49 protein-coding genes and 3 tRNA genes (2 of these 52 running past the window's edge) are annotated in these 56,907 nt (G+C 70.9%); 27 read left to right on the top strand and 25 right to left on the bottom strand.

The features are described from left to right. Together ACIOEW_RS02725 and ACIOEW_RS02720 are read left to right on the top strand one after the other, a co-directional pair. A protein-coding gene (locus tag ACIOEW_RS02725; protein ID WP_401960696.1) for a helix-turn-helix domain-containing protein crosses the window boundary here: on the top strand, positions 1–239 show its end. 682 nt of this gene lie to the left of the window's left edge; the window shows 239 of its 921 coding nt (coding positions 683–921); its start codon lies off the left edge, out of view; the stop codon is at positions 237–239. Continuing rightward, the gene (locus ACIOEW_RS02720; RefSeq protein WP_401960693.1) at positions 127–390 is read left to right on the top strand and encodes a DUF397 domain-containing protein; all 264 of its coding nucleotides are present in this window, start codon (positions 127–129) and stop codon (positions 388–390) included. The genes ACIOEW_RS02725 and ACIOEW_RS02720 overlap by 113 nt, the downstream gene beginning before the upstream one ends. Positions 391–471: 81 nt before the next feature. On the opposite strand, the gene ACIOEW_RS02715 is transcribed toward ACIOEW_RS02720, so the two are convergent. The 3 genes from ACIOEW_RS02715 to ACIOEW_RS02705 all read right to left on the bottom strand — a co-directional run bounded on the left by ACIOEW_RS02715 (position 472) and on the right by ACIOEW_RS02705 (position 4,567). Beyond that, complete coding sequence (locus ACIOEW_RS02715) at positions 472–1,149, bottom strand: C39 family peptidase (protein ID WP_401960692.1); 678 nt, start codon at positions 1,147–1,149, stop codon at positions 472–474. A gap of 163 nt (positions 1,150–1,312) precedes the next feature. Continuing rightward, on the bottom strand, positions 1,313–2,317 hold the full coding sequence (locus tag ACIOEW_RS02710; RefSeq protein WP_401960690.1) for a winged helix-turn-helix domain-containing protein: 1,005 nt from the start codon (positions 2,315–2,317) through the stop codon (positions 1,313–1,315). Between the two features lie 180 nt (positions 2,318–2,497). After that, entirely contained in the window at positions 2,498–4,567 is a 2,070-nt protein-coding gene (locus tag ACIOEW_RS02705; protein ID WP_401960687.1) for an alkaline phosphatase family protein, read from the bottom strand. A gap of 250 nt (positions 4,568–4,817) precedes the next feature. Here ACIOEW_RS02705 and ACIOEW_RS02700 point away from each other — a divergent pair, with 250 nt between their 5' ends. Continuing rightward, the gene (locus tag ACIOEW_RS02700) at positions 4,818–5,408 is read left to right on the top strand and encodes a GNAT family N-acetyltransferase (protein WP_401960685.1); all 591 of its coding nucleotides are present in this window, start codon (positions 4,818–4,820) and stop codon (positions 5,406–5,408) included. Between the two features lie 4 nt (positions 5,409–5,412). Here the strand turns inward: ACIOEW_RS02700 and ACIOEW_RS02695 are convergent, their stop codons facing one another. Next, positions 5,413–6,069, bottom strand: a complete 657-nt coding sequence (locus tag ACIOEW_RS02695; RefSeq protein ID WP_401960682.1) for a pirin family protein — start codon at positions 6,067–6,069, stop codon at positions 5,413–5,415. A 120-nt stretch (positions 6,070–6,189) separates the two neighbouring features. Here ACIOEW_RS02695 and ACIOEW_RS02690 point away from each other — a divergent pair, with 120 nt between their 5' ends. The 5 genes from ACIOEW_RS02690 to fabF all read left to right on the top strand — a co-directional run bounded on the left by ACIOEW_RS02690 (position 6,190) and on the right by fabF (position 11,060). Then, a complete protein-coding gene (locus tag ACIOEW_RS02690; RefSeq protein ID WP_350998946.1) occupies positions 6,190–7,389 on the top strand; it encodes a helix-turn-helix domain-containing protein in 1,200 nt (399 codons plus the stop codon). An 89-nt stretch (positions 7,390–7,478) separates the two neighbouring features. Next, positions 7,479–8,393 carry an ACP S-malonyltransferase gene (locus ACIOEW_RS02685; RefSeq protein WP_401961516.1) on the top strand — a complete coding sequence of 305 codons (915 nt, stop codon included), beginning with the start codon at positions 7,479–7,481 and terminating at the stop codon, positions 8,391–8,393. Positions 8,394–8,406: 13 nt separating this feature from the next. Continuing rightward, positions 8,407–9,408 (top strand): ketoacyl-ACP synthase III, encoded by a 1,002-nt coding sequence (locus ACIOEW_RS02680; protein WP_401960678.1) that lies wholly within the window; start codon positions 8,407–8,409, stop codon positions 9,406–9,408. A 63-nt stretch (positions 9,409–9,471) separates the two neighbouring features. Then, positions 9,472–9,720, top strand: coding sequence for an acyl carrier protein (locus tag ACIOEW_RS02675; protein ID WP_024490626.1), 249 nt, complete (start codon positions 9,472–9,474; stop codon positions 9,718–9,720). 77 nt (positions 9,721–9,797) lie between these two features. Continuing rightward, a complete protein-coding gene (gene fabF / locus ACIOEW_RS02670; RefSeq protein ID WP_362541055.1) occupies positions 9,798–11,060 on the top strand; it encodes a beta-ketoacyl-ACP synthase II in 1,263 nt (420 codons plus the stop codon). A 261-nt stretch (positions 11,061–11,321) separates the two neighbouring features. Here fabF and ACIOEW_RS02665 read toward each other — a convergent pair whose 3' ends face one another. Beyond that, positions 11,322–11,816: a DUF3145 domain-containing protein gene (locus tag ACIOEW_RS02665; protein WP_362541052.1), complete on the bottom strand. Its 495-nt coding sequence runs from the start codon at positions 11,814–11,816 to the stop codon at positions 11,322–11,324. Positions 11,817–12,168: 352 nt separating this feature from the next. Here ACIOEW_RS02665 and ACIOEW_RS02660 point away from each other — a divergent pair, with 352 nt between their 5' ends. The 3 genes from ACIOEW_RS02660 to ACIOEW_RS02650 all read left to right on the top strand — a co-directional run bounded on the left by ACIOEW_RS02660 (position 12,169) and on the right by ACIOEW_RS02650 (position 16,271). Next, positions 12,169–13,083: an SGNH/GDSL hydrolase family protein gene (locus tag ACIOEW_RS02660; protein ID WP_401960675.1), complete on the top strand. Its 915-nt coding sequence runs from the start codon at positions 12,169–12,171 to the stop codon at positions 13,081–13,083. A gap of 45 nt (positions 13,084–13,128) precedes the next feature. Further along, positions 13,129–14,127 (top strand): aldose epimerase family protein, encoded by a 999-nt coding sequence (locus ACIOEW_RS02655; RefSeq protein WP_401960673.1) that lies wholly within the window; start codon positions 13,129–13,131, stop codon positions 14,125–14,127. A gap of 161 nt (positions 14,128–14,288) precedes the next feature. Next, entirely contained in the window at positions 14,289–16,271 is a 1,983-nt protein-coding gene (locus tag ACIOEW_RS02650; RefSeq protein WP_401960670.1) for a flavin monoamine oxidase family protein, read from the top strand. 24 nt (positions 16,272–16,295) lie between these two features. On the opposite strand, the gene ACIOEW_RS02645 is transcribed toward ACIOEW_RS02650, so the two are convergent. The 7 genes from ACIOEW_RS02645 to ACIOEW_RS02615 form a co-directional block, all read right to left on the bottom strand. Then, the gene (locus ACIOEW_RS02645) at positions 16,296–17,120 is read right to left on the bottom strand and encodes an EI24 domain-containing protein (protein WP_401960668.1); all 825 of its coding nucleotides are present in this window, start codon (positions 17,118–17,120) and stop codon (positions 16,296–16,298) included. 149 nt (positions 17,121–17,269) lie between these two features. Next, a complete protein-coding gene (locus ACIOEW_RS02640) occupies positions 17,270–18,787 on the bottom strand; it encodes an alpha-N-arabinofuranosidase (protein WP_401960665.1) in 1,518 nt (505 codons plus the stop codon). 38 nt (positions 18,788–18,825) lie between these two features. Then, positions 18,826–19,695, bottom strand: coding sequence for a carbohydrate ABC transporter permease (locus ACIOEW_RS02635; RefSeq protein WP_401960664.1), 870 nt, complete (start codon positions 19,693–19,695; stop codon positions 18,826–18,828). Next, positions 19,692–20,633 (bottom strand): carbohydrate ABC transporter permease, encoded by a 942-nt coding sequence (locus ACIOEW_RS02630; RefSeq protein ID WP_401960661.1) that lies wholly within the window; start codon positions 20,631–20,633, stop codon positions 19,692–19,694. Before ACIOEW_RS02630 ends, ACIOEW_RS02635 begins: the two co-directional genes overlap by 4 nt. Further along, complete coding sequence (locus ACIOEW_RS02625; protein ID WP_401960658.1) at positions 20,630–21,988, bottom strand: extracellular solute-binding protein; 1,359 nt, start codon at positions 21,986–21,988, stop codon at positions 20,630–20,632. The genes ACIOEW_RS02630 and ACIOEW_RS02625 overlap by 4 nt, the downstream gene beginning before the upstream one ends. A gap of 211 nt (positions 21,989–22,199) precedes the next feature. Further along, positions 22,200–22,628: an organic hydroperoxide resistance protein gene (locus tag ACIOEW_RS02620; protein WP_362541025.1), complete on the bottom strand. Its 429-nt coding sequence runs from the start codon at positions 22,626–22,628 to the stop codon at positions 22,200–22,202. A gap of 90 nt (positions 22,629–22,718) precedes the next feature. Beyond that, positions 22,719–23,738 carry an NADP-dependent oxidoreductase gene (locus ACIOEW_RS02615; RefSeq protein WP_362541022.1) on the bottom strand — a complete coding sequence of 340 codons (1,020 nt, stop codon included), beginning with the start codon at positions 23,736–23,738 and terminating at the stop codon, positions 22,719–22,721. A gap of 143 nt (positions 23,739–23,881) precedes the next feature. Here ACIOEW_RS02615 and ACIOEW_RS02610 point away from each other — a divergent pair, with 143 nt between their 5' ends. Beyond that, complete coding sequence (locus ACIOEW_RS02610) at positions 23,882–24,328, top strand: MarR family transcriptional regulator (RefSeq protein WP_362541019.1); 447 nt, start codon at positions 23,882–23,884, stop codon at positions 24,326–24,328. Between the two features lie 38 nt (positions 24,329–24,366). On the opposite strand, the gene ACIOEW_RS02605 is transcribed toward ACIOEW_RS02610, so the two are convergent. Beyond that, the gene (locus tag ACIOEW_RS02605) at positions 24,367–25,155 is read right to left on the bottom strand and encodes a hypothetical protein (protein ID WP_362541016.1); all 789 of its coding nucleotides are present in this window, start codon (positions 25,153–25,155) and stop codon (positions 24,367–24,369) included. Positions 25,156–25,233: 78 nt separating this feature from the next. Here ACIOEW_RS02605 and ACIOEW_RS02600 point away from each other — a divergent pair, with 78 nt between their 5' ends. From ACIOEW_RS02600 to ACIOEW_RS02590, 3 genes are all read left to right on the top strand, one after another. Next, positions 25,234–25,812: a hypothetical protein gene (locus tag ACIOEW_RS02600; protein ID WP_401960653.1), complete on the top strand. Its 579-nt coding sequence runs from the start codon at positions 25,234–25,236 to the stop codon at positions 25,810–25,812. Between the two features lie 136 nt (positions 25,813–25,948). Continuing rightward, positions 25,949–26,986: a rod shape-determining protein gene (locus tag ACIOEW_RS02595; RefSeq protein WP_401960650.1), complete on the top strand. Its 1,038-nt coding sequence runs from the start codon at positions 25,949–25,951 to the stop codon at positions 26,984–26,986. Positions 26,987–27,006: 20 nt separating this feature from the next. After that, positions 27,007–28,590, top strand: coding sequence for a GAF domain-containing protein (locus ACIOEW_RS02590; protein WP_401960647.1), 1,584 nt, complete (start codon positions 27,007–27,009; stop codon positions 28,588–28,590). Here ACIOEW_RS02590 and ACIOEW_RS02585 read toward each other — a convergent pair. Further along, entirely contained in the window at positions 28,568–28,999 is a 432-nt protein-coding gene (locus ACIOEW_RS02585; protein WP_362541005.1) for an Lrp/AsnC family transcriptional regulator, read from the bottom strand. The two genes, ACIOEW_RS02590 and ACIOEW_RS02585, sit on opposite strands and share 23 nt — an antisense overlap. Positions 29,000–29,132: 133 nt before the next feature. Here ACIOEW_RS02585 and ACIOEW_RS02580 point away from each other — a divergent pair, with 133 nt between their 5' ends. The 4 genes from ACIOEW_RS02580 to ACIOEW_RS02565 all read left to right on the top strand — a co-directional run bounded on the left by ACIOEW_RS02580 (position 29,133) and on the right by ACIOEW_RS02565 (position 34,278). Next, complete coding sequence (locus ACIOEW_RS02580) at positions 29,133–30,347, top strand: MFS transporter (protein ID WP_401960644.1); 1,215 nt, start codon at positions 29,133–29,135, stop codon at positions 30,345–30,347. A gap of 42 nt (positions 30,348–30,389) precedes the next feature. Further along, entirely contained in the window at positions 30,390–31,853 is a 1,464-nt protein-coding gene (locus ACIOEW_RS02575) for an acyl-CoA synthetase (RefSeq protein ID WP_401960642.1), read from the top strand. After that, complete coding sequence (locus tag ACIOEW_RS02570) at positions 31,846–33,300, top strand: carboxyl transferase domain-containing protein (protein ID WP_401960639.1); 1,455 nt, start codon at positions 31,846–31,848, stop codon at positions 33,298–33,300. The genes ACIOEW_RS02575 and ACIOEW_RS02570 overlap by 8 nt, the downstream gene beginning before the upstream one ends. A 180-nt stretch (positions 33,301–33,480) precedes the next feature. Then, on the top strand, positions 33,481–34,278 hold the full coding sequence (locus tag ACIOEW_RS02565; RefSeq protein WP_362540993.1) for a VOC family protein: 798 nt from the start codon (positions 33,481–33,483) through the stop codon (positions 34,276–34,278). A 22-nt stretch (positions 34,279–34,300) separates the two neighbouring features. On the opposite strand, the gene ACIOEW_RS02560 is transcribed toward ACIOEW_RS02565, so the two are convergent. Further along, entirely contained in the window at positions 34,301–35,593 is a 1,293-nt protein-coding gene (locus tag ACIOEW_RS02560; RefSeq protein ID WP_362540990.1) for an MFS transporter, read from the bottom strand. A 361-nt stretch (positions 35,594–35,954) separates the two neighbouring features. On the opposite strand from ACIOEW_RS02560, the gene ACIOEW_RS02555 reads away from it, so the two are divergent. After that, positions 35,955–38,183 (top strand): peptidoglycan recognition protein, encoded by a 2,229-nt coding sequence (locus ACIOEW_RS02555; RefSeq protein WP_401961514.1) that lies wholly within the window; start codon positions 35,955–35,957, stop codon positions 38,181–38,183. Positions 38,184–38,270: 87 nt separating this feature from the next. On the opposite strand, the gene ACIOEW_RS02550 is transcribed toward ACIOEW_RS02555, so the two are convergent. Beyond that, positions 38,271–39,098 (bottom strand): glycoside hydrolase domain-containing protein, encoded by an 828-nt coding sequence (locus ACIOEW_RS02550; protein ID WP_401960636.1) that lies wholly within the window; start codon positions 39,096–39,098, stop codon positions 38,271–38,273. 528 nt (positions 39,099–39,626) lie between these two features. Between ACIOEW_RS02550 and ACIOEW_RS02545 the strand changes: the two genes are divergently transcribed. Beyond that, complete coding sequence (locus ACIOEW_RS02545; RefSeq protein ID WP_401960633.1) at positions 39,627–40,283, top strand: GNAT family N-acetyltransferase; 657 nt, start codon at positions 39,627–39,629, stop codon at positions 40,281–40,283. A gap of 74 nt (positions 40,284–40,357) precedes the next feature. Here the strand turns inward: ACIOEW_RS02545 and ACIOEW_RS02540 are convergent. The 3 genes from ACIOEW_RS02540 to ACIOEW_RS02530 form a co-directional block, all read right to left on the bottom strand. Then, positions 40,358–40,431: transfer RNA gene (locus ACIOEW_RS02540), tRNA-Ile, on the bottom strand. 245 nt (positions 40,432–40,676) lie between these two features. Beyond that, positions 40,677–40,749, bottom strand: a tRNA-Asn gene (locus ACIOEW_RS02535). A gap of 5 nt (positions 40,750–40,754) precedes the next feature. Then, positions 40,755–40,827, bottom strand: a tRNA-Asn gene (locus ACIOEW_RS02530). Positions 40,828–41,020: 193 nt separating this feature from the next. Here ACIOEW_RS02530 and ACIOEW_RS02525 point away from each other — a divergent pair. The 4 genes from ACIOEW_RS02525 to ACIOEW_RS02510 all read left to right on the top strand — a co-directional run bounded on the left by ACIOEW_RS02525 (position 41,021) and on the right by ACIOEW_RS02510 (position 46,663). Then, positions 41,021–41,320: a YtxH domain-containing protein gene (locus ACIOEW_RS02525; RefSeq protein WP_362541409.1), complete on the top strand. Its 300-nt coding sequence runs from the start codon at positions 41,021–41,023 to the stop codon at positions 41,318–41,320. Between the two features lie 67 nt (positions 41,321–41,387). Then, positions 41,388–42,833: an FGGY family carbohydrate kinase gene (locus ACIOEW_RS02520; protein ID WP_401960630.1), complete on the top strand. Its 1,446-nt coding sequence runs from the start codon at positions 41,388–41,390 to the stop codon at positions 42,831–42,833. Positions 42,834–42,998: 165 nt separating this feature from the next. Next, on the top strand, positions 42,999–44,732 hold the full coding sequence (locus ACIOEW_RS02515; RefSeq protein WP_401960628.1) for an ABC transporter ATP-binding protein: 1,734 nt from the start codon (positions 42,999–43,001) through the stop codon (positions 44,730–44,732). After that, positions 44,732–46,663: an ABC transporter ATP-binding protein gene (locus ACIOEW_RS02510; protein WP_362540976.1), complete on the top strand. Its 1,932-nt coding sequence runs from the start codon at positions 44,732–44,734 to the stop codon at positions 46,661–46,663. The genes ACIOEW_RS02515 and ACIOEW_RS02510 overlap by 1 nt, the downstream gene beginning before the upstream one ends. Positions 46,664–46,713: 50 nt before the next feature. On the opposite strand, the gene ACIOEW_RS02505 is transcribed toward ACIOEW_RS02510, so the two are convergent. From ACIOEW_RS02505 to ACIOEW_RS02480, 6 genes are all read right to left on the bottom strand, one after another. Next, positions 46,714–47,862 (bottom strand): RNA polymerase sigma factor, encoded by a 1,149-nt coding sequence (locus tag ACIOEW_RS02505; protein WP_362541407.1) that lies wholly within the window; start codon positions 47,860–47,862, stop codon positions 46,714–46,716. Positions 47,863–48,110: 248 nt separating this feature from the next. Then, positions 48,111–50,015 carry a DNA primase gene (dnaG, locus tag ACIOEW_RS02500; RefSeq protein WP_362540973.1) on the bottom strand — a complete coding sequence of 635 codons (1,905 nt, stop codon included), beginning with the start codon at positions 50,013–50,015 and terminating at the stop codon, positions 48,111–48,113. A 525-nt stretch (positions 50,016–50,540) separates the two neighbouring features. Next, positions 50,541–51,800 carry an NAD(P)/FAD-dependent oxidoreductase gene (locus ACIOEW_RS02495; RefSeq protein ID WP_401960625.1) on the bottom strand — a complete coding sequence of 420 codons (1,260 nt, stop codon included), beginning with the start codon at positions 51,798–51,800 and terminating at the stop codon, positions 50,541–50,543. 256 nt (positions 51,801–52,056) lie between these two features. Next, entirely contained in the window at positions 52,057–53,385 is a 1,329-nt protein-coding gene (locus tag ACIOEW_RS02490; RefSeq protein ID WP_401960623.1) for a deoxyguanosinetriphosphate triphosphohydrolase, read from the bottom strand. Between the two features lie 36 nt (positions 53,386–53,421). Next, the gene (locus ACIOEW_RS02485; RefSeq protein ID WP_401960622.1) at positions 53,422–54,363 is read right to left on the bottom strand and encodes a sirohydrochlorin chelatase; all 942 of its coding nucleotides are present in this window, start codon (positions 54,361–54,363) and stop codon (positions 53,422–53,424) included. Positions 54,364–54,498: 135 nt separating this feature from the next. Then, entirely contained in the window at positions 54,499–55,314 is an 816-nt protein-coding gene (locus tag ACIOEW_RS02480; RefSeq protein WP_401961513.1) for a Cof-type HAD-IIB family hydrolase, read from the bottom strand. A 119-nt stretch (positions 55,315–55,433) separates the two neighbouring features. Here ACIOEW_RS02480 and ACIOEW_RS02475 point away from each other — a divergent pair, with 119 nt between their 5' ends. Beyond that, complete coding sequence (locus ACIOEW_RS02475; protein WP_401960620.1) at positions 55,434–56,201, top strand: vancomycin high temperature exclusion protein; 768 nt, start codon at positions 55,434–55,436, stop codon at positions 56,199–56,201. A gap of 107 nt (positions 56,202–56,308) precedes the next feature. Further along, a protein-coding gene (locus ACIOEW_RS02470) for a molybdopterin oxidoreductase family protein (RefSeq protein ID WP_362540961.1) crosses the window boundary here: on the top strand, positions 56,309–56,907 show its start. It continues 1,552 nt past the right edge of the window; only the first 599 of its 2,151 coding nucleotides appear in the window; its start codon is at positions 56,309–56,311; the stop codon falls past the right edge of the window.

Here is a 56,907-nt window from a genome sequence, read left to right as displayed (position 1 = left end):
AGGGCCATATGACCGCCAACCCGTCCGTGATCAAAGAGCGTTCGGTCGGCTACGCTCGGCTTCAAGCCACAGCCCTCTCCCCCGAGGACTCGGCGATGCTGATCGCTCATGTGATGGAGGAACGCTATGGGGACCGGTCATGGGCTGGCAGAAGTGCGCTGGCGCAAGTCGTCGTACAGCGGAACGAACGGCGGCGAGTGCGTCGAGTGCACCGTGACCGGCGGCGCCGCATGGCGTAAGTCGACGTACAGCGGAAACACCGGCGGCGAGTGCGTCGAGGTGGCCGACGGCTGCGCCGCCTCCGTCCCCGTCCGCGACAGCAAGAACCCCTCCGGGCCCGTCGTCGTCATCGGGGCCGACGCCTGGCAGGACTTCGTGGCCGGGCTCTGAGACCCCGTACGCCGAAGGGGCTCGGGACGACCTGTGGCCGCCCCGAGCCCCGCCCGTTTCCCCCGTTGACCGGCTGCGCCCCTACGCGGAGTAGCCCCGCGACGCGATCCACGTGGCCAGCCTCTTCGTGGTCATCGAGTAGCGGTGACGGCTGGAGGACTTCATCGCGATGTCCTCAATGACGGCGCGGTCGCCCTTCTTGGAGTGGCCGACCACGGTGAGGTAGTGACCCTGGTTGTACGAGTGCTTCCTGCCGGCTGTGTCGGTCGCCGTGCCGTAGACGTTGGCCACGATGGCGCGACCCCGGTGGATGTCGTACTTGATGTCCGCCTTCAGGCGCTTTACCTCGGCCGACGAGGCGGTGTTGCCCCCGATCCACTTGTTCTCGTACCAGGAGGTCTTCAGGCGCTTGTTGAGGACCTTGGTCACCAGGCTGATGCTGTCGGTCTGCTTGCCGTTCTGCTCTACCTTCAGGTCCTTCGCCAGGGTCTTCTGGCTCACGGTCTTGCCACGCTGGGTCAGTGCGAGACGGGTGGCGGCCGGACCGCAGTAGTAGTACGTCGACTGCGTCTGGAACTTGTACGCCGACAGAGTCTTCTTGGCCGGGTACGCGCTGCCCCCGCTCCCCGGGTACTGCGCCGCGGCGGTGCCGGCGGTGAGGAGGACGCCGGTGACGGCGAACGCGGCCACCGTGGCGGCCGCAAGCCGTGTCCGGCGGTACGAAGCGCCCGCCCGGTTCTCCGTGACTGTCGTGTTCATGAGTGGAATTCCTTCCCCCGTGCCACACCACTGACCTGAACAGCGGTGCGGCGAGCCTGTGTTGCCAGATGTGACGCCGGGGATCCCCCGTTGCCACCCCCTCAGCATCGGGGCGGTTCGTGCCACACGACGACGGCTTTCGGGCAGGGCCGAATCCTGCGGCTCAGACGGGGTCCGAGCGCTGCGGATCGCCGTGCAGCAAGGCTGTTCCGAGTGGGGTGAGGCTGTGAATGACACACGCTCCCGCACGGTTGTCGTGGACGAGCCCCGCCTCCCGCAGCGCGCGTGCGTGCTCGCTCGCCGAGGCGGCCGAGATGTGCAGCATCCGCGACAACTCGCTTGTCGTCGCGGAGTCCTGGAGCGCCGCCAGCACCGCGGCGCGGGTGCGTCCGAGGAGTCCCGCCAGTTGCTTGCGCCGCCGGACCGCCCCGACCGGCTCCGATGCGGATCCTTCCGTGCGCGCGATGGGGTAGACGAGCACCTGCGGCAGCGTCGGATCACCGAGAGCGACCGGGCGGCCGTGGCAGAAGAAGGACGGGATCAGGCACAGACCCCGGCCTTCGAGGTGAACGTCACGGCCCTCCGGATAGTGCACGTACAGCGTCGGAGGCCGCCAGTCCAGCATGGGCCGCAGAGACTCCAGCAGACCGGCGATGCCTCCGTCGCGCACGGCCCGCGCCCGCAGCATCCGGTCCGCCTCGACGGTCGCGGTCGCGCCCGTCCAGTCGGGCCGGATGACGGTGTCGTGGACGGACCGGATCGACTCGGCGAGTTCATCGAGACGGCCCCGTTCGCCGGCGGCGAGGCCGGCGAACCAGGCAGGCGTACGCCTCGCGCTCGCCGCCAGCGCCATTTCCCTGCGCAGCTGGGCCACCGGCGTGGCCCGCAGCGCTTCCAGCCCTGCCGAGAGGCTCTGGCAACTCTCGCCAGGAGTCAGGAAGTCCGGGAAGTACCTCGCCGGTGGCGCCACGGCGCTGACCAGGCGGGCCGGGCCGCCGGCGCCGCGGCGCCGGAGCTCCGCACGGGCTCGCCGCCGCCACTCCCCGAAGGAGCGCGGGCCGTGCCTCGACAGCAGTTGTACCCCGAGAACCGTCTCCCAGATCGGATCCGGACCCGACGCGACCCGGACCTTCGCCAGGTCGGCATCCGTGAAATGAAAACGCAGCACGACATCCCCCGATTCCGTGAACGCACCGGGGGCTCTGCGACAAATGGCGTGATATGCCCCGAAGTCACAGAGGTAGGTCTCGCCGCTCCCGGTTCCCGCCAACGGGGGTGAACGCGCTCACAGATCAGCTGTCAGGGACCGCTGCGACCGCTGCCACTCCCTTTCCCCGTCCCGCCCTCCTCAGACCGTCGACACCCGCCCGGCGTACCGCTGGGTCCAGCCGGTCCCGGTGTTGGCGGTGAGCACCACGTCGTAGTACCCGTGCTCGGTGGGCCAGTGCACGACGGTGGAGTGGCCGCCGGGGACGATGAACTTCCGGGTGCCGCCGACGTAGTCGTTGGCCGTCAGGGTGTAACGGACGGGATGCTTGCCGTCGTTGTGCAGCCTCAGCCTGACCTCGGCGCGCCTGCCCCTGACCAGCTCCGCCTCGACGCGCGGAATACCGATGTGCTTCTTGCTCCTGCTCTCGCTCTCGGGAATCACCTGTCCGGCGAAGGAGCGCAGGAATCCGTCGGGCCCGTACACGGAGAAGGCGTACTTGCCGTCGGTCTTCGTCGCATCCCAGGTGTACGAACGAGGGGCCGCCTCGGTCACTGTGTACGGCGTGTTGGCGAAGGCGAGGTACTGGTCGGGGAAGACCTGGAGGCTCACCGCCTTGCCCTCCGGGCCTCCGGCCAGCGTCATGGACGCGGTCACCGTGCCCGCGGAGCGGTTCTCGGTGAAGGTGGCGTGCGGGTGGAAGGAGAGGCCGCGAGGCTTCATCCTGTCCTCCGGGAGCTCCGGCGGGGTCCCGTTGACGGGGTCGGCGATGACGACCGGGCCCGGTCGCGGGTGCGCGAAGTCGATGGCGCTGGTGAGGTCGCCGGCGATGGAGCGCCGCCAGTCGGTGATGTTCGGGCAGGTGAACGGCTTGCCCAGATGGCCGGCCCAGGTCTCCAGGAACTTCACCGTCGAGGTGTGGTCGAACACCTCCGACGCGACATGGCCCCCTCGCGTCCACGGGGAGACGAGCAGCATCGGCACCCGGGGGCCGAACCCGTACGGAGTGGTGCCGGAGAACTCACCGGGCGTGCCCTCCTCCGGGCGCGGGGGCAGGACGTGGTCGAACTTTCCGTCGTTCTCGTCGTAGGTGATGATCACCAGGGTGTGGTTCCAGATGTCCTCGTTGCTCTGGAGCGTCTGGAGCACCTTGTTCATGTACCGCTCGCCGTGGACGGTGTCGAAGCCCGGGTGCTCGCTCCACGCGGCGGGCATCACCACCCAGGAGACCTCGGGAAGCGGGTGCTCGGCGCCCGGCTCGCAGGCCGCGATGAGGTCGCGGAGCACGGCGTCGAGGTTCGCCTCGGAGTCGTCGTTGGGCGTGGTGGCGCCTTCGTAGACGAAGGAGTTGGCCTTCCAGATCTTGCCGGTGCCGGGTTCGAGGTCGGCCGCGTCAGCCGTGCGGGGGTCGAAGGAGGCGAAGCTGTTCGTGACGTTGCAGCCGTACTCGCCGACGTAGCCGCCCTGGAGGCTGCCCCGGACGCCGTTGCCGCTGTTGTCTGAGTAGACCCGCCAGTCGATGCCGGCCTGCTGGAGCTGCTCGGGGACGGTGGTCCAGCTGCGGCTGTAGTCGTTCTGCTTGGCGTTGGTGACCTCGCCGCCCGCTGAACCGGTCATCAGGTAGTAGCGGTTCGGGATGGTCGGCCCGTGCAGCGAGCAGAAGTTCATGTCGCAGACGGTGTACTGGGAGGCGAGCGAGTACATCCACGGCATGTAGTCGGGTGTGTAGTACCACATGCAGTGGTCGCCCTTGTCCTTCACCCAGGTGTTCCACCGCCCGTCGTTGGCACCGTAGAAGTTGTGGTTGTCGCTCCAGGTCGCGGTCGACACGGCGGGCGTCACGATGGCGCCGGTGGCGTCGCGCTGCTGGAAGACGTCGGTGCCGTCCTGGAACTTCAGGACCTGCTTGTCGTCGTGCCCGCGTACACCGGGCAGCTGACCGAGGTAGTGGTCGAAGGACCGGTTCTCCTGCATGAGGATCACCACGTGCTTCAGATCGGATATGTCGCCGTTGAAGCCCTTGGGCAGGTGGTACTCGGCGGCACTGGCCTGCGCCCCGCCGGCCGCCTCGGCGACCGGGCCGGCGGCCAGGGCACCGAGGGTGACGGCGGCGGTCCGGAGCATCCGGCGCCGGGTGATGCGGAATTCGTTGGCGGGGCTCACGGTGCTCTCGATGTCGGGACGCGGGGATTCGGTGATGCTGTGAGTCATCAGGGGGACCTCTGGGGGAGAGTGGTTCAGGGGGGAGAGCGTCGGCGCGTGCCTGCGAAAACTAGGCCGCCGGGGCGAACGGCGGGCGAACCAAGGACGTATTCCTGAGGCACCGGCAGATTTCCACGGGGTTCGACGCCGGGTCGAGATGGTTCACGGTGATAGCCGAAACTCGCGCCCGGTTGGCCTGTCGGGCGGTCTTGTCATCCCGCTGGTCGGTGATCGCGGGGACCCGGTACCCTCCCCGGCCATGACCGACATAGTCCGCGCCTCCGCCTCCGACGTCCCGGCGCTCGCCGCCGTCCTCGCCAGCGCCTACGCCGAGGACCCCGTCTGGTCGTGGCTGATGCCGCACGACCGGGACCGGCGGCTGAGGCTGCTGTTCACCGCGCATCTGGCCCAGCAGGTCCCGGCGGGCCGGGTGTGGACCGACCCGGACCGCACGGTCGCGGCGGTGTGGGCGGAGCCCGGACAGTGGAAGCTGCCGGTGAGCTACCTGCTGCGCAACGCGGGCACGCTGCTGCGGGCGTCCCGGGCCCAACTGCCGAGGACCGGGATGCGGTTGCTCGCGCTGGAGCACCGCCATCCGGCCGGCCCGGCGCACTGGTACGTCGAGTACATCGGCACCCACGCCGACGCTCGCGGCACGGGGCGCGGGTCGCAGGTGCTGGGCGGGCTGCTGGAGCAGGCCGACGCGGACGGGCGGCCGGTGTTCCTGGAGTCCAGCAACCGGCGCAATCTGACGTTCTACGAGCGGCACGGTTTCGCTGTGCACGAGGAGATGACGTTCCGGTCCGGGCCGCCGATGTGGTCGATGTGGCGGCGGGACACAGGGCGGTGAGCCGTCAGCCCGGCAGTTCCCACATCAGCACCTCGGCTACTCCGTCCGCGACCAGCTCCAGGCCTTCCTCCCCGGCGATCCGCACCGCGTCCCCCGCCGTCAGCACCTCGTCGCCGATCCGCACGTCCCCGGCCACCACATGCACGTACACCTGCGGCGCGTCCGGTACCGCCGTGCGCTCTCCCTCGGCGAGCCGGCGCACATGGAGCATCGCGCCGGCTTCCGGCAGGGCGTACGGGGTGGAGTCGGCGATGCCTGGGACGGTCGTGTACGAGGGCTCGCCGCCCGGTTCCAGGGGTGCGAGCCACATCTGAAGGAACGTCAGCGGCGTTTCCCCGTCGTTGCGTTCGACGTGCCGGACGCCGGAAGCGGCGCTGAGGTGCTGGACGTCCCCGGGCCGTACGACGGTGGCGTGACCGGCCGAATCGCGGTGGGTCAGCTCGCCCTCCACGACCCACGTGACGATCTCGGTATGGCTGTGCGGGTGCTCCTCGAAGCCCGCGCCCGGGGCAAGGCGCTCCTCGTTGCAGGCCAGGATCGGGCCGAAGCGGAGGTTGTCGGGGTCGTAGAAGGTACCGAAGGAGAAGGAGTGCCGGGACTCGATGCCCGCCGCTCCGTCCCCACCCCTGAAGCGGTCGCCCGAGCGACGTACGGAAATCACCTCCCCACGGTAGCCCGGCCCGGCACGGACGGGCCCACGGCTCCAGCGGGCTGCCCCGCGGCACGACCCGCGGACCGCCCCGCCTTCGGGCACCCGTCCGGATAGGGCAGTCTTGTCCCCGTGCCCCGACCCGATCCTGAGCAGCCCGCCGCCAACGCCGCCCACCTCCACGCAGCGACCCTGAAACGGCTGGAGCAGTCCTCCGGCCGGCTGGCCGCGAACGCGATCGCCCGCATGGATGAGTCGCTGTCCTGGTACCGGGCCATGCCACCGGAGAACCGGTCCTGGATCGGCCTGGTGGCCCAGGCCGGAATCGCCGCGTTCACCGAGTGGTTCCGGCATCCGGAGACCCCGCAGGCCATCTCGACCGACGTCTTCGGTACGGCGCCGCGCGAGCTGACCCGGGCGATCACGCTGCGGCAGACCGTCGAGATGGTGCGGACGACGATCGAGGTCATGGAGGCGGCGATCGACGAAGTCGCCGCGCCCGGCGACGAGTCGGTGCTGCGCGAGGCGCTGCTCGTCTACGCGCGGGAGATCGCCTTCGCGACCGCCCAGGTGTACGCGCAGGCCGCAGAGGCCCGCGGCGCCTGGGACGCCCGCCTCGAATCCCTCGTGGTCAACGCGGTGCTGTCCGGGGAGGCCGACGAGGGCGCCGTGTCCCGGGCCGCCGCGCTCGGCTGGAACTCGCCCGAGCACGTCTGCGTACTGCTCGGTACGGCCCCCGACGGCGACAGCGAGCTGACCGTGGAGGCGATCCGCCGGGCCGCCCGGCACGCCAAGCTCCAGGTCCTGACCGGGGTGCTCGGCAACCGCCTGGTCGTCATCGCGGGCGGCAGCGACAATCCGCTGCAGGTCGCGAAGGCGCTGATCGGCCCGTATGCGGCGGGTCCGGTCGTCGCCGGGCCCGTGGTGCCGGACCTGCTGGCCGCCACCCGCTCCGCACAGGCGGCCGCCGCCGGGCTCAAGGCGTGCAGCGCCTGGCAGGACGCCCCGCGGCCGGTACTCGCGGACGATCTGCTGCCGGAGCGCGCGATGGCGGGCGACCCGGCCGCACGGGATCAGTTGGTGGAGGAGATCTACAGACCGCTCGAAGAAGCGGGTTCTGCCCTCCTGGAGACGCTGAGTGTGTATCTGGAACAGGCGAGCAGTCTCGAAGGCGCGGCCCGGATGCTGTTCGTCCATCCCAACACCGTGCGCTACCGGCTCCGACGTGTGACAGACGTCACCGGATGGTCGCCTTCCGATGTCCGCTCGGCGTTCACTCTGCGGATCGCCCTGATTCTGGGGCGCCTGGCCGACAGGGATCTCCAGTCCTAGACTTTTGTCGGACATCAACAAATCCCCCCACGGTTCTTCGTCCCTGTCCCCACGGGCGTTCCGGACCATTGACAAGAGAGAGTGTGAGGGTGCTCGTACTCGTCGCTCCCGGCCAAGGCGCTCAGACGCCCGGCTTCCTTACTCCCTGGCTCGACCTCCCCGGTGCCACCGACCGCATCGCGGCCTGGTCCGACGCCATCGAGCTCGACCTTGCCCACTTCGGCACGAAGGCCGACGCGGAGGAGATCCGTGACACCTCGGTGGCTCAGCCACTGCTGGTCGCCGCCGGTCTGCTCTCCGCCACCGCGCTCAACGCGTCGCCTGGCGTCGTCGCAGGTCACAGCGTGGGTGAAATCACCGCGGCCGCTCTCGCCGGGGTCATCGGCGACGAGGCGGCACTGCGTTTCGTACGTACCCGTGGGCTCGGCATGGCCGAGGCCGCGGCGGTCACCGAGACCGGCATGGCCGCGCTGCTCGGCGGTGACCCGGAGGTCACAGTCCCGCACCTGGAAAAGCTCGGTCTGACGCCGGCGAACGTCAACGGGGGCGGCCAGATCGTCGCCGCCGGCACCGCCGCTCAGATCGCCGCGCTCGTCGAGGACAAGCCCGAGGGCGTGCGCCGGGTGGTCGCGCTCAAGGTCGCCGGCGCGTTCCACACGCACCACATGGCTCCCGCGGTCGAGCGTCTCCGTGAGGCCGCCACGGCCCTGAAGGTCTCCGACCCGGCCGTGACATATGTCTCGAACGCCGACGGGAAGACCGTCGCCACCGGCGCGGAGGTCATCTCGCGGCTGGTCGGCCAGGTAGCCAACCCGGTCCGCTGGGACCTGTGCATGGAGACGTTCAAGGCGCTGGGCGTCACCGCGCTCATCGAGGCCTGCCCCGGCGGCACGCTGACCGGCCTGGCCAAGCGCGCGCTGCCCGGCGTGCAGACCCTGGCGCTCAAGACCCCCGACGACCTCGACGCGGCCCGCGCGCTCATCGCTGAGCACGCAGGCGTCTAAGGAGCCCGAGAGTATGTCGAAGATCAAGCCCAGCAAGGGCGCCCCGTACGCCCGGATCATGGGTGTCGGCGCCTACCGCCCGACCCGCGTCGTGCCCAACGAGGTGATCCTCGAGACGATCGACTCGTCCGACGAGTGGATCCGCTCCCGGTCCGGCATCGCCAGCCGCCACTGGGCCTCCGACGAGGAGACCGTGTCCGCGATGTCCGTCGCGGCGTCCGGCAAGGCCCTCGCCGAAGCCGGGGTCATGCCGGACCAGATCGGCGCGGTCGTCGTCTCCACCGTCTCGCACTTCAAGCAGACCCCGGCCATCGCGACCGAGATCGCCCACAAGGTCGGCGCGGGCAAGCCCGCCGCCTTCGACATCTCAGCCGGCTGCGCGGGCTTCGGCTACGGTCTGGCCCTCGCCAAGGGCATGATCGTCGAGGGCTCGGCTGAGTACGTACTCGTCATCGGCGTGGAGCGGCTGAGCGACCTCACCGACCTGAGCGACCGCGCGACGGCGTTCCTGTTCGGCGACGGGGCCGGTGCCGTCGTCGTCGGCCCGTCCGACGTGCCGGCCATGGGCCCCACGGTCTGGGGCTCCGAGGGCGACAAGTCCGATGCGATCAGGCAGACCGTGGCGTGGGACACCTTCCACGCCGACCGTCCGGAGAAGTTCCCCGCCATCACGCAGGAGGGCCAGGCGGTCTTCCGCTGGGCCGTCTTCGAGATGGCGAAGGTCGCCCAGCAGGCGCTGGACGCGGCCGGGATCGCCCCGGAAGACCTGGACGTCTTCATTCCGCACCAGGCAAACATGCGGATCATCGACTCGATGGTGAAGACCCTGAAGCTGCCGGAACACGTCGTGGTCGCCCGTGACGTCGAAACCACCGGCAACACCTCCGCCGCCTCGATTCCGCTCGCAATGGAGCGACTCCTGGCGACCGGTCAGGCCAAGAGCGGCGACACGGCGCTCGTCATCGGCTTCGGGGCGGGTCTCGCCTACGCCGCGACGGTCGTTACCCTCCCCTAGGCACACCGGGTCTTTTCGCCCGGACGCCCGAACCCAGCAGAAACACACCGAAGGAGCGCCAACATGGCCGCCACGCAGGAAGAGATCGTCACCGGTCTCGCCGAGATCGTCAACGAGATCGCCGGTATCCCGGTCGAGGACGTCCAGCTGGACAAGTCCTTCACCGACGACCTGGACGTCGACTCGCTGTCCATGGTCGAGGTCGTCGTCGCCGCCGAGGAGCGCTTCGACGTCAAGATCCCCGACGAGGATGTCAAGAACCTCAAGACGGTCGGCGACGCCGCCGACTACATCCTGAAGCACCAGGCCTGATCCAGCCGACTCGTGTGTCGCCACCCGGCGGTGGCGCCGCTGATTCACGACCCTCTACACGTGGAGAAGATTTTCCAGTGAACTCGACCAATCGCACTGTGGTCGTCACCGGTATCGGCGCAACCACTCCGCTGGGTGGCGATTCCGCATCGACCTGGGAAGGTCTGATGGCCGGCCGTTCCGGCGTCAAGCCTCTTGAGGGCGAACGTTTCGCCGAACTGCCTGTCCGGATCGCGGCCCTCGCGGCCGTCGACCCGGGGGACGTCCTGCCCCGCCCGCTCGCCCGCAAGCTGGACCGCTCGGCGCAGTTCGCGCTGATCGCGGCCCGTGAGGCGTGGGCGGACGCGGGCTTCACCGGCCCTGCCGGTGAGGACGAGAAGATCCAGCCCGAGCGACTGGGTTCGGTCATCGCTTCCGGCATCGGCGGTGTGATCACCCTGCTCGACCAGTACGACGTGCTGAAGGAGAAGGGCGTACGCCGCGTCTCCCCGCACACCGTGCCCATGCTCATGCCCAACGGCCCGGCCGCCAACGTGGGTATCGAGGTGAACGCCCGGGCGGGCGTCCACACCCCGGTCTCCGCCTGTGCGTCGGGTGCCGAGGCCATCGGGTACGCCGTCGAGATGATCCGCACCGGCCGTGCCGACGTGGTCCTCGCCGGTGGCACCGAGGCGGCGATCCACCCGCTGCCGATCGCCGCGTTCGCCAACATGATGGCGATGTCCAAGAGCAACGACGAGCCCGAGAAGGCCTCGCGTCCTTACGACACGGGCCGTGACGGCTTCGTCCTCGGCGAGGGCGCCGGTGTCGTCGTCCTGGAGTCCGCGGAGCACGCCGCCGCGCGTGGCGCCCGGGTCTACTGCGAGGTGCTGGGCCAGGGGCTGTCCGCCGACGCCCACCACATCGCCCAGCCCGAGCCGACCGGGCGCGGTATCGCCGCGGCGATGCAGAACCTGCTGGACCAGACGGACCTCAAGCCGTCCGAGGTCGTGCACCTCAACGCCCACGCGACGTCCACGCCGCAGGGCGATGTCGCGGAGCTGAAGGCGCTGCGCAAGATCCTTGGCGACGACCTGGACCACGTCGCGATCTCCGCGACGAAGTCGATGACGGGCCACCTGCTCGGTGGCGCGGGCGGTATCGAGACCGTGGCGACGGTCCTGGCCCTGCACCACCGGATGGCTCCGCCGACCATCAACATCGACCACCTCGACGAGGCGGTCGAGGCGGACATCGTGCGCGGTGAACCGCGGCCGCTGCCCGAGGGGCCGATCGCGGCCATCAACAACTCGTTCGGCTTCGGCGGACACAACGTGGTGCTGGCGTTCCGTAGCGTCTGATCTTTCCCGCGCCACGCGTGAAGCCCGCTTTCCCGGTGAGGGGAGGCGGGCTTCACGCGTGGCGCGGGCCTTTCGGGGGCGCTGCCCCCGTACCCCCGCTCCCCGATCGCCGGAGGGGCTTGATCCGGCCTGATCCGCCTTGCCGGTGACCGGCGGGGAGATCAGGCCCAGGGACAAGGGACAAGTCGGGGCAGCAGCCAGAACCGGCCCCGCCTGCGCTTGAGGCGCGGGTCGGGGGTGCGGGCGGAGCTCCGGGAGGGCTCACACCACCTGGTGCAGCCAGCGCACGGGCGCGCCCTCGCCTGCGTGGCGGAAAGATTCCAGCTCGTCGTCCCAGGGTTTGCCCAGGAGCTTGGCGATCTCCCCCTCCAGGTCGCCCTCCCCGCTCAGCGACCGCGCCAGGGCGGCCCTCAGCCGGTCCTCGGGGACCAGGATGTCGCCGTGCATGCCGGTGACGGCGTGGAAGATGCCGAGCTCGGGCGTGGAGCTGTAGCGCTCGCCCTCCGCGGTCGGCGACGGTTCCGCCGTCACCTCGAAACGCAGCAGATCCCAGCCGCGCAGCGCGGAGGCCAGCTTCGACGCCGTGCCCGGACGGGCCTGCCAGGAGAATTCGGAACGCCAGGTGCCGGGTGCGGCCGGCTGTCTGATCCAGTCGAGCTGGACCCGCACGCCGAGTACGCCCCCCACCGCCCATTCGACGTGTGGGCAGAGCGCGCGCGGGGCTGAGTGGACGTACAGGACTCCACGTGTCGTCACCGGGACCTCCAGTGTGGGACGAGATTCGCCTGCCCAGCGGCCTCGCGCCCGTTCCGCCTCTTACCGGCCGGCGCCCAAGGCTGTCATCAGTAAACAGTATCGGGCGTTAATGTCCGGAGAAGGGCGGGTATGTGACGTGATGTGATGTTCGAGATCCACCCGAGTGGAGCCGGGCGGCCGAAAGAGCCACTGGTTAGACGTGGAAAAGCTACCGTGCGGCGGCGTCCGAGGTGTGACGTACCGTCGGTCCTGGGCCCATGATTCGCTCAGCATTCACCCGGCAGGGCGCGCGGGCCCGCCGACCGGTGCCACAAGGGTGTGCCGGAGGCATGGGACAGGAGGGGACGAGGACATGCCGGATCGCTCCGTACGGCACCGCTCGCGGACCGCACTGGCCGCGCTGGCCGCCGTGTCGTTCCTCGGCGCGGCTGTCCTGACGGGCTGTGACTCCGGGTCCGACAGGACCACGAAGGGCGCGACGGCCGAAGAGGGCAGGCGGCCGGCGGCCGCACCGCTCTGGGACCGCAGTCCGGAGTCGGTCGCCGCGGTCGGGGACTCCATCACCCGTGGCTTCGACGCCTGTTCGGTGCTGGCCGACTGCCCCGAGGCCTCCTGGTCGACCGGCTCGGACAGTGCGGTGCACAGCCTGGCGGTGCGGCTCCTCGGCGCCTCGGGCGCGGCGTCCCACAGCTGGAACCACGCCGAGACGGGTGCCCGGATCGCCCAGTTGCCGGAGCAGATGGCGCTGGCGGCGAAGGAGGACCCCGCTCTGGTGACGGTGATGATCGGCGCCAATGACGCCTGCCGGGACTCGGTGCGGGCGATGACGCCGGTGGCCGACTTCCGCGCGTCGTTCGAGGCGTCGATGCGTCAGCTGCGCAGCGCGGCGCCGAAGGCGCAGGTGTACGTGTCGAGCGTGCCGGACCTCAAGCGGCTCTGGTCGACGGGCCGGGGCAGTCAGCTGGGCAAGCAGATCTGGAAGCTGGGCATCTGCAAGTCGATGCTGAGTGACGCGGATGACATGAGCGCCTCGGCGGTGGCCCGGCGGGCGGCGGTGCAGGCCCGCGTCATCGCGTACAACGAGGTGCTGCGCGACGTGTGCGCGAAGGACGAGCGCTGCCGTGACGACGGCGGGGCGGTGTTCGACTACCGGTTCACCGGGAAGCAGCTCAGCCAGTGGGACTGGTTCCACCCAGGGCGGAACGGGCAGGCCCGGCTGGCCGAGATCGCCTACCGCAACGTCACGGCGGCGCGGCCTCCCGCGTAAGACCGGCCGCCTCCCCCCGCACCGGTCAGGCTAGAGTTTCCGATCATGGAGACGGGTTCGAACACGGTGATGCGTACGGAACACTTCGGCACCCTCGGGGACGGCACCACCGTGGACCGCTGGACGCTGGAACGTGGCGGTACGCGCGTGCGGGTGCTGACGTACGGCGCCACCGTGCAGTCGGTCGAGGTGCCCGACCGGGACGGCGCTCAGGCCGCGGTGGCGCTCGGACTGCCCGATCTCGACTCGTACATCCAGTACGCGGGGCCCTACTTCGGCGCGCTGGTCGGGCGGTACGCGAACCGGATCGGCGGGGCGGCGTTCGTCCTCGACGGGACGACGCATCACGTCACGCGCAACGAGGGCCGCAACCACGTGCACGGCGGGGCCATCGGCTTCGACAAGCGCGTGTGGGACGCCCGCGAGACCGCAGGCGGGGTGGAGCTGTCCCTGGTCGCGGCGGACGGCGAGGAGGGGTTTCCGGGGCGACTGGAGGTCTCGGTGGCCTACACGCTGGACGAGGACGGGGCGCTGCGGATCGCGTACCGGGCGACGACGGACGCGCCGACCGTGCTGAACCTGACGAACCACACGTACTGGAACCTTGCGGGCGCCGGCTCCGGCAGTGCGCTGGGCCAGCGGCTGCGGATCGCGGCCGGGCGGATCACCCCGGCGGACGCGGAGTCGCTGCCGACGGGTGAGTTCCTGCCGGTGGACGGAACCCGGTTCGACTTCCGGGAGCCGCAGCCGGTCTCCAAGGAGTACGACCACAACTTCGTGCTGGACGAGGGCGTGACGGGCCCGGTGGCCGAGCTGCACGACGAGGTGTCGGGGCGCGTCCTGACCGTCACGACGACGGAGCCGGGCATGCAGCTGTACACGGCGGACCACTTCGACGGGCGGCCGTTCGGGCCGTGCGCCGGGATCGCCCTGGAGACCCAGCACTTCCCGGACTCGCCGAACAGGCCGGAATTCCCGAGCACGGTGCTGCGGCCGGGCGAGGCGTACGCGTCGACGACCGTGTACGGCTTCTCGGTGCGCTGAGGCAGCGCCGCTTCCGAGGCCTCGGTGTTCCCGTAGGCGGGTGTCCTGACCTGCGGGAACACCGATAATACAAGATCGTTAAGCGGCACCTGGGAGTGATTCCGGGTGGTCTACGCGCGTTCGCGCAATGCGCCCCTTTCCGCGCCCCCCAGGGTGGCCGCATGACTTCCAAGCCTGCCGAGCCGAATTCCGGCCTGCCTACTTCCGGCCTTTCCTCTTCCGGTCTGCCTTCTTCCGGCCTGCCCTCCAGGCGCACCGTGATCGCCGGCGCCGCCGCGGGTGCCGCCGCCCTCGCCGCGGCCACCGCTTCCAGCGCGACCGCGGCTGACGCGGCCGCACCCGGATCCCTCGCCGCCCCCGCCGCCGCGCCCGGCTCCGACTGGAACGCCTGCCTGACCGTCGCCCGCGCCGTCCTCGTACGCGACGAGCAGGACGAGTCGCTCGTACCGCACTACCGCGACGTCCTGCTCTCCAAGGGCCTGCCGCGCAGCGGCAAGGGCCCGAAGGAGGTGCTGATCATCGGCGCGGGCCCGGCCGGGCTCACCGCCGCTCATCTGCTCCGCGAGGCCGGGCACACCGTCACCGTGATCGAGGCCAATGGCAACCGGGTCGGTGGCCGGATCAAGACCTTCCGCACGGGCGGCCACGAGAACGCGAAGTCACCCTTCGCCGACCCGAAGCAGTACGCCGAGGCCGGGGCGATGCGCATCCCGGACAGCCACCCGCTCGTCACCGGGCTGATGGACAGCTTCGGGCTGAAGCGCCGCCGCTTCCACCTGGTCGACGTCGACACCGCGGGACAGCCCGTCAACCACACGTGGATCCATGTCAACGGCATCCGGGTCCGCAAGGCGGACTACGCGAAGAAGCCGCAGGCGGTCAACCGCTCCTTCGGCGTCCCCGCGGAGTTCGAGGACAAGACCGCCTCGGCCATCGTGCGCGAGGCATTCGCCCCCGTACGCAAGGAGTTCGAGGGCAAGGAGGGGTCGGAGCTCGTCAAGGGCTGGGCCCGCGTCATCCAGAACTACGGCCACTGGTCGATGTTCCGCTTCCTGACCGAGGAGGCCGAGCTCGACGAGCGCACCATCGACCTCATCGGCACCGTCGAGAACCTCACCTCGCGGCTGCCTCTCGCGTTTGTGCACAGCTTCATCGGGGCCTCTCTGATCAGCCCGGACACCGCGTTCTACGAGCTGCCCGACGGCACGGCGACGCTGGCCGACGCCATGTACGCACGGGTCAAGGACCTGGTGCGGCTGGACCGCCGGGCCGCCAGGATCAGTCACGGGGAGGACGGCGTCCGCGTCGAGACGGTGTCGGAGGGGCGGGACGGGAAGGTCGTGCGGGAGACCTTCACCGGTGACCGGGCGATCGTCACCGTGCCGTTCTCCGGGCTGCGCCACATCCCGGTCACCCCCGCGCTCTCGTACGGCAAGCGGCGCGCGATCACCGAGGTCCACTACGACGTGGCCACCAAGGTGCTGCTCGAATTCAGCCGCCGCTGGTGGGAGTTCGAGGAGAAGGACTGGAAGGAGGAGCTGGAGAAGGTCCGGACCGGCCTGTACGACGAGTACCGGCTCGGCAAGGCGCCGGCCGACGGTTCGCTGCTGGGCGCACACCCCTCCGTGCCGTCCGGGCACATTCCGCCCAACCAGCGCGTGCACTACGCGGCTTACCGCACGACCGCCCGGAACCAGCCCGAGGCGGCCCATGTCATCGGCGGCGGATCGGTCACCGACAACGCCAACCGCTTCATGTACCAGCCCTCCCACCCGGTCGACGGGAGCAAGGGCGGGGTGCTCCTCGCCTCGTACAGCTGGGCCGACGACGCCCTGAAGTGGGACTCCCTGGAGGACGACGAGCGCTACCCGCACGCCCTGGGCGGGGTCCAGGACGTGTACGGGCAGCGCATCGAGGTCTTCTACACGGGGGCCGGTGCCACCCAGTCGTGGATGCGCGACCCGTACGCGTACGGCGAGGCGTCCGTCCTGCTGCCCGGCCAGCACACCGAGCTGCTCGCCGATGTGCGGTCGGTCGAGGGGCCGTTGCACTTCGCCGGCTGCCACACGTCCGTCAAGCCCGCCTGGATCGAAGGGGCGTTGGAGTCCGCGGTCCGCACGGCACTGGAGGTCCACACGAGCTGACCGCTGCGGGTGAGCTCAGCCGGCTCAGTCGTTCACGCGGTGGGGCGGCGAGGCAGGCAGCGTTCCCTCGCCCTCCTCGTCGTCGGCATCCTCGTCATCGCCGTCGTCGCTGTCCTCCCCCATCAAGTCGCGTGCCAGCAGGGTCGCTCCCGCGACGGCCCCCGGCATCAGGAAGACGGCGACGAACGGAACCAGGAAGGCGAGCCCCAGCGGTACGCCGAAGCCGAGGATCAGCAGGCGGCGGCCCCGCAGCAGGACGAGCCGGTCCTTCAGCACCATCCCGCGGCGCTGGAGCGCGACGGCGGTGAGTTCCTCGGCGAGGAAGTACCCCGTGACGCAGAACCCGATGAGCGGGACGACCGTCTGGCCGGCGACCGGGATGAACCCGAGGGCGAAGAGCAGGACCGCGTACAGCGCGACGCGCACCAGGATGCGCACGCTGTCGCGGGCCGAGATCCACAGCTCCCGCCAGAGCGGCAGCCCGGACTCGGGGGCCTCGCCGCCCTCGGCGCGGTCCACCTCCTCCGAGAGCGACTCGTAGAAGGGCTGCCCGACGAGCAGGGTCACGGCGGTGAACGTGATGACGGCCAGGAAGAGACCGAAGGCGAAGACCAGCACGGTCAGGGTGGTGCGGAGCAGGCCGAGCCAGGGCGAGGACCAGTCGTCGGCGAACGGGGTCACCCAGTCCGCCAGGTCGTCGGCCCCGTAGCCGAGGCCGACGAGGGCGCCCGCGTACAGGAAGAGGGTGATCAGGCCGGGCAGCAGCCCGATGCCGAACCACTTGCCGTGCCGGGCGACCCAGCGCTGCCCCTTGATCAGATGGCTGAAGCCCGCCCCGAGATCACGCATGGCGTCAGCCTACGAGATCGCACAGGGCGTCGGCGCCACGGGGAGTCGCACGGTGAACTCCCCGGCCCCCCGGGGCTTCGTACACGAAAGGGCTTCGCAGGCGAAGGCCCCGGGGGTCGAACATCCGCAGCGCCCGGCTGTGCCGGGATTCAGACGAGGCGGATCATGTTCCAGGACATCGGCTCCAACGTGGCCCGCAGCACTCCCCCGTCGAGCGCGGTGCCCTCGGCCGGGTGCGGGGAGACCCGTCCGGGCTCGGTGAGGGTGTTGCGGGCGTCCGGGTCCGCGTCGGCGAGGACCTGGTGCTCGGCGATCCCCGTCAGGTCGAGGCCGTGCAGGGCGACTTCGAGCGGGAGGGCCGCCGACTGGCTGCGGTTGACCGCGAAGACGGTGACCGCGCCGGTTTCCGGGTCGCGGACGGCGGTCGCGTGCAGCAGGTCCGTCTCGCCGTACCTGGCGGTCCCGTACGTGGGCGAGTCCACCCGCACGTCCAGGACCTGGCCCCGGCCGTGCTGTGCGGCCTGGGCGAACGGGAAGAAGGTGGTCTGCCGCCAGGCCGGGCCGCCGGGCTCGGTCATGATCGGGGCGATCACGTTGACCAGCTGGGCCAGGCAGGCCACGGTCACCCGGTCGGCGTGGCGAAGCAGGGCGATGAGCAGGGTGCCGAAGACGACGGCGTCGGTGACGGAGTAGTTGTCCTCCAGCAGGCGGGGTGCCTCGGGCCAGTCGAGGGGGTTCGCCTCGGCCTCCTGCTGGCTGCGGGCCATGTACCAGACGTTCCACTCGTCGAACGAGAGGTTGATCTTCTTCGTGGACTTCAGCCGCGCCCCGACGTGGTCGCAGGTGGCGACGACGTCCTCGATGAAGGACTCCATGTCCACGGCGGATGCCAGGAACGAGTCGCGGTCGCCGCCGAGTTCCTCGTAGTAGGCGTGCAGCGAGACGTAGTCGACGAGGTCGTAGGTCTCGGCGAGGACGGTCGCCTCCCAGGCGGCGAACGTGGACATGGACCGGCCCGAGGAGCCGCAGGCGACGAGTTCGACGGACGGGTCGATCTGACGCATCGCGCGTGCTGTCTCGGCGGCGATCCGGCCGTACTCCTCGGCGGTCTTGTGGCCGGTCTGCCAGGGGCCGTCCATCTCGTTGCCCAGGCACCACAGCTTGATGCCGAAGGGCTCCTTGTCGCCGTGCGCGATGCGGCGTTCGGAGAGTTCGGTGCCGGCCGGGTGGTTGGCGTACTCCTGGAGTTCGATGGCCTCCTGGACGCCCCGGGTGCCGAGGTTCACGGCCATCATGGGTTCGGCCCGCGGGCCGATCTTCCGGCAGAAGGCGATGAACTCGGAGAGCCCGAACCGGTTCGTCTCGGTGGAGCGCCAGGCGAGGTCGAGGCGGCGCGGCCGCTCGTCAGCGGGACCGACGCTGTCCTCCCAGCGGTAGCCGGAGACGAAGTTGCCACCGGGGTAGCGGATGGCGGTGACGCCCAGTTCGCGGATCAGCTCCAGGACGTCGGTACGCAGGCCGGTTTCGTCGGCCGAGGGGTGGCCGGGCTCGTATATGCCGTCGTAGACGCAGCGGCCGAGGTGCTCCACGAACGAGCCGAAGAGGCGGGGGTCGACATCGCCGACGGTGAAGGCCGGGTCGAGGGTGAAGCGGGCGGTGCGGGTCATGACTTCCTTCGGGGTGTCGGGACGGAGCTCGGTGCGGATCACTGGCCGGCCAGGCCGGTGTGGGCGACGCCGCTGACGATCTGGCGCTGGAAGAAGACGAAGACGATGATCAGCGGCAGTCCGGCCATCAGCCCGCCGGCCATGAGCTGGGCCCACTGGATGCCGTAGGAGTTCATGACGGTCGCGATGCCGTTCGGCATGGTCATCAGATCGGGGTTGTTGGTCACCATGTACGGCCACAGGAAGTTGTTCCAGGACGCGATGAAGGTGAAGATGCCGACCGCGGACAGGGAGGGCTTCGACAGCGGCACGATGATGGTGAAGAACACCCGCCAGCGGCCGGCGCCGTCGATGTACGCGGCCTCCTCCAGCTCCCTCGGGATGCCCTGGAAGAACTTGTAGAGGATGTAGACCATCGCGGCGGGCGCGCACTGCGGCAGGATCATGCCCCAGTAGGTGTCGACCATGCCCATCTGCTGGACGGTGGTGAACAGCGGGACGCCGAGGACGGCGGGCGAGACCATCAGGCCCGCCATCACCACGCCCATGAGGAACGCCTTGCCCTTGAACTCGGTGCGGGCGAAGCCGTATCCGGCGAGCGCGCTCACGAGCAGCACCACCGCGGTGACACACACCGAGACGACGAGCGAGTTCACGAACCAGTTGGTGATGTTGCCGGTCTCGAAGAGGGCCTGCCACGCCTGGCCCGTCCAGTCCTCCGGCAGCCAGTGCGTCGGCACCTCGACGGCCTCGGTCTCCGACTTGAGGGAGGTGAACAGGGCCCAGGCGAGCGGCGCCAGGAAGACGGCGGAGACGGCGACGCCGATGAGGGTGAGCACGATCTGGCTCGGCGACCAGGTGCTGCGGGGACGGGAGTTGATACGTGTCTGCGCGGCGTCGGTGGTCATCGGCCGCCCTCCTCACGGTTGCGCAGCAGCCACGTCCGCGCGAGGGCGACGGCCGCGATGATCACAAAGAAGATGATGGAGATGGCGGAGGCGTAGCCCACGCGGTAGCTGGTGAAGCCCTCTTCGAGCGTGTACTGCACGAAGGTGCGGGTCGACCCCTCCGGTCCGGGGCCGAAGTCCTGGATCACGACAGCCTGGTCGAAGACCTGGAGCGAGGCGAGGATCTGCAACGCGATCACGAGACCGGTGATGTTGCGCAGCATGGGCAGGGTGATGTGGACCATGCGGTGCCAGGCGTTCGCGCCGTCCAGCTTGGCGGCCTCGTAGAGGTGCGCGGGAATGCCCTGGAGCGCGGCGAGGTAGAGCAGGAAGCTGAAGCCGACCGTCCACCACAGGGTGGTGAGGACGACGGCGAGCATCGCGTACGACTTGTCGGTCAGCCACGGCGTATCGAGGCCGAAGACGTAATTGACCATGCCCGTACCGGGGTTGAACAGCCACTGCCACAGGTTGCCCGCGACGGTCGACGGCAGCAGGAACGGGATGAAGAAGCACAGCCGCCACAGCCACTGGGCGCGCTCGATGTGGTGGGCGAGCATCGCGAGGAGGAAGGCGAGAACCGTGATGCACGGCACGACGAGCAGCGTGAAGTAGGCGCTGTGGCCGAGCGCGTCCCACATCAGCTGGTCGTGCAGGGCTTCGCGGTAGTTGTCGAGGCCGATGAAGCCCGCGCCGTCGCCGGAGATGTTGGCGTCCGTGAAACTGAGGTAGATGCCGCGCAGCAGCGGCCAGATCACGAAGAGCGCGAACAGGACGAGGAACGGGGCGACGAACCAGCCCCCGTGCTGGAGACCCTGTTTGCGGCGGGCCGGGGCGCTGTCGGCGGCGGTCCTCGCGCGGGCGGGTGCGAGGACGGTCTGCGGAGTGATCGTGGTCATGCGGCCGCACCTCCCTGCGCTGCGGTTCGGCCGTCCATGGGGTTCTTCATGGCGAGAAGTTCGGCGAGCGTGCTCTTCATGCGGCGGGCGGCGGCCGCCGGCGTGGCGGAGCCCAGCATGGAGGACGCGGCGATCGGCCCGACGCGCTGGGCGAGGATGCCGGTGGAGCCCGCGAACCACACCTTCGGCTCGGTGGCCTGGTGGTCCATCGCCGAGGCGTACTCGTTCTGCGGTGCGAGGTTCTTGTACGCGGCCGTGGACAGCGTCGGCGTGTAGGCGGGGATGTGTCCGCCGGCGGCCCACTGCTGTGCGTGCCTGACGACGTAGGCGGCGAGCTGGTGGGCGGCCTCGTTGGCGTCGCCGCCCCGGCCGGACTGGTGCGGCAGGACGAAGGAGTGCGATTCGGCGTGGGTGGCCCGCTCACCGAAGACGGGCGGCAGCGGTGTCGCGCCGTACTCGATCTTCGCCCCGGAGAACACCGGCACCGACCAGTTGCCCTCCCAGCAGAACGGGGAGCCGTTGAGGAACTGTTCGGCTCCGGCGGCACCCGCGAAGCCCGGGTCGGAGTACCCGTCGGTGATGTGCCGGCGCATGAACTCCAGGACCTGGGTGGCCTTGTCCGTGTCGAAGGTGACGTCGGAGTTGGCGGCGTTGAACCAGGTGCCGCCGAGCTGGGTGTAGAAGGCGACGAAGAACCACCACTGGAAGTTCTGGTCGTTGGCCCACAGGCCGATGGTCTGCAGCCCCTTCTTCGTGGCCTTCTTCGCCTCCTTGAGCACGTCGAACCACTCGTCGGTGGACGTGACCGGCACGATCCGCCCGTCGTCGCCGAGCAGGCCGGCCTTCCCCAGTACGTCCTTGCGGTAGAAGCAGAGCTGGACGTGAATGTCGAGCGGAAGGGCGTAGAGCTTGCCGTCGATGACGGCGCGCTTCCACAGCGCGGGGTTGAAGTCGGCCTCTCTCACGCCGTACTTGGCGAGCAGGCCGACGTCCCAGGGGTCCAGCAGGCGGCCCGGCGAGAAGCCTGTGACGCGGCCCAGGTGCATGACGCCGAGGTCCGGTGCGCGGTTGCCCGCCGCCGCCATGGCGAGCTTGGTGTAGAAGGGGCTGCCCCACTGGAGGGTCGAATCCTTCACGTCGATGCCGGGGTGCTCCTTACGGAAGGAGTCGAGCATCGCGATCATGTTGTAGCCGTCGCCGCCGCTGAAGAGGTTCCAGTAGCGGACCCTGGTGGCGGCACTCGACGCGAGGGCGTCCGCACCGCTTCCCAGCGCCGCGAAGCCGAAGCTGCCGGCGACGGCCGCCCCGCCCAGCCCCGTGATCAGTTGCCTGCGATTCAGGCCAGGTCGTCCCATGCCCGCCCTCACTATTCGAAATATCGAATGCTGCCCGTAACTTCGAACGGACCGTAAAATCGAAGCGCTTGCGCGTCAATGGGTCGCGCAAGAATTCCGAACAATGTCCGGAATATCGAACATGAGGTGCCGGGCGGGCGTTCGAAACGGCCGAGGGCCGCACCCTCGCGGGTGCGGCCCTCGGCTGCGTACTTACGGGTGGTGCAGGCGGTCAGGCGACCGAGAGCGCCACCTTCACGTTGCCGCGCGTCGCGTTCGAGTACGGGCACACCTGGTGCGCCTTCTCGATGAGCGCCTGCGCGGTCACCGTGTCGACGTTCGGGATGGTCGCGGTGATCGCGACCTCCAGGCCGAAGCCACCGGCCCCGGTCTTGCCGATGGAGACCGCGGCGGTGACCGTGGAGCCGGTGATGTCGGCCTTCTCCTGGCGTGCCACCACGCCCAGCGCGCCCTGGAAGCAGGCACTGTAGCCCGCCGCGAAGAGCTGTTCCGGGTTGGTGCCCGCGCCACTGCCGCCCATTTCCTTCGGCGGGTTGACGACCACGTCGAGCCTGCCGTCGTCCGAGGAGACCCTGCCGTCACGGCCGTTCGAAGCGGTGGCGACGGCGGTGTACGCGACAGCTATGTCGTGAATGGTCATGCTCGAGGATTCCTCCTGCTGATGCGCCGCGACTCGCGCCCACGATCGCGACGGCCTGGGACGAGCCTAACCCGTGCCCATGAGGGCGGTTCAGCCGAGGGAGACGATCATCTTTCCGGTGTTCTCGCCGCGGAGCAGACCGAGGAACGCCTCGAAGCCGTTCTCGATGCCCTCGACGACGGTCTCGCGGTACTTCAGCTCGCCGGAGGCCAGCCAGCCGGCCACCTCCTGGACGAACTGCCCCTGGAGATCGGCGTGATCGCCGACGAGCATGCCCTGCAGGCGCAGCCGCTTGCCGATGACGAGGGCGAGGTTGCGGGGGCCGGGGGTCGGCTCGGTCGCGTTGTACTGGGCGATCATGCCGCAGATCGTCGCCCGGCCGTGCACGTTGAACGAGGAGATCGCGGCTTCGAGGTGCTCGCCGCCGACGTTGTCGAAGTAGACGTCGATGCCGTCGGGGGCGGCCTCGCGCAGCTGCTCGGCGACGGGGCCGTTCTTGTAGTTGAAGGCGGCGTCGAAGCCGTACTCCTCGACGAGCAGCTTGACCTTCTCGTCGGAGCCGGCGGAGCCGATGACGCGCGAGGCGCCCTTGAGCTTCGCCATCTGGCCGACCTGGCTGCCGACCGCACCGGCTGCGCCGGACACGAAGACCGCGTCCCCCTCCTTGAAGGAGGCCACGTCGAACAGGCCGGCGTAGGCGGTGAGCCCGGTCATGCCGAGCACGCCGAGGTAGGCGGAGAGCGGGGCGAGGGAGGCGTCGACCTTCACCGCGTGCTTGGCGGGGACGTCGGCGTACTCGCGCCAGCCGAGACCGTGCAGGACGTGATCACCGACCGCGAAGCCCTCGGCGTTGGACGCGACGACCTCGCCGACCGCGCCACCCTCCATGGGGTGGTCCAGCTTGAAGGGCGGGGTGTACGACTTCACGTCGTTCATCCTGCCCCTCATGTAGGGGTCGACCGAGAAGTGCAGGTTGCGGACGAGGACCCGGCCCTCGGCGGGAGCGGCGACCGGAGCCTCACGCAGTGCGAAATCCTCGGCCTTCGGCCAGCCGTGCGGACGGGCTACGAGGTGCCATTCACGGCTGGACGTGGGAAGAGCTGCAGACATGGGCTCGGTGTCTCCTCGGTCTTTGAGTCGGTCTCTGAGGGAATGCGGGAAGCCGTTCGGCCGGAGCAGAAAAGCTTCATGATGTGAAACAACCATGCGCCTGGATATTTCACCTTGTCAAGTAACCGGCTATCCTGAGTGTCATGGCCACCTCTCGTACGGACCCGCTGACCCTCGAAGTCGTCGACCTGATCGGCGCGGTCGTGGCGCGCTACTACGAGGAGTACGAGCAGGCCGCGGCCGCTCACAGCCTCACCGGCGCCCAGGCCCGGGTCCTCGGGCTGCTCTCGCTGGATCCGCTGCCCATGCGCCGGATCGCCCAGAAGCTGAAGTGCGAGCCGTCGAACGTGACCGGCATAGTCGACCGGCTGGAGGCGCGCGGCCTGGTGGAGCGGCGGCCCGACCCCGCCGACCGGCGGGTGAAGCTGGCCGCCCCCACGGAGAAGGGCGCCCGGACAGCCCGGGAACTGCGCGACTCGCTCGACTTCGCCCGCGAGCCCCTGGCCGGTCTCTCGGACACGGACCGCGCGGTGCTGCGGGACCTGCTGCGCCGGATGCTCGGTGTGGAACCGCAGGTCACGAGCGCCTGAGCGGTCAGGCCCTGCCGAGCGCCTGAACGCTCAGCCCCTCAGCAGAACCACGGGAACCAGCACGAGTCGTCCGACGGGGTCGGCGACGGCGTGGGTGTCGGGGTGGGCGTGGGCCGCGGCGGGGTCGCGGACGGCGACGGGGTGTCGCCCGGCCCGCCCGGCTCCGACGGACCGCCGGTGGTGACCGACGGAGCCGCCGACGACGGCACGGAGGCGGGGGCGGATGACACCGGGGCGGAGGTGACACCGCCGGGGCGCGCCTCGTCCGTGGCCCGGCCGGTCCGGGTGGCGTCCGGGGAGTGGGCGTCGGTGGCCGGGACGACCGAGGGACTGCCCACGGGCCTCCTCACCGGCCCGGGCGGCTCGGCCGTGTCGCTCGCCGACGGTTCCGGGGCCGGAGCGGTCGTGACGGACGTCGATTCGCGTACGTAGTCCGAGGCGCCGTCACCACCGTCCGGTTCGGTCGCCAGCTCGGCCAGGCTCAGCGCACCGGCCGCGAGGACCACCCCCAGCAGGACCAGCAGGACCTTGCGGCCCCGGCGGCTGCGGCCCCGGCGCCCCCGGCGCGGCCGCTCGTCCGGTGCCGCGCGCCTGCGGCCCGGACCGTGTCCGCCGTGCGTACCGCCCCGCGTCCGGGCAGCATCGTGCCCCCGGCGGCGACGCCCCCCGGACGGGTGCGACGCGGCCGCCTGTTCGTCCCGCGCTTCCGGCTCGTGACCGAGGAGCGCCGACCCGGCATAGGGGCTCAGCGCCTCCGCGGGGGTTCCGCATCCGGCGCAGGCCAGGGCGCCGTTGAGATGTCGCTGACAGGGCTGGCAATAATCCATGGCGCCCGCAGATTAAATGCCCGCAGGACAACGGAGAAAGCCGCTCAGGTGAGGATCCTGTGTGGAACCGTCTATTCCATGACCGCTGCCACCCCTTTCGGCCCCCGTGAGTTCCAGCTCGTCCTGCTCCGGCGGATGGCCGACCACCAGCCCGGCCTCGTCGAGGACGCCCGGCACGAACTGAGTGCCACGCTCGCCGAGATGCGCGAGGCCAACCGCCGCTGGCAGGCCATGACGCGGGCGCCCCGGGGACGAGGGGCGCTGCGCCGCTACCGAGCGGTGCTCGGTGAGCCCGAGTCGTCGCTGCGGCGCACGGTCGGCGATCTGGAGTGCGACGCGCTGTTCTGGCCGGTGCCGCTCTGGCCGGACCTGCGGTTCGAGGTGATGGTGGCGCCGGGCGGGGCGGTGTGGAACGAGTGGCTGGTCCGGGCCCCGGGATCGACCGCCCCCGTGCTCGGCCCGGCCGGGGATCTGCGCCCCTGGTCGTGCACCGTGAACGAGGTCGCGCGGGCGTTCGCGCCGGCCCGTCCGATGGAGGGCAGCGCGCCGACCCGGTGGGCCCTCGCGATCACCGACCCGGCCACCGGCACCCCGTACGTCGCCGAGTTCACCTGGGGGCTGTTCCAGCGGCTGCTCCCCGGCCTGCCGGGCAGCTGACCCATGGGCCGACACTCCGTCAGCTCCGTACCTCCTCCGGCGTATCCCAACGCGCACGACGCCCCCGAACGGCGCACGATGCGAAGAGAACCGGCTGCCCGTCGGTCCCCCATCAGCGCTCTCGGGAGAACCTGCCGTGACCGTCAGCCTTGAGCAGTTGCGCCGTTGCCATGTCGCCGTCGACCTCGGGGCCGCCCGCACCCGGGTGTTCGTCAAGGGGCTCGGGCTCGTCGTCGACGAACCGAGCGCCGCCGCCGTCAACACCCGTACGGGCTCACTCATCGCCGTCGGCGCGCTCGCCGAACAGATGACGGGGCGCACCCCCGACTACATCCGGGTGGTCCGTCCGGTCTCCGGCGGAACCGTCGTCGACATCGAGATGGCGCAGCGCATGCTGCGCCAGCTGCTCGGCGAGAAGCTCCGCCGCCAGCTGCGCCGCAAGCCGCGGCTGCGCGCCGCCGCCTGCACCCCGCACGACAGCGATCCGCTGGCCCAGCGCGCCGCCGTCGAGACCCTGGTCGGGCTCGGGGCCCGCCGGGTCGAGCTCGTCGACACCCTGATCGCGGCGGCCGTCGGCTGCGGACTGCCGGTCGAGCAGCCGACCGCCACCATGATCATGGTGTGCGGGGCCGCGACCACCCAGATCGCGGTGCTCTCGCTCGGCTCGATCGTGACCGCGGTACGTATCCCCGTCGGCGGCGACGCCATCGACCACGCGGTGATCCAGCACCTGCGCCAGTACCACGAGCTGATGCTGCCCAGCCAGTCCGTACGCCCCCTCCAACTGGCGCTGAGCGGCAACGGGCTGACCCCGTTCGGTCCCTCGGTGACCGAGATCCACGGCCGGGACGTGGCGACCGGCCTGGCCCGTTCCGTGCAGGTCGACACCGCCGCGGTGCGGCAGGCGATCCACCGCCCGCTGACCGCGGTCCTCGACGGACTGGGCAAGATCCTGCGGGCCTGCCCGCCCGATCTGGTGGCCGACCTCGCCGACTGCGGGATCATGATGGTCGGCGGCAGCGCGCTGCTGCCCGGCCTGGACCAGATGCTGCGCGACGCGACGGGCATGCCGGTGCACATCGCCGACCGGCCCGACGTCTGCTCCGTCCTCGGGCTGGGCGCCATGCTGGACGGCAAGATCAGCCCCCTGGTCCTCGACCCGCTCGCCGGCTGAGTCCCGCACGGGCCCGGCCCATGACCGACGAACCGCACGACGCGGCACCCAGCCGCGGTATCCCCGAGTCGCCGCGGCTGCCGATGCTGCTGGAGGCGGTGCTGAGCGTCGGCACCGACCTCGAACTGCGGGCCACCCTGCAGCAGATCATCGACACCGCCACCGCACTCACCGAGGCCCGCTACGGCGCGCTCGGGGTCCTGGACCCCGGGAGCGGAAAGATCAGCGAACTGTTCGTCACCGGCCTCAGCGAGAGCGGGCGGGCGGCCATCGGCGGCCTCCCCGACGGGCACACGGGCCTTATCGGCGCGCTCATCGAACAAGCGGAACCGCTGCGCTCCGACGACCTCACCACCGACCCCCGCTCCTGCGGCGTGCCGCCCGGCCACCCGCCGATGCACTCGTTCCTCGGCGCCCCGATCCGGGTCCGCCACAGGGTCTTCGGGAACATCTACCTGGCCGAGAAGCGCACCGGGCACTTCAGCGACACCGATATGACGCTGCTCCGGGTCCTCGCCGCGCAGGCCGGCATCGCGATCGGCAACGCCCGGCTGTACGAGAGCGCCCGGCAGCGGGAACGCTGGATCGAGGGCGCGGCAGCGGTCACCAACACGCTGCTGACCGGCGAGAACGCGTCCGACGCGCTGATGACCGTGGCCGAACGGGCCAGAATCCTCAGCGACGCTTCGGCCGGGGTGATCCTCCAGCCCGACGAGGAGGGCGGCATGGAGATCGTCGTCGCCTCCACCCTGGAGGACCCGGCCGGGCTCGTGGGCACGGCGATCGCCCCCGGCTCCCCCGTCCTGGTCCAGCTGCTGGGCGGCGAGGCGGTGTTCATCGACGACTCGGCGACCGATCCCCGGATGACCACCCCGGTACGCTCCCGCTTCGGCCCCAGCATGATGCTGCCGCTGCAGAGCGGCGGGCGGCTCATCGGCACCCTCGCCCTGCCCCGGCGGCGCGGCGCCCGTCCGTACACCGACGTGGACCGGCTGCTGGCCGCCCAGTTCGCCTCGCAGGCCGCGCTCGCCCTGGTCCTGGCGGACTCCCAGCACGACCGCGAGCAGCTGGCGGTGTACGAGGACCGGGACCGGATCGCCCGTGATCTGCACGATCTCGTCGTCCAGCGGCTGTTCGCGACCGAGATGATGCTGGAGTCGACCCGCCGTCGGGCCGGTGCCGGGGACACGGACGCGCTGCTCGGCCGGGCCGTCGACGAGCTGGACTCCACGATCCAGGAGGTGCGGACGGCCATCTTCGCTCTCCAGCAGCCGCCCGCCGAGGCGCCCGCCACCTTCCGCGGCCGGGTGCTGCGGGAGACCAGCGGCGCGGCCGCGGTGCTCGGCTTCCAGCCCTCGGTGCACTTCACCGGTGCGGTGGACGCGCTCGTACGGGACCCGGTGGACGGGCAGCTGCTTGCCGCGCTGCGCGGTGCGCTGGCGGCCGCGCACCGGCGGCCCGAGGTGTCGGCGATCGAGGTGGAGGTGGACGCGACGGCCACGCTGCCCGACGGCCGGCCCGCGGTCCGCCTCGCGGTCGCCGACGACGGGCGCGAACCCGGTGGTTCGCGCGCGCCGACCGTCATCTGGCAGGCGCCGCTCTGAGCGCGATCCTGGTGCTGGAGTGGGCGACGCCGGCCTCGCGCTTGAGTCTGCGCAGCAGTCCGTCCAGAGCTGCGGTGTCGGCGGCCGTGGCCCGTACGAGGTAGTCGTGCCCGCCCGTCACATGCACCACTTCGGTGATGCCCGGAAGGGTCAGCACCGCCCGCTCGAACACCTCGTTGGTGGTGTCCGTCCGCAGGGACACATCGATGAAGACGACGAGCCCGGTCCTGGTGTCGGCGGCCGGGTCGATGATCACGGTGAAGCCGCGGATGACGCCGTCGCGGCGCAGCCGGCGCACCCGGTCGGCTGCCGCATTGGCACTGAGCCCGACCCGTGTCCCCAGATCGCGGTACGAGATCCGTGCGTCCTCCTGGAGAACACCGAGGATTTCCCTGTCCAGACGGTCCATACCGCGATTGTCCCAGCTTCGGGCCGATCGCGACTGCGGAGACGTCGGCAACCCCTTGCCGGCCCGCCGTTGCGGGCCCTCGTTCGGCGTAACCCGACGGGCTCACGCCCCCCTTCCCCACTTGACTGACCGTGTGGACACCACAGCCAAGCAGTCACCGGCTCCGGCCACCGAGAAGCCCTCCGGCGCCGCCTACCGCAACCTCGTCATGGCCACGATCGGCTTCGCGCTCACCTTCTGGGCCTGGAACCTGATCGCGCCCATGTCCGCGGACTACAAGGGCCGGCTCGGCCTGAGTTCGTTCCAGCAGTCCCTGCTGGTTGCCGTGCCGGTGCTCGTCGGCTCGCTGGGCCGCATCCCGGTGGGTGCGCTCACCGACAAGTACGGTGCGCGGCTGATGTTCCCGCTGATCTCGGCGCTCACCATCGTGCCGGTGCTGCTGCTGATCCCGGCGAAGGACTCCTACGGCGCGATGCTGGCCGTGGGCTTTCTGCTGGGGCTGGGCGGAACGACCTTCGCGATCGGCATCCCCCTGGTCAACTCGTGGTTCCCGCCCGCCGATCGCGGCCTCGCGCTCGGTGTGTTCGGCATGGGCATGGGCGGCGTCGCCCTGTCCGGCTACTTCACCCCGCGGATCGCCGAGCACGGCGACAACCTGCCGTTCCTCGTGGTCGCCGGGGCGCTCGTGGTGTACGCGGCGCTGGCGGCAGTGCTGGTCAACGACCGGCCCGGCCGGCAGGTGCCGACCGACACGCTGGCCCATCGGCTGGGTGCGGCGGGCAGGCTGCGGGTCACCTGGGAGCTGTCCGCGCTGTACGCGATCGGCTTCGGCGGCATCGTCGCGTTCGGCGTCTACCTGCCGACGTATCTGAAGACCTGGTACGAGCTCTCGCCGACCGACGCCGGCACGAAGGCCGCCGGATTCGCCCTGGTCACCGTCATCTTCCGGCCGATCGGCGGCTGGCTCTCGGACCGGATGCACCCGGCGCTGGTGTCCTCGGCGGCGCTCGGCGTGGCCGCCCTGATGGCCATCGTCCAGGCCTTCGACCCGAAGCTGATGCCCGGCGGCACGATCGCCCTGCTGATCATGGCAGCCGGCCTCGGCACCGCGAGCGGCAGCGTCTTCGCCCTGGTCTCCCAGGTGACACCGCAGGCGAAAGTGGGCAGCGTCACCGGCATCGTCGGCGCGATGGGCGGCCTCGGCGGCTTCGTGCCGCCGCTGGTGATGGGGGCGATCTACAGCTCGAAGGGCTCGTACTCGATCGGCTTCATGCTGCTGTCCGACCTGGCGCTGGCGGGCTGCGTGTACGCGTACGGGCGGATGCGCAACATCCAGCGGGACGCCTGAGCACCCTTCGGAGCCCGAACGAGAGGCCCTAGGGTTCGCAGGGTGATGCCACTTCTGCCTGCACTCCAGGACGCGGCCGCCCCGGTGGCCGCCCGCGAAGCCGTCCGTTTCGACGAAGTCTCCCTGTCCTACGCACAGCTGACCGCCGCAGCGGACTCGCTCGCGGCCCGGATCGCCGGCGCGGGCCGGGTCGCTGTATGGGCCACACCCACCGCGCAGACCGTGATCGCGGTGGTGGCCGCGCTCCGGGCGGGGGTCCCCGCCGTACCGCTGAACCCGAAGACGGGCGAACGGGAACTGGCACACATCGTCGCCGACAGCACACCGACGACGGTGCTGGCCTCGGCCTCCGACGTGCTGCCGCCCGCCCTGGCGGCGCTGGAACGGCTCGACGTGACCACGGACGGGGGCTCCGCGCCCGCCGGTACGGGATTCCCCGAACCGTCGCCCGAGTCCCCCGCCCTGGTCGTCTACACCTCCGGAACCACCGGCCCGCCCAAGGGAGCCGTTCTGCCGCGCCGGGCGATCGCCGCCTCGCTGGACGCGCTGGAGGACGCCTGGCAGTGGACCGGGGACGACGTCCTCGTCCATGCCCTGCCGCTGTTCCATGTGCACGGCCTGATCCTCGGCATCCTCGGCCCGCTGCGCCGGGGCGGCTCGGTGCGCCACCTCGGCCGGTTCTCCACCGAGGGCGTGGCCCGGGAGCTGGGCTCCGGCGGCACGATGCTGTTCGGTGTGCCGACGATGTACCACCGGCTGGCGGACGTGCTTGCGGACCCGTCGGCGTCGGACGGCCTCGCGAAGGCCCTCGCGGGCGCCCGGCTGCTGGTCTCCGGGTCGGCCGCCCTGCCGGTCCACGACCACGAACGGATCGCGGCCGCGACCGGCCGCCGGGTCATCGAGCGGTACGGCATGACGGAGACGCTGATGAACACGGGCGTGCGGGCCGACGGCGAACCGCGTCCGGGTACGGTCGGCGCACCGCTGCGCGGCGTGGAACTCCGCCTGGTGGAGGAGGACGGCACCCCGCTCGCGGACCCCGCGTCCATCGGCGAGATCCAGGTGCGCGGCCCGAACCTGTTCACCGAGTACCTGAACCGCCCCGACGCCACGGCCGCGGCGCTCACCGCCGACGGCTGGTTCCGTACCGGCGACATGGCCACGCTCGACCCCGACGGGTACGTACGGATCGTCGGCCGCAAGGCCACCGACCTCATCAAGAGCGGCGGCTACAAGATCGGTGCCGGCGAGATCGAGAACGCGCTCCTGGACCACCCGGGCGTCCGCGAGGCCGCCGTCACCGGTGAGCCGGATCCGGACCTGGGCGAGCGGGTCATCGCCTGGGTGGTGCCGGCCGATCCCGCCGCCCCGCCCTCGGCCGCCGCGCTGGCGGACCATGTCGCGGCCCAGCTCTCCCCGCACAAGCGCCCGCGCACGGTCCGCTACCTGGACGCGCTGCCGCGCAACGACCTGGGCAAGATCATGAAGCGGTCCCTCCATGGCTGACCGGCTGACGGCCCGGGCGGCGATCGCCGCCCTCACGGCCGACTTCACCGAGTCCGCCGCACCCACCGGGACCGGGGCGCCCGCCTCGCCCGAGGCACCCGCCCCGGGCAGCGCGGCCTCCCCGCGCACGGCGGCCGCCCCGGGCACCGCGGCCTCCCCGGGCACCGCGGCCGACGGACCGCTCGGCTGGTCCGGCTACGCCGACTCGCGGGCCCGGGCCACCGCCCGTACCGGTGAGCAGGAGTCCGTCGTCCACGGCACCGCCACGATCGGCGGCCTGCCCTGCGTCCTGATCTCCTTCGAGTTCGGCTTCCTCGGCGGCTCGCTCGGGCAGCGCACGGGCGACCGGCTGGAGGCGGCGTACGAGGAGGCCATGGCGCGGCGGCTCCCCCTCGTCTCGCTCATCGCGACGGGCGGCAGCCGGATGCAGGAGGGCATGATCGCGCTCACCCAGCTGCACCGGGTGGCCCGTGCGTCGGCCCGGCTGCGGGCTGCCGGCCCGGCCCAGCTCGCGGTCCTGCGCGACCCGACGACCGGCGGCGGCTGGGCGACCCTGGGGGCGGGCGCCGACGTGATCCTGGCGCTGCCGGGGGCGCAGGTCGGGTTCGCCGGTTCCCGGGTCCGGCCGGCCGACGCGGACCCCGGCGCCTACACCGCCGAGGGCCAGCTGGCGGCCGGCCAGATCGACGCGGTCGTCCCGCCCGGCGAGCTGCCGGCAGCGGTGGGTCACTGGCTCCGGCTGCTCGCCCGCCGCGACGCCCCGCCCACCCCCGCCCCGGTCCCGGCCGCGCTCTCCTCGGCGGGGCTCCCCCGGACCGGCTGGGACGCCGTGCTCCGGGCCCGGTCCGTAACCCGGCCGCACGCCGAGGCGTATCTGGACGCCTACTTCACCCTGCGGCTCCCCCTGAGCGGGGACCGCTGCGGCGGCACGGACCCGGGGCTGCTCTGCGGGTTCGGGCTGCACGAGGGGGAGCCGGTCGCTTACGTGGCGCAGTGCGGCACGGCGACCCGACCGGCCGGCTACCGCACCGCGGCCCGGGTGATCCGGCTGGCCGACCGGCTCGGGGTCCCGGTCCTCACCCTGGTCGACACCCCGGGCGCGGCCAACGACGCGGAGGCGGAGCGGGCCGGCGCGGGTGCGGCCATCGCCGACGCCTTCACGGCGATAGCGGCGGCCAGGGTCCCCGTCACCACCCTGGTGATCGGCGAGGGGGGCTCGGGCGGGGCGCTGGCCCTGGCGGCGCCGGGCAACACCCACGTCACCGCGGACAGCTACTTCTCCGTCATCGCCCCGGAGCTCGCCGCGGCGATCCTGAAGCGCGCCCCGGACCAGGTGCACGCCACGGCCGAGCAGCTGCGACTGCGCCCGCAGGACCTGGTGGACCTCGGTGTCGCCCGTTCGGTGGTCCGCTCCGTCGGCCGGTCGGACCCGCCGGGCGGGCGCTGACCCGAGGGGGTCCGCTCCGTCGGCCGGTCGGACCCGCCGGGCGGGCGCTGACCCGAGGGGGTCCGTTCCTCGGCCGGTCGGACCCGCCGGGCGGGCGCCGACCCGTGTCCGACGCGCAGGGAAGGCGCGGGATGGCTAGCGTGTCAGAGGGGCCATTCACACCTGAGGAGATGACCGGTCATGGCCGCAGAACCGGAGGGCACACCGTGCTGGGCCGACGCGACGTTCGGCGACATCGAAGGGGCGAAACGCTTCTACGGTGAGGTGCTGGGCTGGACGTACGGCGACTCGCTTCCCGAGTTCGGCAACTACACGCAGGCGTACGTGGACGGCAAGGCGGTCGCCGCCCTGATGCCGCCCGTGCCCGGCCAGGACGTACCCGCCGCCTGGTGTCTGTACATCGCGTCCCCGGATGCGGCGGCCACCGCCGCGAAGGTCCGCGAGCACGGCGGCAAGGTCCTGGTGGAGCCGATGCAGGTCGGTGAGTTCGGCACGATGGTGCTGGCGAGCGACCCGGGCGGAGCGGCTTTCGGGGTGTGGCAGGCGGGCACCCACGAGGGCTTCGAGGCGCGGGCGGTGCCAGGCGCGTACAGCTGGGCCGAGATCTTCACCCGTGAGCCGGAGAAGGCCGACGCCTTCTTCCCGGCGGTCTTCGGGTACGGGGTGAAGCGTATGGACGACGACGCGGTCGACTTCAGGCTCTACGACCTGGGCGCGGACCCGGTCCTGGGCCGGATGAAGATGACGGAGGAGTTCCCGCCCGAGGTGCCGCCGCATCTGAACGTGTACTTCACGGTCGCGGACTGCGACGCCGCGGTGGAGAAGGCGAAGGCGCTCGGGGCGGAGCTCCGGTTCGGCCCGATGACGATGCCGTTCGGCCGGTTCGCCGCGCTGACCGACCCGCAGGGCGCCACGTTCTCGCTGATCGACGGCACGACGACCGGGGGCGACATGCCCACGCTCAAGGACGTCTCCTGACCGGTCGCCCGGCCCCGTCGGATCAGGCCCCGGGTTCGCGCGCGTCATAGCGCGCGAACCCGGGCCACCGCAGTGCCAGCAGTGCCACCGCGACCACACACGCGATCCCGCCGCCGGTCACGGCGAGGCCCGGGGACGCCAGGTCGGCGACGGAACCGGCCAGGAAGTCGCCGAGCCGAGGTCCGCCCGCCACCACCACGATGAACACGCCCTGGAGCCGGCCCCGCATCTCGTCGGGCACGGCCGCCTGGAGCATGGTGTTGCGGAAGACCATGGACGTGGTGTCGGCGGCACCGGCGAGGGCCAGGAAGACCAGCCCCAGCCAGAGCTGCCGGGTCAGCCCGAAGACGGCGACTGCCGTGCCCCAGCTCGCGACGGCGAGCAGCACCGCCAGGCCGTGCCGCCGGATCCGCCCCAGCCAGCCGGAGAACACCCCGCCCAGCAGCGCCCCGAGCGCCGGGGCGGCGACCAGCAGCCCGGTGGTCTTCGCGTCGCCCCCGTACCAGAGCACGGCGACGACGGGGAACAGGGCGCGGGGGTGGGCGAGCACCATGGCGCACAGATCGCTGAGGAAGGTCATCCGCAGGGTGGGCCGGGTCCCGAGGAACCGCAGCCCGTCCATGACGGACGCACGTTTCGCGTCCCCGTCCTTCTTCTCGCCCCGCTCCGGCAGCATCGAGGGCAGCCGCCACATCGCGTACAGCGAGGCCGTGAAGGTGACCGCGTCGATGCCGTACGCGGCCCGGTACCCCCACCAGCCGACGATGAGCCCGCCGAGCATCGGTCCGACGAGCATGCCCGTGGTGCTGGTGATGGAGTTCAGCGCGTTGGCGGCGGGCAGCTGCTCGGCCGGCAGCAGGCGCGCGATCATCGAGCTGCGGGCGGGCGAGTTGAGCGCGAAGCAGACGGCCTGGAGGGCGACGACCCCGTACAGCAGCCCGACCTTCTCCACTCCGGCCACGGTGACCGCCACCAGGCCCACCGACAGCAGGAACGACCCGAAGGCGCTGACCAGACCGAGCTTGCGCCGGTCGACGGTGTCGGCGACGGCGCCGCCGTACAGTCCGAAGACGGCCAGCGGCACGAGCGAGCAGAATCCGATGAGCCCGACGGAGAAGGCGGAGCGGGTGAGGTCGTACACCTGGAGCGAGACGGCGAGCGACGTCATGCCCTGCCCGACCCAGGAGACCGTGTTCCCGAACCAGAGCCGCCGGTAATCGGGTGAGGTGCGCAGCGGGGTCAGGTCGGCGAATATCCGGGATCGAGGAGCCGGCTCATCGGCCGCGTCCGCCGGTTCGGTCAGGGATTCGGTCACGGGGAATGGTAACGACCGGTCCCGAGGGGGCGGATCGAGCCCGGTACCGGTATCGGTATCGGTGCCGGTGCCGGTGCCGGTGCCGGGAAGGGGCTCCGGAGTCCGAGCGCCCGGCCGATGCGAAGTCCGCCCCTCCGAAGCCCGCCACTCCTTCGAGACCAAGTAGAAGCCCCTACCCCGCTTCGATGAACTGACACCAAACCCTGCGGTCCGAATCAGGACTTCGGCGCTTGTCGGTGTACGTTCTGGCAGAACCTGTGAAGTATGTGTGCCCTGCGTGGGGCCGCAGGGTGAGAACGAGGGGTGGGGCTGCGTGAAGCGGCGTCGGATTTGGGGAACGGCCGCGGCCGTGGTGACCGGACTGACCGGGGTCCTGATCTTTCAAGGAGCAACGGGCGATACGGACAACGATGCCGTCACGGGAAGCGATTCGAAGCCCGTAGCGGCCCACGCGTCGACCGTGAAGCTGCGGAACGCCGACGACGGGACGGGTGCCTCACTGGCACGCCGTGACGCGGAGCGGTTCAGCATGCTGGGCATGACCTGGACGGATCCGAACGCCCGGATCACGGGCAGGGTCGAAGTGCGTACCCGCTCCTTGACGACCGGGAAGTGGTCGCCGTGGCTGCGACTGGACGGGGACAGTGGCCAAGGGGAGAACGGGGCTGCCCGCGGCGGGACCGAACCGGCCTGGGTAGGGCCCTCCGACGGGGTCGAGGCCCGAGTGGTGTCGAACGGGCAGACATCCGCCGGGCTGCCTGCCGGGCTACGGCTGGACATGGTCGATCCGGGGACCGGCGGCACGAGTGCCGTCGAGCCCGCGGCCTTCGTGGTCGAGGAGACCGGCACACCGGCCACCACACCCTCGGAGTCCGATCCGCAGTCCGGCGTCTCCCCGGATCCTCAGGGCACCGCCGACCAGGAGCCTTCCACCGAACCGCCGGTGAGCGAGTCACCCTCCCCCTCCGCGACCCCCACCGAGCCGGGTACGCCGTCCGCGTCGCCGTCCGCGACCGCAACCCCGACCCCGACCCCGACCGACACGGGCCCCGCCGCCCCGCCGAGCACCATGCCGCGGCCGCCCATCACCTCCCGTGCCGGCTGGGGTGCCGACGAGTCGATCAGCCCGGAGGAACCGGACTACCTGCCGGGGGGCAGGATCAAGGCGGTGGTGGTCCACCACACCGCCGAGTCCAACACCTATACGTGCGCACAGGCCCCGGCAGTGGTGCGCGGTATCTACGCCTACCACGTCAGGCAACTGGGCTGGAAAGACGTCGGATACAACTTCCTCGTCGACAAGTGCGGCACCATCTACGAAGGCCGCAAGGGCGGCGTCGACCGCCCCGTCCAGGGAGCCCATGCCTACGGCTTCAACACGGAGACCGTCGGCATCTCCGTACTGGGCACCTACACCGACACCGCCCCGCCGCAGGCCGCGCTGCTCTCCGTCGCCCGGATCGCCGCATGGAAACTGGGGCAGTACGGGGTGGACCCCGCCGGCACCACCACACTCACCGCAGGCGATACGGGCACCAACTACTTCCGCAAGAGCTGGGCCAAGGGAGCGCAGCTGCCCTTCCCGGTCATCCACGGTCATCGTGACGGCTACAACACGCAGTGCCCGGGGGACGCGTTCTACAAGCAGCTCGCCACCATCCGCACCCTGGCCGCCGGCCCCGTCACCGGCCTGACCGTCAAGTCCCTCACCGGAACCGGCCTCTCGGGCGGCAAGCACTACACCAAGGCCGGCGTCACGGTGAACTGGTCGGCCACCACGCCCGCCGTACTGATCAAGCGGTACGAGCTCCTGGTCGACGGCAAACCCGTCGCGACCACGGCCGGTACGGCGACCTCGGCCAAGGCCACCCTCGCCACCGGAACGCACACCGTGGCCGTGCGTGCCACCCATCTCTCGGGCAAGACATCGACGAGTGCCTCCGCCACCGTCATCGCGGAGACGAAGGCCCCCTCCTTCACCACCAAGCCCGCACTGAGTCTGCGGAGCGGCACGGTGAACACCGCGGCTGTTCCTGTGAAGCTGAGCTGGAAGGCCACCGACAGCGCGGCCCTCAAAGAAGTGCGGCTGGTCTCACCACTGGCGAAGACCTACGGACCGGCCACGACGAGCGCTTCGCACACGGCCAAGTCCGCCGCGGCCACCGCGTGGAAGCTGACCGCGTACGACTACGCCGGAAACGCCGCCTCGGCCTCGGCCTCCGCCACCCCGGTGATCCTGCAGGAATCCTCGGCCACGAAGTCCGGCACCTGGACGGCCAGGTCATCGAGCAGTTACCTGGGCGGCAAGTCGTACTCCAGCGCCTCCAAGAACGCCTCACTCACCTGGACGTTCACCGGCCGGTCAGCAGCCTGGGTGGTCTCCCGCGCCGCCACATCGGGCCAGGCGTACATCTACGTCGACGGCGCCAAGGTGGCGACCGTCGACCTGAAGTCGTCCGCCACCAAGTACCGCGAGGCCCTCTGGACCAAGACCTGGGCCAGTAGTGCGAAGCACACCGTCAAGGTCGTCGTGGCCGGCACGTCCGGCCGCCCGACCGTCACCACCGACGGCCTCGTCTACCTCAAGTAGCCGAGACGGACGGCGCAGCCGGGACAGTGCGGTCCCGGCTGCGCAGAGGCAGAGGCAGGGGCGGCGACAGGGCGCCCCGGATGCCCGTCAGCCGATGATCGCGACCGGGGCGTCCCATGCGTTGCGGTCGACGGTGATGGTGTAACCGCCGCGGGTTTCCTTGCTGTTGACCATGTACTGGTGGGCGCGGCTGTGGTTGGTGAACTGGGTCGGCTTCCACGGCCAGTCCGTGGTGGTCGTGTTCTTCTTGTCCCACAGCGCGTACCAGAGGTTGCCCGGCAGGTCCGTCTTGTTCGTGGCGGTGGCGATGGCCTTGGCGCTGGAACTGCTGAAGCCGTAGAAGCCGCCGCGGTAGGTGGCGTTGCGCAGAGTCCTGGTGAAGGAGCGCACGTACGTCAGGACGGCGTCGTTGCACGCCTTGTCGGTGATGGCGTACGGCTCCATGTCCAGGTAGACGGGGCTGCCGGCCTTCATCCCGAGTGCCGATGCCTTGGCGATCGCGTCCTTGGCGTTGCTCGCTCCGACGGAGGCGGCCGTGGAGGAGGTGAACCTCTCCTTGTTCGCGCTCTTCTGACAAGGCGGCTGCGCACCGACGTAGAGAGGGATGAGCTTCCATCCGGTGGCGTTGACCGACTTCGCCCAGGACTTGGTCAGGTTGGGCTGGGCGCAGCCACGGTTCTTTCCGCCGATGTACACGGCGGCGGCGCCGTAGTACCCCGTGTGCCAGGCCTTCATCGCGCTGAGCGAGGGCGCGGTACAGGCGTCGAACGCCCGGCCGGTGTAGGTCTTCTGCGCAGGCCAGGCGTCGGCGGCCATGGACGTCTGTGCCGCGATCCCGGCACCCGCGACCACGGCGGCACCCGCGGTCGCCCACGCGATGTAACGGCTCTTCTTGGACAGCTTGTGTCTGGACATTCCCCACCCCATTCAATACGGCTCATGGCCGCAAGTGACGCACCCAAGGACGGCGACCGGCAGGGAACTGCGCCAGGGCCCTGCCTCACCTCACCCCCGCGCCTCACCCCCGCGAGGCCTGCCCGAGGCAGGGCCGCCCGGATTGCTCTTCCCAGGCCGGAACCGCTTCTTCGGGGCTTGCTCGATGAGGCGAGTGGGACTCGGACCCATTCACGTGACCCACTTCGCCTGCGAAGGCGCCGAAACAACGGACACAACAGCCCGTTGGCAGCCGGCTCGGTCCTCCTCGATTCGGCTCGAACAGGGACCGGCCAGGCGTTCGCCACACTACTTCCCCGCCGCACGGATTCTCTACCGACCGAAGCCGCATGCGGAAGATCACCCCGTGCTGAAGTCGCGGCGGGCCAACCGCTGTCGATCCACCTCGCGGGCACCTCGTTCCACCGACAGCCTTGCCCCCTCACGGGCCATCCTTCCCTCTGATGTAATAGTCTAGCTTCAGGAACGACACTTACACCGGGAGGAACCTTGCCTTTCACGAACACAGCCGAAGCCGTAGGAGCGTGGGTCGAAGGCTGGGCCGTTTCGCGCGGGGCGGCCGAACCGACTCCCTGCCCCGGGGGTTTCACCATTGATGTCGGCCTGTCCCAGCACGTCATGCGCCACGTCCTGACCACAGCCGACGAGGCGACCGTCCGCAAGATCACCGAGAACACCCCCATGTCAGGCGTCTGGCTGAAGACGTTCGTACCACCGGAGACGCTCACCCCCTGGCTGGCCCCCGGCTGGTCCCTCGCGGGCGGTCCCGGCTTCCTGATGTCCGCCTCGCTGCGCGCCGCCCGGGCCGAGGTCCCCACCGGTTACCGGCTGCGCACGTGGAGCCGCGACGGCGTGGTCCGCGCCCTGGTGCGCACCACGGACGGCGCCTTCGCCGCGCGGGGCCAAATCGCCGTCACCGGCTCCACCGCCGTTGCCGACCAGATCGAGACCGACCCGGCCCACCGACGCCGCGGCCTGGGACGTCTGATGATGAGTACGCTCGCCACGGCCGCGGCCGGACAGGGCGCCACAGCGGGCGTGCTGGGTGCGACACCGGAGGGCCGGGCGCTGTACGAGAGTGCGGGGTGGCGCGTCCTGGCCCCGCTGACCGGTGCCACGCGAGACCCGGACCGGGTCGAGGCATGAGCACGGAGGGGCGCCGCTCGGGCGCCGAGAGCGCGTTTCCCCAGGTCAGAACGATTCTTCCTGGGGACGCTCGGTGGGGCGGGTGGGACTCGAACCCACGGCCGACGGATTATGAGTCCGCTGCTCTAACCGGCTGAGCTACCGCCCCGTTTCGGCGTGGCGCGTACACGTGTGCGCGCCGTCTGCCGCAGCATAGCCGGTCATACGATCTCTCGCTCCGACTGCCCGGCTACCGATGACCATGAAGACCGCGCTGCTCGCTGCCCGGTTCCAGGTGGCGCGAAGTTGACGCGAAAGTGTCACGCGAGCCCCGGAGGCACCACGGCGACGGGCTCCCGCGGACCGGTCCCCGGGCACACGAAAAAGGACCCCGTAGGGTCCTCTTCCGTTCCGCTCCCCCGACTGGACTCGAACCAGTAACCCTCCGGTTAACAGCCGAATGCTCTGCCAATTGAGCTACAGGGGATCGCGCTCCCCCGACTGGACTCGAACCAGTAACCTGCCGGTTAACAGCCGGCTGCTCTGCCAATTGAGCTACAGGGGATTGCTGCGTTTTGCCTCGAACGTACCTCCCTGGCTACTGCCGGGCGGCGCGCGTTCGCTGCGACACATACATTAGCGCAAGCAGGGGGGTGCTTTGCCAATCGGTATCGCCCGGGGTGATCTCGGGCGCCTGCGGGTAGGCGAGCAGCACACGTCGCACGCAGCGAAGACGGAGCGAAGGAAGGGTGGCAGCCATGCGGTACCGGCTCACGTTCATCGCCGGAGTGGCCCTCGGTTACGTACTCGGCACGCGTGCCGGGCGCGAGCGTTACGAGCAGCTGAAGAAGTCCGCACGCCAGTTCGCCCAGAACCCGGCCGTGCGCAACACCTGCGAGACGGCGGCCCAGAGCGGCCGGCAGTTCGCCGGGAAGGCGTACCACGCGGTCGAGGAGAAGGTCGGCGAGAAGGTGCCGGCGTCGGTGGCGGACCGGGTGCGGTCGCTGCGCGGGCGCGGGGCGAACGGCGAGGACGAGTGGGGAACGACCAACACCTGAGTCGACATCTCCATGTCTGCCGCACCACCGGTACGGGAAACCTCCGGGGGTGCGGCAGAATCTGCGTATGGGCATAGTCGCCGGTTTGGACAGTTCTTCCGCCTTCACGCACATCGTGGTCTGCGATACGGACTCGGGTGCCGTACTGCGCCAGGGATACGCCGCACATCCCGTCGACGCGAAGGCCACCGAGGTCGATCCTCAGGCGTGGCTGCTCTCACTCGGCGAGGCCGCCTCCGGCGGGCTCCTCGAAGGGGTGCAGGCCATCGGTGTGTCGGCGCAGCAGCACGGGCTCGTGCCGCTGGACCACCAGGGCAATCTCGTGCGCCCGGCGCTGCTCGGCAACGACAGACGGGCGCAGGTCGCCGCGGCCGATCTGATCGACGGGCTCGGCGGGCGGCAGGCCTGGGCCGAGGCGGTCGGGTCGGTGCCGCAGGCCGCGCAGCCCGTGTCGAAGCTGCGCTGGCTGGCAAGGACCGAGCCGGACATGGCACAGCGGGTCGCCGCGGTGCTCCAGCCGCACGACTGGCTGGTGTGGCAGCTGCTGGGCCGGCCGGCCCGGCGGACCACCGACCGGGGGGCCGCCTCCGGGACGGGTTACTGGTCGGCGGGCAGTGAGTCGTACCGGCCGGAGCTGGTGGAGCTCGCGCTCGGGCACCAGGCGGCGCTGCCGGAGGTGCTGGGCCCGTCCGACGCGGCGGGTACGACGCCCGAGGGGCTGCTGATCTCGGCGGGTACGGGCGAGACGATGGCGGCGGCGTTCGGGCTGGGGGTCGCGGTCGGTGACGCAGTGGTGTCGCTGGGGGCCTCGGGTTCGGTGATGGCGGTGCACCACGAGGCGCTGGCCGACCCGACGGGGATGATCACCTCCTTCGCCGATGCCACCGGGATGCATCTGCCGGTGGTCCACACGTCGAACGCGGTCCGTGCGCTGCGCGGCACCGCAGAGATGCTGGGGCTGGAGGGGCTGGAGGAGCTGTCGGCACTGGCGCTGAAGTCGACTCCGGGCTCCTCGGGGCTCGTACTCCTGCCGTATCTGGAGGGTGAGCGCACCCCGAATCTGCCGCACACCGCCGGAACTCTGAGCGGGCTGCGGCGCGAGTCGATGAAGCCGGAGCACCTGGCGCGGGCCGCGTTCGAGGGGATGCTCTGCTCGCTGGCCGACGCGCTGGACGTGCTGCGCGGTCGCGGGGTGGAGGTGCGGCGGGTGTTCCTGCTGGGCGCCGCCGCCGAGCTGCCTGCGGTGCAGGGGCTGGCGCCGGCGCTGCTGGGTACCCAGGTGGTCGTGCCGCAGCCTGCGCAGTACGCGGCGCTGGGTGCGGCCCGGCAGGCCGCCTGGGCGCTGGGCGTCTCCCAGGGGTCACTGGACACCCGCACTCCCCCGGCGTGGCAGGGTGCCGCGGCGCAGGTGCTGGAGCCCGGCGACGAGCTGCCGGTCGGTCAGGCGGTGCGCCAGCAGTACGTGGCGACGCGGGACCAGATCCACCCGGGGGCGTTCGACTCCGCGCGCTGAGGCGCGTGCTTCGGCAACGTGTCCGGGCCTTCCGGGGGCCCGGACCCGAAAATTATGGACCCGGTCCGTTTTTTTACCTGGACTTGAATTAAAACGTTCGCGGTCCCGGGCGGCGGTGTCCGAAGATGAGTCGACCCCCGACCTCGCCGACCCCGAGAGACACGCGTGCTCATAAAACTCCTGCGGGCCTATCTCGGTCCGTACAAGAAACCGATCGCGCTGCTGGTCGTCTTCCAGCTGCTGCAGACCTGTGCCACTCTCTATCTGCCCACCCTGAACGCGGACATCATTGACAACGGTGTCGTCCAGGGGGACACGGGCTACATCATCCAGTACGGCGGCGTGATGATCGTCGTCAGCATCGCCCAGGTGGTCTGCAACATCGGGGCCGTCTACATCGGGGCCCGCACCGCGTCCGCCCTCGGCCGTGACGTCCGGGCCTCGATCTTCGACCGGGTGCAGTCGTTCTCCGCGCGTGAGGTCGGCCGGTTCGGTGCGCCCTCACTGATCACCCGTACGACCAATGACGTGCAGCAGGTCCAGATGCTGGCCCTGATGACGTTCACGCTGATGGTGTCGGCTCCGATCATGTGCGTCGGCGGCATCATCATGGCGCTCGGCCAGGACGTCCCGCTGTCCGCGGTGCTGCTCGCGGTGGTGCCGGTCCTCGGCATCGCGGTGAGCCTCATCGTGCGGAAGATGCGCCCGCTGTTCCGGACGATGCAGGAGCGGCTCGACACGGTCAACCGGGTGCTGCGCGAGCAGATCACCGGCAACCGGGTCATCCGTGCCTTCGTGCGCGACGGCTACGAGGAAGAGCGCTTCCGGGGCGCCAACACCGAGCTGACGGACGTGGCGCTGTCCACGGGCCGGCTGATGGCACTGATGTTCCCGACCGTGATGACGGTCGTGAACGTGTCGTCGATCGCCGTCGTCTGGTTCGGTGCGCACCGGATCGACAGCGGCGGGATGGAGATCGGCGCGCTGACCGCGTTCCTCTCCTATCTGATGCAGATCGTCATGTCGGTGATGATGGCCACCTTCATGTTCATGATGGTGCCGCGCGCCGAGGTCTGCGCCGAGCGCATCCAGGAGGTCCTGGAGACCGAATCCAGCGTGGTGCCGCCGGTGAAGCCGGTACGGGAGCTGCGCGTCCACGGTCATCTGGAGGTACGCGGTGCGGACTTCCGCTACCCCGGTGCCGAGGAACCGGTGCTGCGCTCGGTGGACCTGGTGGCCCGGGCCGGCGAGACGACCGCGATCATCGGGTCGACGGGCAGCGGGAAGTCGACGCTGCTCGGTCTCGTACCCCGGCTGTTCGATGTCACGGACGGCCAGGTGCTGGTCGACGGGACGGACGTACGAACACTGGATCCGGTCCTGCTGGCGAAGACCGTGAGCCTGGTCCCGCAGAAGCCGTACCTGTTCTCCGGGACGGTCGCGACGAACCTGCGGTACGGGAACCCGGACGCGACCGACGAGGAGCTGTGGCACGCGCTGGAGATCGCGCAGGCCAAGGAGTTCGTCGAGGAACTGGAGCAGGGGCTCGACGCACCGATCGCGCAGGGCGGCACCAATGTCTCCGGCGGGCAGCGCCAGCGGCTCTCGATCGCCCGGACGCTGGTGCAGCAGCCGGAGATCTACCTCTTCGACGACTCCTTCTCGGCCCTGGACTACGCCACGGACGCGGCGCTGCGCGCGGCGCTGCTGCGGGAGATCCGGGGGGCGACGGTGGTGATCGTCGCGCAGCGGGTGTCCACCATCCGCGACGCCGACCGGATCCTGGTGCTGGACGAGGGCCGCGTCGTCGGTTCCGGCAGCCACCACGAACTGATGGAAGGCAATGAGACATACCGGGAGATCGTTCTCTCCCAGCTGACGGAAGCGGAGGCCGCGTAATGGCCGGGCCTGGTGGACGGATGATGGCGGGCGGGGCGCCGACCGAACGGTCCATGGACTTCAAGGGCTCGTCGAAGCGGCTGCTGAAGCGCTTCGCGACGGAGAAGGCCACCCTGTACGTGATGCTGGTGGCCGTCGCGCTGAGTGTGGCGCTCTCGGTGGTCGGCCCGAAGATCCTCGGCAAGGCCACCGACCTGGTGTTCGCCGGTGTCGTCGGCCGGGGAATGGACGCGGGGACGACGAAGGAGCAGGCCGTCGAGGGCCTGCGCAACAGCGACAGCGGTCTGGCCGACATGCTCTCCAAGGTGGACTTCACCCCGGGGCAGGGCATGGACTTCGACGCGATCGGCCAGGCGCTGCTGGTGGCGCTGGCCGTGTACGTCGGTGCCGGGCTGCTGATGCTGGTGTCGACGCGGCTGTCGATCCGGGTGATCAACCGGGTCGTGTTCCAGCTGCGCGAGGACATCCAGACGAAGCTGTCGCGGCTGCCGCTGTCGTACTTCGACCAGCAGAAGCGCGGCGAGGTGCTGAGCCGGGCGACGAACGACATCGACAACATCTCGCAGACGATGCAGCAGACGATGGGGCAGCTGATCAACTCGCTGCTCAGCATCGTCGGCGTGCTCGTGATGATGTTCTGGATCTCGCCGCTGCTGGCGCTGATCGCGCTGGTGACGGTGCCGCTGTCGGTGGTCGTGGCGACGAAGGTCGGCAAGCGCTCCCAGCCGCAGTTCGTCCAGCAGTGGAAGGTCACGGGCAAGCTCAACGCCCACATCGAGGAGATGTACACCGGGCACACCCTGGTGAAGGTCTTCGGGCGGCAGGACGAGTCGGCGCGGGACTTCGCCGAACAGAACGACGCGCTGTACGAGGCCGGGTTCAAGGCGCAGTTCAACAGCGGGATCATGCAGCCGCTGATGATGTTCGTGTCGAACCTGAACTACGTGCTGATCGCTGTCGTGGGCGGGCTGCGGGTCGCCTCCGGCGCGCTGTCGATCGGTGACGTGCAGGCCTTCATCCAGTACTCGCGGCAGTTCTCCATGCCGCTGACCCAGGTCGCCTCGATGGCGAACCTGGTGCAGTCCGGGGTGGCCTCGGCGGAGCGGATCTTCGAGCTGCTGGACTCCGATGAGCAGGACGCCGACCCGGCGAAGGGCGAGGCCGAGTTCCCCGGGGAGCTGCGCGGAAGCGTGTCCCTGGAGAACGTGTCGTTCCGCTACGACCCGGAGAAGCCGCTCATCGAGGACCTCTCGCTGAGCGTCGAACCGGGCCACACGGTCGCGATCGTCGGCCCGACCGGCGCCGGCAAGACGACGCTGGTCAATCTGCTGATGCGGTTCTACGAGGTGACCGGGGGCCGGATCGCTCTCGACGGTGTCGACATCGCGAAGATGTCGCGCGACGACCTGCGCTCGGGGATCGGCATGGTCCTCCAGGACACCTGGCTGTTCGGCGGGACCATCGCGGAGAACATCGCCTACGGTGCCTCGGGCGATGTCACCCGTGAGCAGATCGAGGAGGCGGCGCGGGCGGCTCACGCCGACCGCTTCATCCGCACCCTGCCCGACGGTTACGACACGCGCATCGACGACGAGGGCTCGGGCGTCAGTGCGGGCGAGAAGCAGTTGATCACCATCGCGCGGGCGTTCCTCTCCGACCCGGTGATACTCGTGCTCGACGAGGCGACCAGCTCCGTCGACACGCGTACCGAGGTGCTGATCCAGAAGGCGATGGCCGGTCTCGCGCACGGTCGTACGAGCTTCGTGATCGCGCACCGGCTCTCCACCATCCGGGATGCCGACGTCATCCTGGTGATGGAGAACGGGTCGATCGTCGAGCAGGGCACGCACGACGAACTGCTGGAGGCGAAGGGCGCGTACGCCCGCCTGTACGCGGCACAGTTCGCGCAGGCGGTCGCCGAGGTCGACTAGCGGTACCCCCTCCGCGGCTGCCCGGGCCCGTACGCGTGTGCGTGTGCGCGTCAGTCCAGGTAGCCGCGGAGCTGGTCCGCGAAGGCGTGGTCCCGCAGTTTGTTGAGGGTCTTGGACTCGATCTGCCGGATGCGCTCGCGGGTCACGCCGAATATCCGTCCTATCTCCTCCAGCGTGCGCGGCCGCCCGTCGGCCAGCCCGTAGCGCAGCTGGACCACTTTGCGCTCGCGCTCGTTGAGGGTCGAGAGCACAGCTTCCAGATGTTCGCGCAGCAGCAGGAAAGCGGCGGACTCGACGGGGGACGCGGCGTCCCCGTCCTCGATCAGGTCGCCGAGCGAGACATCGTCCTCCTCGCCCACCGGGGCGTGCAGGGATACCGGTTCCTGGGCGAGGCGCAGGACCTCACCGACCCGTTCGGGTGTCAGGTCGAGCTGGGCGGCGACCTCCTCGGGGGTCGGCTCGTAGCCGCGTTCCTGGAGCATCCGGCGCTGGACCCGGACGACGCGGTTGATCAGTTCGACGACGTGGACCGGGACCCGGATGGTCCGCGCCTGGTCGGCGAGGGCGCGGGACATGGCCTGCCGGATCCACCAGGTCGCGTACGTCGAGAACTTGTAGCCGCGGGCGTAGTCGAACTTCTCGACCGCCCGGATCAGTCCGAGGTTTCCCTCCTGGACCAGGTCCAGCATCGTCAGTCCGCGGCCGACGTAGCGCTTGGCCACGGAGACGACGAGGCGGAGGTTGGCCTCGATGAGGCGGCGCTTGGCCATCCGGCCCATGACCACGAGCCGGTCCAGATCGACGGCCAGCCGGGTGTCGGGGTCCGGTGTGCGGGCCAGGCGCTCCTCGGCGAACAGGCCGGCTTCGACGCGGCGGGCGAGGTCCACCTCGTCGGCGGCGGTGAGGAGCGGGATGCGGCCGATCTCGCGGAGGTACTGGCGGAAGAGGTCGGACGACGGGCCGCCGGTGTCCGGGCGGCTGCGCGGCTCCGGCGGTTCGGGGTGGTCCGACTCCTCCATGACGGCCTCGGGCGGTTCGGGCGGGTCCGGTGGCGCTTCGGGCGGGTTCTGGGCGGCGGGCAGGGGTGTCGGCGGGTCCGCTGCGGCCTCGGGATGATGCACGGCCCGGGTTTGCGCGGGGATGGCCGGGACACGCTCGGTTTCGGTCACGGTCCGGGTCTGCACGGGGGCGACCTCCAGGTGATCGCTGCCGGAACGCGGGGACGGAGGACCACCGTTCGGCGGGCCGGCCGCGCTCCGATGAATCGGGCCGACCGGTGACCGGGGGCGGCGTCCCCCGATCACCGGCCGGTCCGGCACCGCCACCCAGTGTGGGGTACGACACACAGCTGCCACGAGGGGCGTGCGGGGACTTTCTGAGTCCGGTCCGTGACCGGGCGGTTACCGCAGGGTGCGGCCGGAGGGGGTCAGAGCGCGGCCGGAGAGCGTCAGAGCGCGTCGGCGCCGTTGTTGCGCAGGGACTGGGAGTACTGCTGGAGGACCCAGACCTCGTTCTGTGCGGCGGCCAGGTGGTCCGGGGCGACGTTGCTGCCGAGGCGGGTGAGGCTGCCCTGGACGTCGTTGATCCGGCGGTCGACGGCGCGCAGGCGGACCTTGACCAGGTGCTCGCCCGCGTACGCCTCGTCGATGGACTTGCCGTGGAAGACCTCGACCGCCAGCTCCGTGACCAGTTTGCGCACCGTGTCGTTGGGGGTCGCGTCGAGCACCTGGACGAGGTACTCGCGGGTGTCGGGGACGCCGAGCTCCGCGCCGCCCGCCTCCGCGATGCACTGGCGGACAGCGGCGTAGGGCGGGGCGGTGAACTCGTCGATCCCGTAGGCGTCGAACGCCGGGGAGACCAGGGCGGGCTTCTGCAGGGCGAGCTTGAGCAGCTCGCGCTCGGTGCGGTGGGCCGGGCTGCGGAGGTTGAGCGCGGGGCCCGAGGGGGCGGCGGCGGGCGCCTGGACCTCCTGGCGCCGTGAGCCGCCGCGGGTGCCCGGTGCGGGTCCCCGGTCGCCCCGGCCGCGGGCCCACTGGGCGAGCTGGTTGACCCGGTGCACGACGTACTCCTGGTCCAGGATGCCGACGAAGCCGGCCAGCTGGACGGCGACCTCGCGCTGCACGCTGCCCGTCTTGATCTTGGCGACGACCTGGGCCGCCTCGTCGAGTGCGGCGGCACGGCCCGCCGGGGTCTCCAGGTCGTAGCGGGCGACGATCTGGCGGAGCGCGAACTCGAAGAGCGGGGTGCGGGGTTCGACCAGGTCACGGACGGACTCGTCGCCCTTGGCGAGGCGCAGGTCGCACGGGTCCATGTTGTCCGGGGCGATCGCGATGTAGGTCTCGGCGGCGAACTTCTGATCGTCCTCGAAGGCGCGCAGGGCGGCCTTCTGGCCGGCCGCGTCACCGTCGAAGGTGAAGATCACCCGGGCGCTGCCGTTGTCCATCAGGAGGCGGCGGAGGATCTTGATGTGGTCGCCGCCGAACGCCGTGCCACAGGTCGCGATGGCGGTGGTGACCCCGGCGAGATGGCAGGCCATCACGTCCGTGTAGCCCTCGACGACGACGGCCCGGCTGGACTTCGCGATGTCCTTCTTGGCCAGGTCGATGCCGTACAGCACCTGGGACTTCTTGTAGATCGGCGTCTCGGGGGTGTTGAGGTACTTCGGGCCGTTGTCGTCGTCGCGGAGCTTGCGGGCGCCGAAGCCGACGATGTCGCCGGAGGTGTCGCTGATCGGCCACATCAGCCGGCCGCGGAAGCGGTCGATGGGGCCGCGCCTGCCGTCCTGGGAGAGGCCGGAGGTGATCAGTTCCTTGTCGCTGAAGCCCTTGCCGCGCAGATAGCGGGTGAGGTGGTCCCAGCCCGCGGGGCTGTAGCCGACGCCGAAGTGCTCGGCCGCCGACTGGTCGAAGCCGCGCTCGGCGAGGAACTTGCGGCCGATCTCGGCCTCGGGGCCGTCCAGCTGCTCGATGTAGAACTGGGCGGCCACCTTGTGCGCCTCGACCAGCCTGATCCGCTCACCGCGCTGGTGGGAGGGGTTGTACCCGCCCTCCTCGTACCGCAGGGTGATGCCCGCCTTGGCCGCGAGCCGCTCGACGACCTCCGAGAACGTCAGATGGTCGATCTTCTGCACGAAGGCGATCGTGTCGCCGCCCTCCTGGCAGCCGAAGCAGTGGAAGAGACCCTTGCTCGGACTGACCTGGAAGGAGGGGGACTTCTCGTCGTGGAAGGGGCACAGGCCCTTGAGGTTTCCACCGCCGGCGTTGCGCAGCTGGAGGTACTCGGAAACGACGGCGTCGATCGGGACCGCGTCCCGGACCGCCTTCACGTCGTCGTCATTGATCCTGCCTGCCACGAGTGAAGTCTACGGGTGCGCTACGACAACCTCGGCCGGGCGGGCGGTGAGATTGCCCCTGTCCTTGGTGCGGGGTTCCGTCCTCAAGCGCCGGACGGGCTTGGGTGCGGGTCCCCCGTGGGGCGCTTCACCCCGTGGGTGGGGGTGGGGTCCCTCCGGGGCGTCTCCTCAGAAATGGCGTGTGCACCCGGGACCGTGATGAACCCGGGTCGTACGCCATTTCCTGCGGGGACCCCCCTGCACGCCCCCACCCTGCATCACTCGCGTCTGCACGCCGGTGGGACGACTGCCGCAGACGCAGGGCGGCCGGGTCCGGGGCCGTGCAGGGGAGTCCCCGCAGGACGACGAACAGATACCCGGGCCCGGCTGCGTACCCGCCGAACGTTCGTCGTCTGAGGAGACACCCCGGAGGGGCCCCGGACCCCCACCCACCGGGGAACGGCGAACCCCCACGGGGACACCCGCACAAGCAAGCCCGTCCGGCGATTGAGGACGGAACCCCGCGCCCCGGACAGGGGTAACCGGTCAGATCAGGGACTCCAGCGGCACCGACGGGTCGGCCAGGGCGTCCGGGTCGACCGGCTGCCCGGCCCTGATCAGCTCCTGCACGGTCTCCGTGACGTCCCACACGTTCACGTTCATTCCGGCGAGCACCTTGTGGTCCTTCAGCCAGAACGCGATGAACTCGCGCTTGCCCGCGTCGCCGCGGATCACGACCTGGTCGTAGCTGCCCGGCGGCGCCCAGCCCGAGTATTCGAGGCCGAGGTCGTACTGGTCGGAGAAGAAGTACGGCACCCGGTCGTAGGCGACGTCCTGGCCGAGCATGGCGCGGGCCGCCGCGGGCCCGCTGTTCAGGGCGTTCGCCCAGTGCTCCACCCGCAGCCGGGTGCCGAGCAGCGGATGGGCCACGTTGGCGACGTCGCCGGCTGCGTAGATGTGCGGGTCGCTGGTGCGCAGCGAGGCGTCGACGGCGATGCCGCCGCCCTGGGCGCGGGGCGCGATGTCGAGACCGGCGGCCTCGGCCAGCGCGGCTCGCGGGGCGGCGCCGATCGCGGCGAGGACGTCGTGGGCGGGGTGTTCCTCGCCGTCGTCGGTGCGGACCGCGAGGACCATGCCGTCCTGGCCGACGATCTCGGTGAGGCGCCCGCCGAAGTGGAAGCGGACGCCGTGGTCGCTGTGCAGGTCGGTGAAGATCTGGCCGAGCTCGGGGCCGATGACCTTGAGCAGCGGGGTCGCCTCGGGTTCGACGACGGTGACCTCGGCCCCGTATCCGCGGGCCGCCGCCGCGACCTCCAGGCCGATCCAGCCGGCGCCCGCGATCACCAGATGGCCGTTGTCGCGGCCGAGTGCGGCCAGCACGTTGCGCAGCCGATCGGCGTGGGCGAGGCGGCGCAGATGGTGGACGCCCGCCAGGTCGGTGCCGGGGATGTCGAGGCGGCGCGGTTCGGCGCCGGTGGCCAGGAGCAGCTTGTCGTAGTGGATGACGGTGCCGTCACCGAGCTCCACCGAGCGGGCTTCGCGGTTCAGCGCGGTGACGGGCTGGCCGAGGTGGAGCTCGACGTCGGCCCCCGCGTACCAGGCCGTCTCGTGGACGAAGACGCTGTCGCGGTCCTCCTTCCCGGCCAGGTACCCCTTGGAGAGCGGCGGGCGTTCGTAGGGGTGGTCCCGCTCATCGCCGATCATGATGACCCGCCCGCTGAAACCCTCCGACCGGAGCGTCTCCGCTGCCTTCGCTCCGGCCAGTCCTCCGCCGACAATGACGAACGTCCGATGTGCGTCGACCACTTGATGCCTCCTCGGTGCTTGCTGCGCGGCGCCAACTGCGAGCGTCCCGCACGCAGCGTGATGGCGAAAGAGGGTGTGACCCGATCAGGTCACGCCCAGTGGTCATGGGCCGGTGTGCCGGACCGCCCGCACACCGGGGAGCAGGGATACGCGGGCGGTCCCCGTGCCCCTGCGCAACGCGGTTCGTACACCAGCAGACCACCTGCGACTCGCCGCCCGTCACCGCCGCGCCCCAGGGGGCCCGCCGACGTGCCCCTCAGCCGCGGCGTGCGGTGAGCCAGTGGTGCAGGCTGCGGGCCGACGCGTCGGTCAGGGCGGCGATCTGGTCGACCAGGACCCGCTTGCGGGCGCGGTCGTCGGGGGCCGCCTCGTACAGCGCGCGCAGGTGCGGCTCCAGGCCTTCCGGTGCGCGGGCGGTCAGGGCCGCGGCCAGTTCCGCGATGACGATCCGCTGGTCGGCGCGGATCGCCTCCTGTTCGGCGCGCTGCATGACGTACCGGTCGGCGACCGCCTTGAGGACCGCGCACTCGTTGCGCGCCTCGCGGGGGACGACGAGCTCGGCGCCGTATCTGCCGAGGCGTCCGGTGCCGTACGCCTGCCGGGTGCTGCTCTCGGCAGCGAGGCAGAACCGGCCGATCAGCTGACTCGTGGCGTCCTTGAGCCGTGCCTGCGCGACGGCCGATCCGTCGTAGCCGTGCGGCCACCAGTCCTGGCCGATGAGGCGGTCCAGCGCGTCGGACAGCTCCTGGGGATCGGTGTCCGCGGGAACGTACCGTCCGATGGCGACGGCCCAGATCTCCTGGCGCTCCGGCTCGGCGTCGAGGCAGTTGGGGTCGATGTGCCCGGCGTGCAGCCCGTCCTCGAAGTCGTGGACCGAGTACGCCACGTCGTCGGACCAGTCCATCACCTGGGCCTCGAAGCACTTGCGGTCCCGCGGGGCGCTCTGGCGGAACCAGTGGAAGACCGGCAGGTCGTCCTCGTACACCCCGAATTTGGGCGAGCCGGGGTCGGTGGGGTGGGCGCCTCTCGGCCAGGGGTACTTGGTGGCGGCGTCGAGTGCGGCGCGGGTGAGGTTGAGCCCGACGCTGACCAGTTCACCGGTGCGGGTGTCGGGCACGAACCGCTTGGGTTCGAGCCGGGTCAGCAGCCGCAGCGACTGGGCGTTGCCCTCGAAACCACCGCAGTCGGAGGCGAAGTCGTTCAGTGCCTGTTCGCCGTTGTGTCCGAAGGGCGGGTGGCCCATGTCGTGGGCGAGGCAGGCCGTCTCGACCAGGTCGGGGTCGCAGCCGAGTGCGGCGCCGAGCTCGCGGCCGACCTGGGCGCACTCCAGCGAGTGTGTGAGCCGGGTCCGCGGGCTGGCGTCCCAGACGTGGCTGCGGGTGCCCGGGGTGACGACCTGGGTCTTCCCGGCGAGCCTGCGCAGGGCGGCGGAGTGCAGCACCCGGGCGCGGTCGCGCTGGAAGGCGGTGCGGCCCGGCCGTTTGTCCGGCTCGGTGTCCCAGCGCTCGGCGTCGGCGGCGCCATAGGGGGCCGTGCCGGGGTCCTGTGTGCCGTACGCGTTGTCCGTGCCGTCCGTGCCGTTCATGAGACCGACACTAATCCGCCGGACTGACAGGAGAGCTCAGGCAGAGGCCAGGAAACGTGTGTTCATCAGGTTTTCGTGCGCCGGTGCGCCGCCCGCCCGTGCCTGGTCGTAGCGGTGGAGCAGCAGGCGTGCCATGGCCGGGTGGGCGCCGAGCGGAGCGGCGGCGATCCAGGTCGCATCGGCCGCAGCGGCCGAGGCGAAGCGTCCGGGGGCGGCGAAGTACGAGGCGACGGCGACCCGTCGGCGGCCGCGGGCGGCGAGTGCGCGCAGTGCGGCCGGGACGGTGGGCGTCGCGGCGGAGGCGTACGCGGGTACGACGGGCACCCCGCCGAGCCGTTCGCTGAGCAGGCGCGCGGTGCGGCGGGTGTCGGCGGTCGATTCGGGGTCCCGCGAACCGGCGGCGGCCAGGACCACGGCGCTGTTGCGGTTCCCGTCGTCCTCGGCCGACCAGCCGGCCTCGGTGAGCCGGCCGTGGAGCGCCTCGACGAGCAGCGGGTGCGGTCCGAGGGGGCCGGCCGTGCGGGCTCGCAGGGCCGCGGCACCGGCCACGGCGTCCGGGATGTCCTGCTTCACGTGGTACCCGCGGCCCAGCAGCAGCGGTACGAGGACCGCCTCACCGCTCCCCAGCTCGTCCAGGGTCTGCGGGAGGAGGGGTGCGTTGAGCTCGATGTGACCGAGCCGGACGTCGAGCCCCGGCCGCAGCTCCCGCACCCGGTCCAGGAGTCCCGTCACCGTGTGCAGCGCCCGCGGGTCCCGGCTGCCGTGCGCGACGGCGACGAGTGCGGGGGCGGCGGGCATCAGTGGGCTCACGTTGCTTTGCGGGGGCTGCTGCGGGGTGCGGTCCATGGGCCGTCGGATTCCGTTCAGGGAGACAAGGCTGAGCTGGGTGCCTAGCTGTGCGGTGATACGGGTCAACAGTTGCGCCGTGCTGTCGAGGGACAGGGACTCCTGGGGACGTTCCGGTGCCGGCTCCGTCATGGACCGATGGTGCCGGGCGCAGGTTGCCGCGTCGTTGCGCGCCGGTCACAGGCGTTTTCCGCAGTCTCACCGGAAGCCTCTGCCCGCTGTCAGCCGACCGCCCCGGGCCGGACCGTCCCGGGGCCCTGCCCGCTGTCAGATGGCGGCCTCGGGCCGGACCTGGCCGGCGAACAGCCGCTCGAGGACGTCGGCCACGCCGTCCTCCTCGTTGGTGGCGGTGTGCGTCGGCACGGCGGCCAGTACGGCCGGGTGGGCGTTGGCCATCGCGTAACCGGTGCCCGCCCAGGCGAGGACGGTGAGGTCGTTGGGCATGTCACCGAAGGCGATGACCTCGGTGGCGTCGATGCCCCGTGCGGTGCAGAGCACCTCCAGGGTGCCGGCCTTGGTGACACCGGGCGCGCTGATCTCCAGCAGTCCGCGCCCGCCCGAGTGGGTGAGCTGCACCTCGCTGCCCGCGCCCTGCCGGGCCGCGGCCAGCAGGGTGTCGGCGTCGAGCCGGTCCGACCAGGCGAGCAGTTTGGTGACGGGGGCCTCGGTGAGCCAGAGGTCGGCGAGGGAGGGTACGGGGAGCTCGGCGCCGATGTCCTCGGACATGCGCAGCCGGTAGGCGGGTTCGTACAGCACCTGGTTGCCGGTCTCCAGGGCGAAGCCGATCTCGGGCAGCGTGGCGGCGAGGGCGGTGGCGACCCGCTGGGCGGTGGTCAGGGGCAGGACGCGGGAGGCGACGACGGTGCGGCTCGCGATGTCGTACACGAGCGCCCCGTTGCTGCAGACCGCCGTGCCCGCGAGGCCGGCGGCCTCGGCGAGCCGGTCGACGAAGCGGGGCGGCCGGGCGGTGACGATGACGATCTCCGCGCCGGCGTCCTCGGCCGTGCGAAGGGCCCGCAAGGTGCGCGGGGAAAGGGTTCCGTCGTTACGGAGCAGGGTGCCGTCCAGATCGGACGCGATCAGCCGTGGGAGCAACATCGGCCGATGCTACCGACGGCCGTCACGGAGAACCCTTTCGGCTGTCCGCTCGTCCTGTCATAGGGGACGGCACGACACAGGACAAAAGGGAAGAGGGGGCTCCGATGCGGCTGAAGCCACAGGGCGGACGGGCGGTGCGGGCACGACTGCGGAGCGGGGCAGCCCGGCTGCGGCCGCGGCTGAGGACGGCCGCCGCCCGGCTACGGCCTCGGCTGCCGCGGACCCGGCGGGGGCGGCGCCTTGCCGTGCAGGGGGTGATGGTCGCCTGTGTGCTGGCGCTGGCTCCGGCCACCTGGATGCACACGGTCGCCGACGCCCGGGTCAGGACGGCGGCGGACGTGCCCGCGCAGCAGGTCGCGGTGGTGTTCGGCGCGGGGCTGTGGGACGGCAAGCCGTCGCCGTATCTCGCGAACAGGCTGCGGACCGCGGCCGGGCTGTACCGGGACAAGAAGGTGAAGGTCGTGCTGGTGACCGGTGACAACAGCCGGGTGGAGTACGACGAGCCGGACGCGATGCGCACGTTCCTGGTCGCGCACGGGGTGCCGGACAGCAGGATCGTCAGCGACTTCGCCGGCTTCGACACCTGGGACTCGTGCGTGCGGGCCAGGAAGATCTTCGGCGTCGAGCGGGCCGTGCTGGTGAGCCAGGGGTTCCACATCCGGCGTGCGATCGCACTGTGCAGGGCGGCGGGGATCGACGTGTACGGCGTCGGGGTCGATGCCGTACACGATGCGACCTGGTACTACGGCGGTACGCGGGAGGTGTTCGCGGCGGGGAAGGCGGCCCTGGACGCCCTGTTCGAACCGGATCCGCACTTCCTGGGGCCCCGGGAGCCGGGGGTGGCGAAGGCCCTCGCGGCGGACGGCCGGTGACGGAGCGGCGCACCTCACGGCCGCCGGGCGGGCAGGCTGAGGTCCGCGTACCGGCGGCGTAACCGGGAGCGGGCACCCGCGTAACACCCGCCTCGCAGTCTGGGGTCATGACCAGCACCGCGACTGCCGCCACCGCGACCCACTGCCCGTACTGCGCGCTGCAGTGCGGCATGAGCCTGCGCCCGGTCGCCGGGGACGCGGTCGTCGAGGTGGAGGAGCGCACCGACTTCCCCGTGAACCGGGGCGCACTGTGCGGCAAGGGCCGTTCCGCGCCCGCCGTGCTCTCCTCCGCTGTGCGGCTGACCGGCCCCCTCGTGCGCAACACGGTGAGCGGGGAACTGGAGCCGGCCGGCTGGGACGAGGCCTTGGCCCGCATCGCCGACGGGGTGCGCTCGACGCGCGCGGAGCACGGGGCCGACGCGGTGGGAGTGTTCGGCGGCGGCGGGCTGACCAACGAGAAGGCGTACGCGCTCGGAAAGTTCGCCCGGGTGGTGCTCGGCACCTCGCAGATCGACTACAACGGGCGGTTCTGCATGTCGTCGGCGGCCGCCGCGCATCAGCGGGCCTTCGGTCTCGACCGCGGACTGCCGTTCCCGCTGGAGGACATCCCGCGCACCGGATGCGTGATCCTCGTGGGCTCGAACCTCGCGGAGACGATGCCGCCCGCGCTCCGCTACCTGACCGAACTGCGGGAGAACGGCGGCCG

The organism is Streptomyces sp. NPDC087901, assembly GCF_044742205.1.
GTDB lineage: Bacteria > Actinomycetota > Actinomycetes > Streptomycetales > Streptomycetaceae > Streptomyces.
This window is presented reverse-complemented; position numbering and strand designations above follow the sequence as displayed.

Bases quoted from the DNA above. Each gene is read 5' to 3' on its own strand.
- ACIOEW_RS02720 (WP_401960693.1), top strand. From the start codon at position 127: ATGGGGACCGGTCATGGGCTGGCAGAAGTGCGCTGGCGCAAGTCGTCG.
- ACIOEW_RS02715 (WP_401960692.1), bottom strand. From the start codon at position 1,149: ATGAACACGACAGTCACGGAGAACCGGGCGGGCGCTTCGTACCGCCGG.
- ACIOEW_RS02705 (WP_401960687.1), bottom strand. From the start codon at position 4,567: ATGACTCACAGCATCACCGAATCCCCGCGTCCCGACATCGAGAGCACC.
- ACIOEW_RS02700 (WP_401960685.1), top strand. From the start codon at position 4,818: ATGACCGACATAGTCCGCGCCTCCGCCTCCGACGTCCCGGCGCTCGCC.
- ACIOEW_RS02680 (WP_401960678.1), top strand. From the start codon at position 8,407: ATGTCGAAGATCAAGCCCAGCAAGGGCGCCCCGTACGCCCGGATCATG.
- ACIOEW_RS02675 (WP_024490626.1), top strand. From the start codon at position 9,472: ATGGCCGCCACGCAGGAAGAGATCGTCACCGGTCTCGCCGAGATCGTC.
- ACIOEW_RS02660 (WP_401960675.1), top strand. From the start codon at position 12,169: ATGCCGGATCGCTCCGTACGGCACCGCTCGCGGACCGCACTGGCCGCG.
- ACIOEW_RS02655 (WP_401960673.1), top strand. From the start codon at position 13,129: ATGGAGACGGGTTCGAACACGGTGATGCGTACGGAACACTTCGGCACC.
- ACIOEW_RS02650 (WP_401960670.1), top strand. From the start codon at position 14,289: ATGACTTCCAAGCCTGCCGAGCCGAATTCCGGCCTGCCTACTTCCGGC.
- ACIOEW_RS02645 (WP_401960668.1), bottom strand. From the start codon at position 17,120: ATGCGTGATCTCGGGGCGGGCTTCAGCCATCTGATCAAGGGGCAGCGC.
- ACIOEW_RS02640 (WP_401960665.1), bottom strand. From the start codon at position 18,787: ATGACCCGCACCGCCCGCTTCACCCTCGACCCGGCCTTCACCGTCGGC.
- ACIOEW_RS02635 (WP_401960664.1), bottom strand. From the start codon at position 19,695: ATGACCACCGACGCCGCGCAGACACGTATCAACTCCCGTCCCCGCAGC.
- ACIOEW_RS02630 (WP_401960661.1), bottom strand. From the start codon at position 20,633: ATGACCACGATCACTCCGCAGACCGTCCTCGCACCCGCCCGCGCGAGG.
- ACIOEW_RS02625 (WP_401960658.1), bottom strand. From the start codon at position 21,988: ATGGGACGACCTGGCCTGAATCGCAGGCAACTGATCACGGGGCTGGGC.
- ACIOEW_RS02620 (WP_362541025.1), bottom strand. From the start codon at position 22,628: ATGACCATTCACGACATAGCTGTCGCGTACACCGCCGTCGCCACCGCT.
- ACIOEW_RS02615 (WP_362541022.1), bottom strand. From the start codon at position 23,738: ATGTCTGCAGCTCTTCCCACGTCCAGCCGTGAATGGCACCTCGTAGCC.
- ACIOEW_RS02610 (WP_362541019.1), top strand. From the start codon at position 23,882: ATGGCCACCTCTCGTACGGACCCGCTGACCCTCGAAGTCGTCGACCTG.
- ACIOEW_RS02605 (WP_362541016.1), bottom strand. From the start codon at position 25,155: ATGGATTATTGCCAGCCCTGTCAGCGACATCTCAACGGCGCCCTGGCC.
- ACIOEW_RS02600 (WP_401960653.1), top strand. From the start codon at position 25,234: ATGACCGCTGCCACCCCTTTCGGCCCCCGTGAGTTCCAGCTCGTCCTG.
- ACIOEW_RS02590 (WP_401960647.1), top strand. From the start codon at position 27,007: ATGACCGACGAACCGCACGACGCGGCACCCAGCCGCGGTATCCCCGAG.
- ACIOEW_RS02585 (WP_362541005.1), bottom strand. From the start codon at position 28,999: ATGGACCGTCTGGACAGGGAAATCCTCGGTGTTCTCCAGGAGGACGCA.
- ACIOEW_RS02570 (WP_401960639.1), top strand. From the start codon at position 31,846: ATGGCTGACCGGCTGACGGCCCGGGCGGCGATCGCCGCCCTCACGGCC.
- ACIOEW_RS02565 (WP_362540993.1), top strand. From the start codon at position 33,481: ATGGCCGCAGAACCGGAGGGCACACCGTGCTGGGCCGACGCGACGTTC.
- ACIOEW_RS02550 (WP_401960636.1), bottom strand. From the start codon at position 39,098: ATGTCCAGACACAAGCTGTCCAAGAAGAGCCGTTACATCGCGTGGGCG.
- ACIOEW_RS02525 (WP_362541409.1), top strand. From the start codon at position 41,021: ATGCGGTACCGGCTCACGTTCATCGCCGGAGTGGCCCTCGGTTACGTA.
- ACIOEW_RS02520 (WP_401960630.1), top strand. From the start codon at position 41,388: ATGGGCATAGTCGCCGGTTTGGACAGTTCTTCCGCCTTCACGCACATC.
- ACIOEW_RS02510 (WP_362540976.1), top strand. From the start codon at position 44,732: ATGGCCGGGCCTGGTGGACGGATGATGGCGGGCGGGGCGCCGACCGAA.
- ACIOEW_RS02490 (WP_401960623.1), bottom strand. From the start codon at position 53,385: ATGAACGGCACGGACGGCACGGACAACGCGTACGGCACACAGGACCCC.
- ACIOEW_RS02485 (WP_401960622.1), bottom strand. From the start codon at position 54,363: ATGACGGAGCCGGCACCGGAACGTCCCCAGGAGTCCCTGTCCCTCGAC.
- ACIOEW_RS02475 (WP_401960620.1), top strand. From the start codon at position 55,434: ATGCGGCTGAAGCCACAGGGCGGACGGGCGGTGCGGGCACGACTGCGG.